The 48,038-nt window shown below is 63.5% G+C and carries 49 protein-coding genes and 1 pseudogene; 26 read left to right on the top strand and 24 right to left on the bottom strand.

Annotated features, from left to right (window positions below; genetic code table 11):
* A pseudogene (locus tag VXL81_RS17745) lies at positions 1-234 on the bottom strand (hypothetical protein); the annotation flags it as partial.
* A 4-nt stretch (positions 235-238) separates the two neighbouring features.
* Complete coding sequence (locus tag VXL81_RS17740; protein WP_340546001.1) at positions 239-1,174, bottom strand: thymidylate synthase; 936 nt, start codon at positions 1,172-1,174, stop codon at positions 239-241.
* Positions 1,175-1,523: 349 nt separating this feature from the next.
* Between VXL81_RS17740 and VXL81_RS17735 the strand changes: the two genes are divergently transcribed.
* Both VXL81_RS17735 and VXL81_RS17730 read left to right on the top strand, forming a co-directional pair.
* A complete protein-coding gene (locus VXL81_RS17735) occupies positions 1,524-2,357 on the top strand; it encodes a thymidylate synthase (RefSeq protein WP_340546000.1) in 834 nt (277 codons plus the stop codon).
* Between the two features lie 12 nt (positions 2,358-2,369).
* The gene (locus tag VXL81_RS17730) at positions 2,370-2,846 is read left to right on the top strand and encodes a dihydrofolate reductase (RefSeq protein WP_340545999.1); all 477 of its coding nucleotides are present in this window, start codon (positions 2,370-2,372) and stop codon (positions 2,844-2,846) included.
* Between the two features lie 29 nt (positions 2,847-2,875).
* Here the strand turns inward: VXL81_RS17730 and VXL81_RS17725 are convergent, their stop codons facing one another.
* From VXL81_RS17725 to VXL81_RS17710, 4 genes are all read right to left on the bottom strand, one after another.
* The gene (locus VXL81_RS17725; protein ID WP_416539015.1) at positions 2,876-4,033 is read right to left on the bottom strand and encodes a M24 family metallopeptidase; all 1,158 of its coding nucleotides are present in this window, start codon (positions 4,031-4,033) and stop codon (positions 2,876-2,878) included.
* 92 nt (positions 4,034-4,125) lie between these two features.
* Positions 4,126-4,920, bottom strand: coding sequence for an arylmalonate decarboxylase (locus tag VXL81_RS17720; RefSeq protein ID WP_416535202.1), 795 nt, complete (start codon positions 4,918-4,920; stop codon positions 4,126-4,128).
* A gap of 95 nt (positions 4,921-5,015) precedes the next feature.
* The gene (locus VXL81_RS17715) at positions 5,016-5,453 is read right to left on the bottom strand and encodes a carboxymuconolactone decarboxylase family protein (RefSeq protein WP_416535201.1); all 438 of its coding nucleotides are present in this window, start codon (positions 5,451-5,453) and stop codon (positions 5,016-5,018) included.
* Positions 5,431-6,135: a GntR family transcriptional regulator gene (locus VXL81_RS17710; RefSeq protein WP_416539014.1), complete on the bottom strand. Its 705-nt coding sequence runs from the start codon at positions 6,133-6,135 to the stop codon at positions 5,431-5,433. The genes VXL81_RS17715 and VXL81_RS17710 overlap by 23 nt, the downstream gene beginning before the upstream one ends.
* A 100-nt stretch (positions 6,136-6,235) precedes the next feature.
* Between VXL81_RS17710 and VXL81_RS17705 the strand changes: the two genes are divergently transcribed.
* The 5 genes from VXL81_RS17705 to VXL81_RS17685 are packed head-to-tail and all read left to right on the top strand — an operon-like array spanning position 6,236 to position 11,057.
* The gene (locus tag VXL81_RS17705; protein WP_340545994.1) at positions 6,236-6,838 is read left to right on the top strand and encodes an amino acid synthesis family protein; all 603 of its coding nucleotides are present in this window, start codon (positions 6,236-6,238) and stop codon (positions 6,836-6,838) included.
* Positions 6,810-7,622 (top strand): alpha/beta fold hydrolase, encoded by an 813-nt coding sequence (locus VXL81_RS17700; protein WP_416555453.1) that lies wholly within the window; start codon positions 6,810-6,812, stop codon positions 7,620-7,622. Before VXL81_RS17705 ends, VXL81_RS17700 begins: the two co-directional genes overlap by 29 nt.
* A complete protein-coding gene (locus VXL81_RS17695; RefSeq protein ID WP_416555451.1) occupies positions 7,619-8,527 on the top strand; it encodes a flavin reductase family protein in 909 nt (302 codons plus the stop codon). The genes VXL81_RS17700 and VXL81_RS17695 overlap by 4 nt, the downstream gene beginning before the upstream one ends.
* A 14-nt stretch (positions 8,528-8,541) precedes the next feature.
* Positions 8,542-9,579, top strand: coding sequence for an LLM class flavin-dependent oxidoreductase (locus VXL81_RS17690; RefSeq protein ID WP_416555449.1), 1,038 nt, complete (start codon positions 8,542-8,544; stop codon positions 9,577-9,579).
* Positions 9,580-9,590: 11 nt separating this feature from the next.
* Positions 9,591-11,057: an aldehyde dehydrogenase gene (locus VXL81_RS17685; RefSeq protein ID WP_416555447.1), complete on the top strand. Its 1,467-nt coding sequence runs from the start codon at positions 9,591-9,593 to the stop codon at positions 11,055-11,057.
* Positions 11,058-11,125: 68 nt separating this feature from the next.
* Here the strand turns inward: VXL81_RS17685 and VXL81_RS17680 are convergent, their stop codons facing one another.
* The gene (locus tag VXL81_RS17680; RefSeq protein ID WP_340545989.1) at positions 11,126-11,332 is read right to left on the bottom strand and encodes a cold-shock protein; all 207 of its coding nucleotides are present in this window, start codon (positions 11,330-11,332) and stop codon (positions 11,126-11,128) included.
* Between the two features lie 220 nt (positions 11,333-11,552).
* Between VXL81_RS17680 and VXL81_RS17675 the strand changes: the two genes are divergently transcribed.
* On the top strand, positions 11,553-11,873 hold the full coding sequence (locus VXL81_RS17675) for an arsenate reductase family protein (protein ID WP_416542097.1): 321 nt from the start codon (positions 11,553-11,555) through the stop codon (positions 11,871-11,873).
* Between the two features lie 40 nt (positions 11,874-11,913).
* On the top strand, positions 11,914-12,282 hold the full coding sequence (locus VXL81_RS17670; protein WP_260102341.1) for a hypothetical protein: 369 nt from the start codon (positions 11,914-11,916) through the stop codon (positions 12,280-12,282).
* 78 nt (positions 12,283-12,360) lie between these two features.
* Here the strand turns inward: VXL81_RS17670 and VXL81_RS17665 are convergent, their stop codons facing one another.
* The 6 genes from VXL81_RS17665 to VXL81_RS17640 form a co-directional block, all read right to left on the bottom strand.
* The gene (locus tag VXL81_RS17665) at positions 12,361-12,897 is read right to left on the bottom strand and encodes a DoxX family protein (RefSeq protein WP_260102340.1); all 537 of its coding nucleotides are present in this window, start codon (positions 12,895-12,897) and stop codon (positions 12,361-12,363) included.
* A gap of 3 nt (positions 12,898-12,900) precedes the next feature.
* Positions 12,901-13,656, bottom strand: coding sequence for a DNA-binding domain-containing protein (locus VXL81_RS17660; protein WP_340545987.1), 756 nt, complete (start codon positions 13,654-13,656; stop codon positions 12,901-12,903).
* On the bottom strand, positions 13,653-14,516 hold the full coding sequence (locus VXL81_RS17655; RefSeq protein WP_416555445.1) for a DUF692 domain-containing protein: 864 nt from the start codon (positions 14,514-14,516) through the stop codon (positions 13,653-13,655). Before VXL81_RS17655 ends, VXL81_RS17660 begins: the two co-directional genes overlap by 4 nt.
* 68 nt (positions 14,517-14,584) lie before the next feature.
* Positions 14,585-14,890 carry a DUF2282 domain-containing protein gene (locus VXL81_RS17650; RefSeq protein WP_340545985.1) on the bottom strand — a complete coding sequence of 102 codons (306 nt, stop codon included), beginning with the start codon at positions 14,888-14,890 and terminating at the stop codon, positions 14,585-14,587.
* 234 nt (positions 14,891-15,124) lie between these two features.
* Positions 15,125-17,071 carry a threonine--tRNA ligase gene (gene thrS / locus VXL81_RS17645; RefSeq protein ID WP_416535193.1) on the bottom strand — a complete coding sequence of 649 codons (1,947 nt, stop codon included), beginning with the start codon at positions 17,069-17,071 and terminating at the stop codon, positions 15,125-15,127.
* Positions 17,072-17,256: 185 nt separating this feature from the next.
* Positions 17,257-18,261, bottom strand: coding sequence for a DUF4105 domain-containing protein (locus tag VXL81_RS17640; protein ID WP_416555443.1), 1,005 nt, complete (start codon positions 18,259-18,261; stop codon positions 17,257-17,259).
* A 215-nt stretch (positions 18,262-18,476) separates the two neighbouring features.
* Between VXL81_RS17640 and VXL81_RS17635 the strand changes: the two genes are divergently transcribed.
* The 3 genes from VXL81_RS17635 (at position 18,477) to VXL81_RS17625 (ending at position 20,829) form a co-directional block, all read left to right on the top strand.
* The gene (locus tag VXL81_RS17635; RefSeq protein ID WP_416555441.1) at positions 18,477-19,259 is read left to right on the top strand and encodes an alpha/beta fold hydrolase; all 783 of its coding nucleotides are present in this window, start codon (positions 18,477-18,479) and stop codon (positions 19,257-19,259) included.
* A 178-nt stretch (positions 19,260-19,437) separates the two neighbouring features.
* The gene (locus VXL81_RS17630) at positions 19,438-19,881 is read left to right on the top strand and encodes a VOC family protein (RefSeq protein ID WP_340545981.1); all 444 of its coding nucleotides are present in this window, start codon (positions 19,438-19,440) and stop codon (positions 19,879-19,881) included.
* Between the two features lie 39 nt (positions 19,882-19,920).
* Positions 19,921-20,829, top strand: a complete 909-nt coding sequence (locus VXL81_RS17625; RefSeq protein WP_416555459.1) for an alpha/beta fold hydrolase — start codon at positions 19,921-19,923, stop codon at positions 20,827-20,829.
* 53 nt (positions 20,830-20,882) lie between these two features.
* Here the strand turns inward: VXL81_RS17625 and VXL81_RS17620 are convergent, their stop codons facing one another.
* Entirely contained in the window at positions 20,883-21,458 is a 576-nt protein-coding gene (locus VXL81_RS17620) for a DUF6151 family protein (protein WP_340545979.1), read from the bottom strand.
* An 82-nt stretch (positions 21,459-21,540) separates the two neighbouring features.
* Positions 21,541-22,815 (bottom strand): polyhydroxyalkanoate depolymerase, encoded by a 1,275-nt coding sequence (gene phaZ / locus VXL81_RS17615; protein ID WP_416535189.1) that lies wholly within the window; start codon positions 22,813-22,815, stop codon positions 21,541-21,543.
* A 145-nt stretch (positions 22,816-22,960) separates the two neighbouring features.
* Between phaZ and phaC the strand changes: the two genes are divergently transcribed.
* The 8 genes from phaC to VXL81_RS17575 all read left to right on the top strand — a co-directional run bounded on the left by phaC (position 22,961) and on the right by VXL81_RS17575 (position 32,316).
* On the top strand, positions 22,961-24,790 hold the full coding sequence (gene phaC, locus VXL81_RS17610) for a class I poly(R)-hydroxyalkanoic acid synthase (protein WP_416555439.1): 1,830 nt from the start codon (positions 22,961-22,963) through the stop codon (positions 24,788-24,790).
* 132 nt (positions 24,791-24,922) lie between these two features.
* Positions 24,923-25,366 (top strand): phasin, PhaP, encoded by a 444-nt coding sequence (locus VXL81_RS17605; RefSeq protein WP_340545976.1) that lies wholly within the window; start codon positions 24,923-24,925, stop codon positions 25,364-25,366.
* A 256-nt stretch (positions 25,367-25,622) separates the two neighbouring features.
* Positions 25,623-26,183 (top strand): polyhydroxyalkanoate synthesis repressor PhaR, encoded by a 561-nt coding sequence (gene phaR / locus VXL81_RS17600; RefSeq protein WP_340545975.1) that lies wholly within the window; start codon positions 25,623-25,625, stop codon positions 26,181-26,183.
* Between the two features lie 177 nt (positions 26,184-26,360).
* Entirely contained in the window at positions 26,361-27,377 is a 1,017-nt protein-coding gene (locus tag VXL81_RS17595; RefSeq protein ID WP_416546264.1) for an XdhC family protein, read from the top strand.
* A complete protein-coding gene (locus tag VXL81_RS17590) occupies positions 27,374-28,378 on the top strand; it encodes a molybdopterin-binding protein (protein WP_416538999.1) in 1,005 nt (334 codons plus the stop codon). The genes VXL81_RS17595 and VXL81_RS17590 overlap by 4 nt, the downstream gene beginning before the upstream one ends.
* Before the next feature lie 119 nt (positions 28,379-28,497).
* Entirely contained in the window at positions 28,498-28,983 is a 486-nt protein-coding gene (locus VXL81_RS17585; RefSeq protein ID WP_260102333.1) for a (2Fe-2S)-binding protein, read from the top strand.
* Positions 28,984-29,077: 94 nt separating this feature from the next.
* Entirely contained in the window at positions 29,078-31,441 is a 2,364-nt protein-coding gene (locus VXL81_RS17580) for a xanthine dehydrogenase family protein molybdopterin-binding subunit (protein WP_340545971.1), read from the top strand.
* An 86-nt stretch (positions 31,442-31,527) separates the two neighbouring features.
* Positions 31,528-32,316, top strand: a complete 789-nt coding sequence (locus tag VXL81_RS17575) for an FAD binding domain-containing protein (protein ID WP_416555437.1) — start codon at positions 31,528-31,530, stop codon at positions 32,314-32,316.
* A 101-nt stretch (positions 32,317-32,417) separates the two neighbouring features.
* On the opposite strand, the gene VXL81_RS17570 is transcribed toward VXL81_RS17575, so the two are convergent.
* Both VXL81_RS17570 and infC read right to left on the bottom strand, forming a co-directional pair.
* The gene (locus VXL81_RS17570) at positions 32,418-33,059 is read right to left on the bottom strand and encodes a methyl-accepting chemotaxis protein (protein WP_416542105.1); all 642 of its coding nucleotides are present in this window, start codon (positions 33,057-33,059) and stop codon (positions 32,418-32,420) included.
* Between the two features lie 220 nt (positions 33,060-33,279).
* Positions 33,280-33,828 carry a translation initiation factor IF-3 gene (gene infC, locus VXL81_RS17565; protein WP_374015615.1) on the bottom strand — a complete coding sequence of 183 codons (549 nt, stop codon included), beginning with the start codon at positions 33,826-33,828 and terminating at the stop codon, positions 33,280-33,282.
* Positions 33,829-34,139: 311 nt separating this feature from the next.
* Between infC and VXL81_RS17560 the strand changes: the two genes are divergently transcribed.
* Positions 34,140-34,865 carry a hypothetical protein gene (locus VXL81_RS17560; protein ID WP_416555435.1) on the top strand — a complete coding sequence of 242 codons (726 nt, stop codon included), beginning with the start codon at positions 34,140-34,142 and terminating at the stop codon, positions 34,863-34,865.
* Positions 34,866-34,946: 81 nt separating this feature from the next.
* Here VXL81_RS17560 and VXL81_RS17555 read toward each other — a convergent pair whose 3' ends face one another.
* From VXL81_RS17555 to cobA, 6 genes are all read right to left on the bottom strand, one after another.
* The gene (locus VXL81_RS17555) at positions 34,947-35,837 is read right to left on the bottom strand and encodes a ferredoxin--NADP reductase (RefSeq protein ID WP_416535182.1); all 891 of its coding nucleotides are present in this window, start codon (positions 35,835-35,837) and stop codon (positions 34,947-34,949) included.
* A gap of 149 nt (positions 35,838-35,986) precedes the next feature.
* Positions 35,987-36,385 (bottom strand): DUF934 domain-containing protein, encoded by a 399-nt coding sequence (locus VXL81_RS17550; RefSeq protein ID WP_340545965.1) that lies wholly within the window; start codon positions 36,383-36,385, stop codon positions 35,987-35,989.
* Between the two features lie 3 nt (positions 36,386-36,388).
* Positions 36,389-37,168: a phosphoadenylyl-sulfate reductase gene (locus tag VXL81_RS17545; RefSeq protein WP_340545964.1), complete on the bottom strand. Its 780-nt coding sequence runs from the start codon at positions 37,166-37,168 to the stop codon at positions 36,389-36,391.
* A gap of 4 nt (positions 37,169-37,172) precedes the next feature.
* A complete protein-coding gene (locus tag VXL81_RS17540) occupies positions 37,173-38,837 on the bottom strand; it encodes a nitrite/sulfite reductase (RefSeq protein WP_340545963.1) in 1,665 nt (554 codons plus the stop codon).
* On the bottom strand, positions 38,830-39,138 hold the full coding sequence (locus tag VXL81_RS17535; protein WP_260081637.1) for a DUF2849 domain-containing protein: 309 nt from the start codon (positions 39,136-39,138) through the stop codon (positions 38,830-38,832). Before VXL81_RS17535 ends, VXL81_RS17540 begins: the two co-directional genes overlap by 8 nt.
* On the bottom strand, positions 39,138-39,974 hold the full coding sequence (cobA, locus tag VXL81_RS17530; protein WP_416555433.1) for a uroporphyrinogen-III C-methyltransferase: 837 nt from the start codon (positions 39,972-39,974) through the stop codon (positions 39,138-39,140). Before cobA ends, VXL81_RS17535 begins: the two co-directional genes overlap by 1 nt.
* A gap of 146 nt (positions 39,975-40,120) precedes the next feature.
* Here cobA and VXL81_RS17525 point away from each other — a divergent pair, with 146 nt between their 5' ends.
* Both VXL81_RS17525 and VXL81_RS17520 read left to right on the top strand, forming a co-directional pair.
* Positions 40,121-40,600, top strand: coding sequence for an Lrp/AsnC family transcriptional regulator (locus tag VXL81_RS17525; RefSeq protein WP_340545961.1), 480 nt, complete (start codon positions 40,121-40,123; stop codon positions 40,598-40,600).
* A 198-nt stretch (positions 40,601-40,798) separates the two neighbouring features.
* Positions 40,799-41,998 carry an MFS transporter gene (locus VXL81_RS17520; protein ID WP_416555431.1) on the top strand — a complete coding sequence of 400 codons (1,200 nt, stop codon included), beginning with the start codon at positions 40,799-40,801 and terminating at the stop codon, positions 41,996-41,998.
* A gap of 49 nt (positions 41,999-42,047) precedes the next feature.
* On the opposite strand, the gene VXL81_RS17515 is transcribed toward VXL81_RS17520, so the two are convergent.
* Positions 42,048-43,232: a cytochrome P450 gene (locus VXL81_RS17515; RefSeq protein ID WP_416555429.1), complete on the bottom strand. Its 1,185-nt coding sequence runs from the start codon at positions 43,230-43,232 to the stop codon at positions 42,048-42,050.
* Between the two features lie 61 nt (positions 43,233-43,293).
* Here VXL81_RS17515 and VXL81_RS17510 point away from each other — a divergent pair, with 61 nt between their 5' ends.
* The 3 genes from VXL81_RS17510 to VXL81_RS17500 all read left to right on the top strand — a co-directional run bounded on the left by VXL81_RS17510 (position 43,294) and on the right by VXL81_RS17500 (position 47,989).
* Positions 43,294-45,084 carry a sensor histidine kinase gene (locus VXL81_RS17510; RefSeq protein ID WP_416555427.1) on the top strand — a complete coding sequence of 597 codons (1,791 nt, stop codon included), beginning with the start codon at positions 43,294-43,296 and terminating at the stop codon, positions 45,082-45,084.
* Positions 45,081-46,310, top strand: coding sequence for a sigma-54-dependent transcriptional regulator (locus tag VXL81_RS17505; protein WP_416555425.1), 1,230 nt, complete (start codon positions 45,081-45,083; stop codon positions 46,308-46,310). The genes VXL81_RS17510 and VXL81_RS17505 overlap by 4 nt, the downstream gene beginning before the upstream one ends.
* Positions 46,311-46,987: 677 nt before the next feature.
* A complete protein-coding gene (locus VXL81_RS17500; RefSeq protein WP_340545956.1) occupies positions 46,988-47,989 on the top strand; it encodes a DctP family TRAP transporter solute-binding subunit in 1,002 nt (333 codons plus the stop codon).
* The last annotated feature ends 49 nt before the right edge of the window (positions 47,990-48,038 follow it).

Here is a 48,038-nt window from a genome sequence, read left to right as displayed (position 1 = left end):
CTGCGCCTGCGCGGCGGCCCGCAGGTACCAGGCCAGGTGATCGCGCCGGTCGGCCCGCAAGAGGGCGCGGGTCAGGTCCAGCGTCAGCTCCGGTTTGCCGGTGCCAAGGGAATGCGCCGCCAGCAGGCGGCCCTGTTCCAGGCTGAGATGATGTTCGGGGGTCGGCTCGGTCGCCGTTGCCGGCGCTGCGTGCAGCAGCGCCAGCGTCAGGGCTGCGGCCAGACAGCGCCGCATGAGATCAGGGTACCGGCTGATCGCAGACGGCCGAACTTTCTGCGGTGCCGCATTGGCCCAGAACAAAGATCCCGTATTCCTCGATGCCGTCGATATTCTCGACGTGGTTCTGGGCAAAGACGGACCCGGCAACCGATGTGGCATCGGTCCCGGCGAAGATGCCGCCATAGGTGCCGACATTGGTGCGGGTGCCGTTGACCACCTGCGAGGCGGTGCCGGTAAAGGTGCCATTGTCGGCAATATCGGTGGGCGCGAGGTCGAGTGTCACCAGCGTCTGCGGGGTGCCGCCCGCTGTGGTCGGCTCAATCTGGCGATTGTAGATGGTGCCATTGACGACATTGTCGCGGAAATCGGCATTGACGAAGGCATCGCCGGTGACCTCGGCCGACTGGGCCGGGCGAATGTCAGCCGGGGTGCCGGGGGCGACGGGCAGCAGATCGCCGCCATCGCCTGCGATGTTCATCAGGCCCACGTAGGTGCCAGCATAGCTCACCACACCTCCGGAGGCGACGTCTTCGGTCGGGGCGGAATAGCCGCCGCGACGGCCAAAGCTGGTGCCGGCAAAATAATAGGAGAACTGACCGCCGGTGGCGACGGCCACTGCAAAGCCGCCGTTTTCGATTTCACGGACATAGGCGGTGACATGACGGTCAAGCGAGCTGTCCTGCGCGGTATAGGCCTGATAGCCCTCGCGGTCGAGCGCCGGGCGGCGGCGGTAGTTGGCGGAAAACGGTGTGTCGTCAAGGCTGAGACCGCTGATCACCAATGTGCCCGCAGCGGCGTCATAGGCGACGCTATCAACGTCAGATGCCAGCACTTCGGGGACAATCGGATCGGTGGTGCCACCATCGGTATCATCCCCCGTGTCAAAGGGGTTGGTACCCCCGCCACATGCCGACAGCAGCGTTGCTGCCGCAAGTCCAAGCATTGCCCGCTTCATATGAACTGACCTCAAATTTTCTTTGTTTGCGGCAGTGTCTTGTCATGGTTGCGGAAAGTCAATTGAATTGCCGCGCCGCCTGGGCCGTCCGTAGCCGACCGTGGCGCATCGGTGACCTTTTTGTTGCGGGGTGCGCGGGGCAGGGCAAGCCGCTAGGGTGTGGATCAGCTGCGCCACTTTGGGGGCAGATGTCCGAATGGATATCGGGCAGGTGTCTGGGTGCGGGGCGCCCTGCGGCTACGGCTTACACACTCTTGAGATCGGGGGCGGCGGCAGGCTAGACAGAGGAGAAAACCTGCGGGCGCGCTCTGCGCCCCGACGGCAGGCAGATCACGAGGGAGAGATCGCAATGCGCCAGTACCATGAGGCCCTGCAGTATATTCTGGAACACGGCGAGGCCAGCAGTGACCGCACCGGCACCGGGACCATCTCCTGTTTCGGGATGCAGACCCGCTATCCGCTGGCCGATGGATTCCCGCTGGTGACCACCAAGAAGCTGCATCTGCGTTCCATCATCCACGAGCTTCTGTGGTTCCTGTCCGGCGACACCAATATCGGCTACCTGAAGGACAATGGCGTGTCGATCTGGGACGAATGGGCGGATGAGAACGGCGACCTCGGGCCGGTCTATGGTCATCAGTGGCGGCATTTTCCACGGCTTGAGCTGGTCCCCGGCACCAGTGGCGATGAGCCGCTTTATCGGGCGGGCACGGTCGATCAGATTGCGCAGCTGGTGGAGATGATCCGCAAAAGCCCCGACAGCCGCCGCCTGATTGTCACCGCCTGGAACCCCGGCGACGTGCCCGATATGGCGCTGCCGCCCTGCCATACCCTGTGGCAGGTGCGGGTGCAGGGGCGGCGGATGCACCTGCAGCTCTACCAGCGGTCGGCAGACATGTTCCTCGGCGTGCCGTTCAACATCGCCTCTTATGCGCTGCTGCTGAAGATGCTGGCGCATGTGACCGGCTATGAGGCGGGGGATTTCATCCATACCATCGGTGATGCCCATATCTATTCCAACCATATGGATCAGGTGACCCTGCAATTGTCGCGTACGCCGCAGCCGCTGCCGGAGCTGCGCATCACGCGCGACGTGCCCTCCATTTTTGACTTCAAATATGACGATTTCGAAGTGCTGAATTACACCCCCGATCCGGGCATCAAAGCTCCGGTTGCGGTTTGAGAGAGGACTGACATGATCACGCTTATTGTTGCCCGCGACCAGAATGGCGCCATTGGCAAGGACAATACGATCCCCTGGCAGGCGCCGGAGGATCTGAAGTCTTTTCAGCGCGAAACGCTGGGCGGGGCTTTGATCATGGGGCGCAATACCTGGGACAGCCTGCCGGTGAAGCCGTTGAAGAACCGGCTTAATCTGGTGGTGTCCTCAAACCCGGATGCCGCGGATCTGGTCTGCCCCAGCATCGAGGCCGCCCTGGCGGAGGCGCGCGCGCAGGGCTATCACCGGATTTACGGCATTGGCGGCGCGCGGATCTACGAAGGTCTGATGGAGATCGCTGACCGGATGCTGATCACCGAGGTCGAGACCGAGGTCGAGGACGCCGATACCTATTTCCCGCCGTTCCGGGCCGGGCAGTGGGGGATCGCCAGCCAGACCCAGATCCGCAGCGAGGCACCGGCCTGCGTGGTGGTGGAGTACATGCGCCGCTAGGTCTGTGCCGCGCGCCGGTCTGCCACAGCTCAGATCACCGGCAGCTCTGGCGCCGCACGGGTGCTGAGCAGGCGGCCCCCCTGCGGCGTCACCACGATGTTTTCCTCATGGACCATCATCAGCCCGTGGCCATAGGACAGCGATGGCTCCAGCGTCAGGACCATGTTCTCTTGCAGCTCGGTGGTGTCAAAGGCGGCGTGTGAGGGCTGTTCGGTCAGCTGTAACCCCAGCCCGTGACCCAGACGGCCAATGTCGCCGCCGCTGTCGTCCATCTCTGCAATCACCGCAGACATCGCCTGAAACAGATCGCGGCAGCTGTTGCCGGGGCGGGCGGCGGCGAGCCCGGCTTCGGTTGCGCGCCACAGCACATCATAGGCGCGGCGCGCGGTGTCATCGGCATGGCCAATTGCCCAGTTGCGGTCGAAATCGCAGTAATAGCCGTCCAGCACCATGCCGCTGTCCAGCATCAGGATATCCCCTGCCGCCAGCGGTGTGGCATCGGGCGGCGAGATCACATCGGCATAGCCGCCCTGCGCGCTGGCCCCGACCACATAGGGCGCGCCATCGGCCCCCTGCGCCAGCGCCTCGCGGCGAAAGGCGCGGAACACCTCGTCCAGCGGCACATCTTCGCGGGCGAATTCCGGCACCGCGGCAAAGGTCGCAGAGCCAATGGCGCAGATCCGGGCGAGCTTGTCGATTTCCGCCGGGGATTTCACCATCCTCAGCCCCTGCACCAGCCCGGTTGCGTCGGCAATGCGAAGGTCGGGCAGGGCGTCCATCAGCCGTTCCCAGTCGCCCAGCGGCATCCGCAGATGGGTCTCATGTCCCTTCATCACGCCAAGCGTCTTCAGCGGCGACAGCGCCTCGACCAGCAGGCTGATGCCGTCATCTTCGGGCGCGGGCGCCGACCAGCAGCGAATATCGTCAAGCCAGCTGCGCCGCATCAGGCTGGCGCCGATTTCGGGAATGATGGCAATCGGTTTGCCGCTGGCGGGGATCAGCACAAACCACGGGCGCGTCGGGCTTTGCCAGAACAGCGTCTGAAAACCGGTGAAATACTGCACGTCGGGTTCGGTCATCAAGAGCAGCGCGTCGAAACCGGCTTCGGCCATGCGGGCCTGTGCCCGCCTGGTACGGGCGGCGTATTCTGTTTCGGGAAATCCGCGCATCGCGAGAGGTGCTGTCATAGTGATCTTCTTTGCAGGTGGACCGCCCGTCGGGCGTTAAGGGCTCAGAAACCGGCACCGGGAGGGCACCGGCCGGGGGCAGAGTGTCGGGGTCAGAGGGTTGGCGTCAGCGCGTGGCCGGGATGTTGGAAAATCTGCCCAAACCCCTGCAACTGATCGGTGATTCCGGCCCGGCGCAGGCAGGACCACATCAGCGCCTGATTGGACGTGATCACCGGCTTGCCTGCGGCCTGTTCGATCTCATCCACCACCTCAAGCGCGCGAATGCCGCTACAGGAGAGAAAGATCGCATCGGCCTCCGGCTGATCAATCTCCAGCGCAAATTCCTTCCAGTAGGAGGGTTCGACCCGGCCGAATTCCAGACCTGTTTCCAGCCGCAGCCCCTGAATGTCGAGGATATCAAACCCGGCCGCCAGCAGATATTCCGCCTCGGCGGTGTTGATATCGTCAAGATAGGGCGTGCCGACCACGATCCGCTTGGCGCCGACTTCGCGCAGCGCGTCCATGACGCCGGTAACAATGGTCATCGGTTGCGTCTGCGGCGCGCCCTTGCGGATTTCGCGAAAGACGTTCTCTTCCCGGCAGACAATCGAGCCGGAGGTGCAGCAATAGGCGATGACCTCGGGGTTCATATCCGGTTGCAGCCGGCCGGCCGCCTCGGCCATGTGGTCGATGTGCCGCGCCAATGTCTCGTTGGTGGTGTAATCATCGGTCCTGAGCCGGGTGATATGCACGCCGACCCCTTCGGGCGCCATGGCAAAGAGGTCGGTTTCGCAGGCCAGATCGGTGGACATCAGGATAAAGCCGAGACTGGCGCGATGGGCGGTGCCCTTGCCCATCAGCGGGGTGCGGGGGCTGGACTGAACGGTTTGACCGGATTGAAACATCTGAGAAGGTACCTCGCTGTCGGCTCTTGGCCTGTTGACGTTGCGCTGTGAGGAGGGGGGAGGACTGGCTTCTGCGGGCCGGTGCGGCTGCGGCGTCAGCCCGCGTCTGTCTGGTCCAGAACCGTCCGGGCGGCGCGGAAACACTCCAGCCCCTGCGGAACGCCGCAATAGATCGCAACCGCGTGGATAATCGCGCGGATCTCTTCGCGGCTGACACCATTGTTCACCGCCCCCCGGCAATGCAGCTCCCATTCGTGCATCTTGCCAAGCGCGCCGATCATGGCAAGATTCATCATCGACCGGGTCTTGGCATCTATCGTGTCATCGCCCCAGCCAAAGCCCCAGCACCATGCGGTCATCGCCTCCTGAAAGGGGCGGGTGAACTCATCCGCGGCGGCGAGGTTCTTTTCCACATATTCCGCGCCAAGGGTGGCCTTGCGCTGCTCCAGACCCTTCAGGAACAGATCCTCGTCAAAGGTGCTGGTCCGGTGGGCTGTGGCGCCGGGTGTGTCAGGTGTCGTTGGACGGCTCATCTGCTGGCTCCTTCAGGAAGCGTTCGGCCGTGCGGGCCGCATCGGCGATATGGGTCTCAACCGCCCGGCGCGCGGCCTCAGGGTTGCGGCTGAGAATGGCATCGTGAATGGCGGTCATATGGCTCATGCCGGAGGTTTCGCGGTCCTTTGCCGCGATGGTAAGGGCGCGCAACCGGCTGATCCGACCGTTCAGCCGCTGCACGATATCCCAGGCAATCGTATGGCCGGCCTCAAGGAATATGAGCTGGTAAAAGCCGGTGGTGGCGCGCAGCAGATGGCCCCATTCGGTGTCACTCATCGACGCCTCGACCTCGGCAAGCGCGCGGCTGAGGTCGGCGGCAAACTCCGGCCGCTGCACCTCGGCGCTGGCCGCTGCTGCTGCCGCTTCCAGCTGGCGGCGCACATCGTAGATCTGCCGCGCCTGATCCCAGGTCAGGCGGGCCACGACCGGGCCGCGATTGGGGATGATCTCGACCAGCCCTTCAGCCTCAAGGTAGCGGATCGTCTCGCGGATCACGGTGCGACTCACACCCAGCTGATCGCAGAGCGGGCGTTCCACCAGCCGCTCACCGGGGGCGAAATGGCCGTCGATGATCGCCTCCCGCATCCGTTCCTGCACGATATCGCGCAGGGTTTGCGGGGCTTTTTCGATTTTGCGGAGCGTTGTCTGGCTGGGTTCCATGGGATTTCCATAGCAGCGCGTCTGGGCTGCGGCAAGTATGATTGACATATCGTATAATGGTATACCATGATACCGCAGAGCTGCCGATCAGGAGATTCCCATGCCCGCCATCATCCGCAAAACCCTGCTTCACGTCGAAAAGACCCTGATCGAAGGCGGCAAGGCGGCGCCGGTGCCGCTGACGCTGATTGCCGCCATCGCCGTTATTCGCAATCCTTGGGCAGGGCAGGGGTTTGTCGAGGATCTGACGCCGCAGATCCGGGACTGCGCACCCGGTCTGGGCACCCTGCTGACCGGGATGATTCTAGAGGCCGCAGGCGGTGGTGACCGGGTCGAGGGCTATGGCAAATCCGCGATCGTTGGGATGAACGGCGAGGTGGAGCACGCCTCCGCCCTGATCCACACACTGCAATTCGGCAATCCCTACCGCAGCGCTGTGGGGGCCAAATCCTACCTGTCATTCTGCAATACGCGCGGGCCTGCCAATGCGCCGCTGATGATCCCGCTGATGGATAAATGCGATGGCGGCAGACGGTCGCATTACCTCACCATCCAGACCTCCGTCGCCGATGCGCCCGGTGCCGATGAGGTGCTGATCGCGCTTGGCGCGTCGATCGGCGGGCGGCCGCATCACCGGATCGGCGACCGCTATCAGGATCTGAAAGAGCTTGGCAATGATGTCGACAACCCTGCAGCTGTCTGAGCCCACCCGCAGCGTCGCGCTGCGCGACTGCGGGCAGGGGCCTGCGCTGGTGCTCCTGCACGGTGTCGGAATGCAATCGGCAGCCTGGGGACCGCAGATTGAGGATCTGAGCCGGACCCATAGGGTGATTGCGCCGGATCTGCCGGGGCATGGCGGCAGCGCGCCGCTGCCTGCGGACAGCGAACTGCCGGATTTCGTGGTCTGGCTCAGGGATGTGCTGCGGGCGCTGGACCTCGGCCCGGTCAGCCTGGCGGGGCATTCGATGGGGGCGCTGATCGCGACCGGTTTCGCAGTGAGCCACCCGGCGCTGACCACACGGGTGGCGCTGTTGAACGGCGTCTTCTGCCGTGATCCGGCGGCGCGGACGGCCGTTCAGTCCCGCGCCGCTGAGATCGCTGCGGGTCGCTGCGATCTGGACACGCCGCTGGCCCGCTGGTTCGGCGACAGCCCGACCGATATCGACGCCCGTGACCGGGTTGCGGGTTGGCTGAAATCGGTTGATCCCGCAGGCTACGCCACCGCCTATGCGGCTTTTGCGCGGGGCGATGCGACTTATGCCGGGCGGCTGGCCGAGATTGCCTGTCCATTTCTGGCCATCACCGGCGATGGCGATCCCAATTCCACGCCCGAGATGTCGCAGGCCATGGCGCTGCGGGTGCGCCGGGGGCGTGCGGTGACCATCACCGGGCACCGCCATATGGTGAACCTGACCGCGCCGGATCTGGTCACCGCCGAACTGCGCGACTGGCTCGCCACGCCCACCCCTGAGGAGGATCCGTCATGACACCCCTTGATCCACGCGCCCTGCGTCAGGCCTTTGGCAGCTTCATGACCGGGGTGACGGTGGTCACCTCCCATGATGCCGGGGGTCGACCCATCGGATTCACCGCAAATTCGTTTACCTCCGTTTCGCTGGATCCGCCGCTGCTGCTGGTGTGCCTGGCCAATAGTTCGCGCAACTACGACGCGCTGGTCGGCGGCGAGGGGTTTGCCGTCAATGTGCTGGCGGAGACGCAGATCGAGATTTCCAATACCTTTGCCCGCCCGGCTGAGGACCGGTTTGCGGGCATCAGCTGGCACCGGGGGCCTGCGGGCTCGCCGCTGATCGACGGGGTGTCGGCCTGGTTCGATTGCAGCCTGCACAAGACGGTTGAGGCGGGCGATCATGTGATCCTGATCGGCGAGGTCCGCGCCTTTGGCACCGGCACCAGCCCCGGGCTTGGCTATGCGCGCGGTGCCTATGTGACGCCTGCAATGACCGCAGAGGCGGCGGTGGCCGGTCCAGATCTGGTGATCTCGGCCCTGATCGAGTGCGACGGCGCGGTGCTGCTGGTCGATGACGGATACGGCGGATCTACGTTGCCGGAGGCCTTGGTCGATGCCGAAGGCGCTGCCGCAACCATGCGCCGACTGATCGCCGAAACAGGGCTGAGCGGCGAGCCGGGCTTTGTCTATTCGATCTATGAGGACGTTGCCCGCAAACGCCAGCATATCGCCTTTCTGTGCCATGGTGCCACCGGCACCCCGTCGCGCGGGGTCTTTGTGCCGCTGGACAGCAGTGCGCTGGACGATGTCAGCGATCCGGCGATCCTTGCCATGCTGGACCGTTTCACCCGCGAGGCGGCTCTCGGCGATTTCGGCATCTATTCAGGCAATCAACGCAGCGGCGAAATCCGCCAGATCGCATAACGGCAGGTGGCATCATGCGCTTTTCTCTTTTTGTCCATATGGAACGCACCTCGGCGGAGCAGGACCAGCGGGATCTCTACGATGATTTCGTCACCCTGGCCAAAATCGCCGATCAGGGCGGGATGCACGCGGTCTGGACGGGGGAGCATCACGGGATGGACTTCACCATCGCGCCGAACCCTTTCCTGAACCTTGTCGATCTGGCGCGCCAGACCCGCAACGTGCGGCTTGGCACCGGCACCATCATCGCGCCGTTCTGGCATCCGATCCGCCTTGCAGGGGAGGCGGCGATGACCGATATGATCTTGGACGGGCGGCTGGAGCTCGGCATTGCGCGCGGCGCCTATAGCTACGAATACGAACGGATGGTGCCGGGTATGGATGCCTGGGATGCAGGCCAGCGGATGCGCGCGCTGATCCCGGCGCTGCGGGGGCTGTGGCAGGGCGATTACGCGCAGGAGGGTGCCTATCATTCCTTTCCGGCCACCACATCCTCGCCCAAACCGCTGCAACCGGGCGGCCCACCGATCTGGGTCGCCGCCCGCGATCCCAACAGCCATGAATTTGCCGTTGCCAATGGCTGCCATGTGCAGGTGACACCGCTGTGGCAGGGGGATGAGGAAATCACCCGGCTGATGGAGACCTTCAAGGCCGCCTGCGCCAAATTCCCGGATATGCCGCGCCCGGATATCATGCTGTTGAACCACACCTATATTGCCGCCGATGCCGCCGACGCCCAGCAGGCAGCGGAGGAGATCAACCGGTTTTACTGCTACTTCGGCGCCTGGTTCAAAAACGAACGGCCCGTGTCGCAGGGGCTGATCGCGCCGTTGAGCGAGGCGGAGATTGCCGCCCATCCGTTCTATTCGCCCGAGGCGATGCTGCGTGACAATGTGATCGCCACCGCCGAAGATGCGATTGCGCGGATCAAAGGTTATGAGGCGCTGGGGTACGATGAATACAGTTTCTGGATCGACAGCGGCATGAGTTCTAAGCGCAAGCGCGCCTCGCTTGAACGGTTCATTCGCGACGTCATGCCGGCCTTTGCCTGAAGGGGATCACCATGCAGCAGTTCCAGCAGTATATCGGCGGGGTGTTCTCGGATGGCTCCGCCCGTTTCGAGAGCCGCGATCCGGCAACCGGCGAGGTCTGGGCGATGATGCCAGAGGCCCGCGCGGCGGATGTGGAGGCGGCCGTGGCAGCGGCCCGTGCCGCATTCCACGCACCGGACTGGGCGGGCATCACCGCCAGCGCGCGTGGCAGGCTGCTTTACCGGCTGGCGGATCTGATTGCCGAAAACGCCGAGAGCCTGGCCCGGATCGAGACCCGCGATACCGGCAAGATCATTCGCGAAACCTCGGCCCAGATCGCCTATGTGGCTGAGTATTACCGCTACTACGCGGGCCTCGCCGACAAGATCGAAGGCGCCCATCTGCCGATCGACAAACCGGATATGGAAGTCTGGCTGCGCCGCGAGCCGCTTGGGGTGGTGGCGGCGGTGGTGCCGTGGAATTCGCAGCTGTTTCTGGCCGCGGTGAAGATCGGCCCGGCGCTGGCGGCGGGCTGTACCGTGGTGCTGAAGGCATCGGAGGAAGCCCCGGCGCCGATGCTGGAATTCGCCCGCATCTTTGATCAGGCCGGTTTTCCGCCGGGGGTGCTCAATGTGATTACCGGCTTTGGCGCCGACTGTGGCGCGGTGCTGACGGCCCATGCCGGGATTGACCACGTGGCCTTTACCGGCGGGCCGGAGACCGCGCGCCAGGTGGTGCGCAACTCGGCTGAGAACCTTGCCTCCACCTCGCTGGAGCTGGGCGGCAAATCGCCCTTCATCGTGCTTGAGGACGCCGATATCGACAGTGCGGTGAATGCGCAGGTCGCCGGGATCTTTGCCGCCACCGGGCAGAGCTGCGTTGCGGGCTCCCGGCTGATCATCTCAAACCGGATCAAGGCGGATTTTCTGCGCCGTCTGACAGAAAAGGCCGAAAGCGCCCGGATCGGTGCACCGGACGCGCCGGAGACCGAGATCGGCCCGCTCTGCACCGGCGCGCAGATGCGCCGGGCGGAGGATTTGCTGGCGGCCTCGGTTGCGGCGGGCGCGCGGATCGTGACTGGCGGGCAGCCGTTGCCGCAGGCCGGTCACTTCTTTCCGCCAACCATCGTGGATTGCAGCAACGCGCCGCAGGCGCCCTGTCTGAGCGAGGAATTCTTTGGCCCGGTCCTGTCGGTGTGCGGTTTTGACACCGAGGCCGAGGCGCTGGCGCTGGCTAATGACACCGCCTTTGGTCTTGCTTCTGGGGTGTTTACCCGCGACCTGACCCGTGCCCATCGCATGATCCGCGGCATTCGTGCAGGCATTGTCTGGGTCAATACCTATCGCGCGGTCAGCCCCATCGCCCCCTTTGGCGGCCACGGGCTATCCGGCCATGGCCGCGAGGGCGGGCTACAGGCGGCACTGGATTACACAAGGGTAAAGACGGTCTGGCTGCGCACCAGCGACGATCCGATCCCGGATCCCTTTGTGATGCGCTAGGTGATGCGCTGGGGCAGGCGACGGAGTGGCTGCGCGCAAGGGGGAACCCCGGCGCAGCCGGAGTGTGGTCACAGTGGGCGGATGTCGCTGGCCATCTGGCGACCGTCACGCCCTTCGGTCATTTCAAAATCGACTTTCTGATTATCTGTCAGCCCGGTCAGCCCGGATCGCTCAACCTGAGAGATGTGCACAAACACATCCTTGCCGCCGCCTTCAGGCTCGATAAAGCCATAGCCCTTGGTTGTATTGAACCATTTCACGGTGCCACTCGCCATGTTCCCGTGTCTCCTTCCTGCTAGTGAGCCGCCCTGAATACACGATAATTTCGCGGCGCAGAGCGGGGTGATCGGTTTTGCCGCAGTGCGCAGACAAAACAGGCCGGGGAAGTTGTCCCAACCCGGTTTCAACTTTTGCACGGACCATGTAAAAATCAAGCAAAACAGTGCGGCTCTACCATAAATTGTGCTGAGCCGTCCCCTCGGGAAAGGAAAAAACGTGCAACTCTATGGATTGAAGACCTGTGACACCTGCCGCAAAGCGCTGAAACAGCTGCCGCAGGCGGAGCTGGTGGATGTGCGCGCCGATGGGGTGCCGGAGGCGATTTTGCAGGCCGCACTGGCGCAGTTCGGCGACCGGCTGGTCAACACACGTTCCACCACATGGCGCGGGTTGAGCGAGGCAGAGCGGGCGGGGGAGCCGCTGGATCTGTTGACGGCGCATCCGACGCTGATGAAACGTCCGCTGATCAGATCCGGTGACGATCTGCACCTCGGCTGGGACGCCAAAACCAAGGCCGCACTTGGCGTCGAGGGCTAGAACCCCCATCTGCATATCGGATTAGGTAAGGAGAGCGGCAATGCGCAATGCAGCGCTGGTGCTGGGCATCGTGGCCGGGCTGATCGGCATGGTGGTGGGGTTTGCGGGCTATGGCTATACCGCCGCCGTGGAGTATTTTGGCGAAATCGACGGGGTGGCCCGGCAGGTCGACGATGTCGAACAACTGCGGCTCCTGGCCGTGATCTCGCCCATCCTTGCGCTGGCCGGTGGCGCGATGGCGCTGTCGCGGGCGCTCTGGGGCGGGGTGCTGCTGCTGGCCTCGGCGGCGGGGCTATATGCCGGGTTCGGGCTTAATGTCTTTACCATCTTCCCGATCTCGCTGGCGCTTCTTGGCGGGCTGCTGGCGCTTGCTGCCGGCAAACCGGATGAGCCGAAGGCGCATTTCTGAACCGGATCCAACGCAAGGAATGAAAAAAGGCGCCGCTGCGGATGCAGGGCGCCTTTTTATGTTTGAGGACTGGCCGGATCAGGCGGTGGCAGGCGCCGTGGCGCGCCGCGCCAGCGCATCAAGGGACAGCGGACCAGCCCCCTTGAACACCAGCACCAACAGCAGGAAGGTCCACATCACCCGCTGGTCGACCAGACCAATGGCGTTGTCAAAGAGACTGCCCAGTTTCACGCCATGGCCGGTCACATCGACGATGGTCTGCACCCAGATGAAACCGATGGTGCCAAGAGCGGCCAGACGGGTGAGCAGACCAACAAGGATCAGCGCGGGCAGCACATATTCGGCGACAGTGCCGGCAAAGATCACCAGCCGCTGAAAGATATTGAGCTGGCTGACATCATAAAGCACCGCCTCGGCGGCCTTGGGGAAGATCTGACCAAAGGCGCCGGCAGAGGGCGAGAAAATCGAACCATCCGTCTTCAGCCCGGCAGAGTTCCAGTAGTAGACCAAGAGAACCGCGGCAAAGACCAGCCGGGCCAGGGTCGGGACGATGATATCGGACAGCCGGTCAGCCTTGCCGAAGATCGAGGTATAGGAGGAAACAAGCGCGTGCATCGGTTATCCTTTGCGGTCTAGGTCAATGATTGCACCGCCTTGCAGCAACAGGGCGAGCGGGTGTGAGAGGTCGAAATCCGGCTGGTCGGCCTGAACGGCGGTCAGCGCCTCGTCCAGCGTGGCACCAGCGATGAGGGCGGTGATCCAGTCCGCGCCCCCGGCGGGCAGCTCCTGAACGATGGGGTCGAATTCGGGCCGGGTGATCAGCACGTCCTGCGCGATATGGCGGGGCTTGGGCGCATTCTGTTCGGTGTTGAAGCGCCAGATGTCATAGATCGGCCAGGGCGAGCGCAGCAGGGTGACGGCGGGGGCCAGTGTCAGCCGGGTCGCCATCAGCTGATCGGGTGCAAGCGCTGCCAGACGCGCCGGGTCAACCGCAGTGGCGTCGGCAGCGTGATACGCCCGGCGCAGGGCAAGGTCGAGCCGCGCCGCATCGGGCAGATAGCCGAGATGTTTCAGCTGCTCCATCCCGGCGAGAAACGCGGGAAACTCAGCGCCATAGTGCATCATCAGCGGCGAGGAGGGCGGATGGGCGCGCAGATATATGCCCGCCAGCCCGTCGAGGTTCTGCTTGCCCAGCAGCTTGCCGATCAGGGGAAAGGCGCTGTGCATCGCCTCGGTCAGGGAGACCGCGATATTATTGCGATAGACGCTGAACCGCCGCCCGGCCGGCTGGCCGGTCGCATCCAGCAGCCCCTCAGGCACCGGCTGGCCCGCATCCATCATGGCGTGGGCGAATTCTGTCTGGCTGACAGTCATGCCGGCACCCGCTCCAGCGCGGTTGCGGCACGGGCGGCCTCGGCTTCCAGCACCGGCCAGGCGGGCACATCGGTGTCCCACTCGACCAGCACAGGCTTGGGGCCGGATTTTGCCAGCGTATAATCCAGCAGCGCCCAGACCGGATCCACCACCTCGGCGCCGTGGCTGTCGATCAGCAGCGGTTTGCCGTGGTCGTCCTGATCCTCATCATGGCCGCCAAGGTGGATTTCACCAACCTGATCCAGCGCAAAGGCGTCGATATAGCCCTGCGGCGAGAAATCGAGATTGGTGGCGGAGACAAAGACGTTGTTCACATCCAAGAGCAGCCCGCAGCCGGTGCGGCGGGTGATCTCGGCCAGAAACTCCGGCTCGGACCAGCTGCTTTCGGCAAAGGCGAGGTAGCTGGATGGGTTTTCCAGCAGCATCCGCCGCCCGATGGCGTCCTGCACCTGATTGATATGATCGCAGACCCGCGCCAGCGTGGCATCCGTATAGGGCAGCGGCAGCAGGTCGTTATAGAAATGGCTGTCATGGGTGGACCAGGCCAGATGTTCGGAGAAGCTGGCAGGATTGAGCCAGCCCACCAGATGCGTCAGCCGTGCCAGATGATCGGCGTCCAGCGGCCCGTCGCCGCCGATAGAGAGGCCGACGCCATGCACCGACAGGGCAAACTGTTCAGCCAGATGACGCAGCTGCGCGATCGGGCGGCCACCGTCGCCCATGTAGTTCTCGGCGTGGATTTCCAGCCATTTTACCGGGCTCGGCCGCTCAGCGCCGACAGTTGCAAGAATATCGGCGAAATGCTGCGGCTTGTAGCCAACACCGGCTGCGGCGGGCAGGGAAGGGGCGGCATCCAGCATGACAGGTCCTCTGATCCGGTTACAAAAAGGGCGGGAGAAATCCCCCGCCCCGCTGGTCTGGCCTGTGCTTATGCAGGCAGGTCACGTTCCAGCGGCTCCAGCGAGCCCTTGCGGTCGCTGCCATCGGCCATTGCGGGCAGTTCCATACCTTCGCAGCTGCCGGCATCGACCAGGGTCCAGGCGTTGCCCTGATAATCGACGGTCGAGGTGCCGGCGCAGGTGGTGCCGGGACCGGCGGCGCAGTCGTTCTGACCGGCGAGGGAGACGCCATAGCATTTCTCTTTGGACTGGGCGGCAGCCGGGGTGACCATGGCAGAGGTCAGTGCGGCAGCAACGGCACCAGCGACGGCGAGGGATTTTGCGGTGTTGGACATCGGTGTCTTCCTTCTTTGGAATTTGGTTGCGAGGCGGTTGTTACAGGTCAGACATTAGCTCAGCCTGAGAAGTGTTTGAATTCACGAGCCTGTGTCTCACGCGGGCGTCAGCAGCCGTGACCGCTTATTACAGCGAAGTGGCTGCTGAACCCTTAAAACCATGCGCAAAAAGAAACCGGCCCCGCAAGTGGGGGCCGGTAAAAAGGCAAAGATCAGCAAAAGACCGCAGGAATGTTACAGAAGATCCGGCGGAGTTGCCTCAACCGCCAGCGCTTTTGTTACAGCCTCCAGGGTTTCGACCTTGGTCTGTTTTTCGCCAAGACGGCGGACGGAAACGGTGCGCTCTTCGACCTCGCGGTGGCCGACGGCGAGGATGACCGGCACCTTGCCCACCGAATGCTCGCGAACCTTGTAGTTGATCTTCTCGTTGCGGATGTCGGCCTCGGCGCGCACACCGGCGGCGCGCAGGGTCTCAACAACCTCGTTCACATAGTCATCGGCGTCGGAGGTGATCGAGGCGACAACCACCTGACGCGGCGCCAGCCAGAACGGCAGCTTGCCTGCGTGTTCCTCGATCAGGATACCGATGAAGCGCTCGAAGGAGCCCAGCGTGGCGCGGTGCAGCATGAAGGGGCGGTGCTTGTTGCCGTCCTGGCCGATGAAATTCGCATCCAGCCGCTCGGGCAGGTTGGGATCCACCTGCAGGGTGCCGCACTGCCAGTTCCGCCCGATGGCGTCGGTGAGGGTGAACTCCAGCTTCGGACCGTAAAAGGCACCTTCGCCCTCCAGCAGCTCGTAGTCATAGCCCGCCGCCTTGCAGGCATCGCCTAGCGCCTTTTCCACCAGATCCCAGCTCTCGTCGCTGCCGATCCGTTTTTCCGGGCGGGTCGAGAGCTTGATGGTCCAGTCATGGAAGCCGAGATCGGCATAGACCTTGGACAGGAAGGCGATGAATTTTGCGGTTTCAGACTCGATCTGATCCTCGGCGCAGAAGATATGGCCATCATCCTGAGTGAACCCACGCACCCGCATAATACCATGCAGCGCGCCCGAGGGTTCATAGCGCGCACAGGAGCCGAACTCAGCCATGCGCAGCGGCAGGTCGCGGTAGGATTTGAGGCCCTGATTGAACACCTGCACATGGCAGGGGCAGTTCATCGGCTTCAGTGCGTTGACCGCCTTTTCGCGGGCATGTTCCTCGTCCACTTCGACGATGAACATGTTCTCCTGATATTTGTCCCAGTGGCCCGAGGCCTCCCACAGCTTGCGGTCCACCACCTGCGGGGTGTTCACCTCGACATAGCCGTCGCGGTCCTGCATGCGGCGCATGTAGTCCTGAAGGGTGGTGTAGATGCGCCAGCCGTTGGGGTGCCAGAAGATCTGGCCCGGCGCCTCTTCCTGCATGTGGAACAGGTTCATCTCGCGGCCCAGCTTGCGGTGGTCGCGTTTGGCGGCCTCTTCCAGCATGGTGAGATGCGCTTTCAGCTTTTCCTTGCCGGTGAAGGCAACGCCGTAGATCCGCTGCAGCATCTGGCGGGAGCTGTCGCCGCGCCAATAGGCGCCTGCGATGCTCATCAGTTTGAAAGCATCGCCCGGCAGCTGGCCGGTGTGCTGCAGGTGCGGGCCGCGGCAGAGGTCCTGCCAGTCGCCATGCCAGTACATGCGCAGCGGCTCGTCGCCCGGGATGCTCTCGATCAGCTCGACCTTATAGGGTTCGTTCAGGTCGGTGTAATGCTGGATCGCGCGGTCGCGCTCCCAGACCTCGGTGCGGACCTCATCACGTTTGTTGATGATCTCTTTCATCTTTTTCTCGATGGCGCCGAGATCTTCTGGGGTGAAGGGCTCTGCGCGGTCGAAGTCGTAATACCAGCCGTTTTCAATGACCGGGCCGATGGTGACCTTGGTGTCGGGCCAGATGTCCTGCACCGCGCGCGCCATCACATGCGCCAGATCGTGGCGGATCAGCTCATTGGCCTGAACCTCATCCTTCATGGTGTGGATGGCAATGGCGGCGTCCGCGTCGATCGGCCACTGAAGATCCCAGTGCTGCCCGTTGACGGTGGCGGAGATGGCCTTTTTGGCCAGCGAGGTCGAGATGTCAGCGGCCACCTCGGCAGGGGTGATACCTGCGTCATAGGAGCGTGCATTGCCATCGGGGAAGGTGAGAGAGATTTGGGCCATATCGGCTCTCCTCGTCGGTTTGGCGCCCACAGAACGCCCGGTTGCGGGTTATGGTGTTCTGCCCGTTTGGCAGGGGTATGCGAGGCTGTCAAGCAGGCGAGGGGCCAGCCCCTCGCGCTCCCCGGGATATTTTTCGCCAGAAGATGCAGCAGCGGCATCAGGGGGGCTGGATCAGGGGGGCTGGATCAGCGGGCGGGGGTTGGGACACCTTTGCGGATCAGGGCTGAGTAGTCTTGCGTGATGCCCCGGGCCTGCGCCCTGGCGGTGATGCTGCCGCGTTCGCGCAGGTCTTCGGTGCTGTAGCCTGCGGCCAGAACGCCCTGTTCATGGGCATATTCCGGCAGGTAGCCATTGGCCAGCAGCCGCCAGTCCAGCGGCACATCCTGAAGGATGGTGCGGATCATCGTCATCACCACGGTGGTGCAATTCGAGGTGAGTGAATTATACCACTGCGGCTGTGCGGCCAGCCGGTTGGCGGCCTCGACATATTGCATCAGCAGCGCGCGGGCGGTGTCGGGGTCGGTATTGATGCGAAACAGCTGCACATCCTCGCCGCGGGCATTGGTGCGGGTGCCCACCACATCGCGTTCATCGGCGGCGATCAGCACCAGCGTATTGGTCTTGAACAGATCCGCGATGGGGGAGAAGCCGCCGCCGACCTGACGCCGCACCTCGACCGACCAGGCGATATGGGCGCCATCGGCAAAGCCGAAGCTGACCACCATATGGGCCATCTCCGGTCCGGCCCAATAGGACATGAAGAGATCGACGGTGGTCAGCTGGCTGAGATCATAGCTGCGGGTCTCCCAGCGCGGGGTGAAGTCGGTCGGTGTGGTCCAGTCGAAATTGCGCACATCTGTCAGTGTCAGGATATCGCCGTCGCGGGTGCCGGTGACCTGGCGGGCCACATCGGGGGACCAGTTTGCCTCGGCCGGCGGGGTCAGGCTTGCCCACCACCAGATCAGCGCGGCCAGCGCCAGGCAGAAGGTGGCCAGCCCGCGCAGCGCACGGCCGCGGATCACCGCCCAGAGCGTGGCCAGACCAAGGCCCGCAAAGCCGGATGCCGCGGCTGTACGCCAGAGGCCGTCCACGGGCAGCCGGTACCAGAGCGCCAGCGCGCCCCAGAGAGTGGCCAGCAGGATCAGCAGGCAGAGAAGCCCGAGGCAGAGAAGGCGGAGGGCACGGGTCAAGGGAGGCTCCTGATTTGCGGCGGTTCTGATGTCGCGCGGACCCTAGGCAGGGCTGCGGCTGGCTGCAAGGGCATCAGGCGGTCGGGGCGGCGGCGTCCCGGCGCCAGCCATCTGCCGCCGGTGCCTCCTGCGGTGAAACCGGCCATTGCGGCGGCGCGGCTGCCGTGGCAGATCTGACATCAGCATAATGACCGGACTGCATCGCGGGGGAGACCATGGCAGCAACCCAATTTCTGGACTGTGACAGCGGCCGCCGTCTGGCCTATCACCTGAGCCCGGCCACCGGCGCGGCCAAGGATGCGCCGACGCTGGTGTTTCTGGGGGGGCTGAAATCCGATATGGAGGGCACCAAGGCGGTGCATCTGGAGGCCTGGGCCCGGGCGCGGGGCCTCGGGTTTCTGCGGTTTGACTATTCCGGCCACGGCGAAAGCTCCGGCCGTTTTGAAGAGGGCTGCATCGGCGACTGGCATCAGGATACGCTGGCGGCGGTAAAGGCATTGACCACAGGGGCGATCCTGCCGGTTGGCTCCTCCATGGGGGGCTGGCAGGCGCTGCTCCTGGCGCGGGCGATGCCCGAGCGGGTGGCCGGGCTGGTCACCATCGCCGCCGCGCCGGATTTCACCGAGGATGGCTATTGGGCCAATTTCACCGATCCCCAGAAGGCGGAGCTGGAGGCGCGCGGGCAGGTCGAACTGCCAAGCGACTACATGGAGCCTTATGTCATCACCAAACGGATGATCGAGGACGGGCGCAACCATCTGGTGCTGCGCGATCCGCTGGTGCTGGCGATGCCGGTGCGCTGCCTGCAGGGCACCGCCGACACCGCCGTCAGCACCGAGACCGCGCTGCGGCTGCTGGATCATGCCACCTGCGCCGATATGCGCCTGCATCTGGTGAAGGACGCCGACCATCGGTTCTCCGACCCGGCCTGTCTGGCGCTGATTGAAACCGCCGTGGCGGAGGTGCTGGGGCTATCTGGCGCGCCAGATATCGGCTAGGTTGAGTGGCGGGGCGGGCGCGCAGGTTCTGATGTAGTGACCTGCATCCACCACGCGACAGCTGACGCAGGCTATGGCAGAGTGTCGGGGATGATCTGCCACATAGCGCAGGGTGGCCCGAAAGGGGGCAACCCGACAGCAGCAGGACAGAGGCAGGAGAAGGGCAGGAGAGGATCCGATGGAGCAACGTATCAGCCTGATCACACTGGGCGTGCCGGATATGGAGCGGGCGGCGGCCTTTTATGAGGCGCTTGGCTGGCAGCGCGCAGACAGCCCCGATGGGGTCATTGCCTTTGATCTGATGTCGCAGACGCTGGGGCTTTATCCGCTGGCGTCGCTGGCCGAGGATATTGGCCTGCCACTGGATGAGCTGGGCACCGGCGCGATGACGCTGAGCCATAACACCCGCACTGCGGCAGATGTCGCTGCGCTGATGGCCCGGGCGGAGGCGGCAGGCGCCACGGTGCTGCGCCCGGCGGGAGAGGTGTTCTGGGGCGGCACCATCGGCTATTTCCGCGCCCCGGACGGCCATATCTGGGAAATCGCGCATAACCCGTTCTCGCCGCTGTCCGATGACGGCGCGTTCCGCTGGAACGGCTATGGCGCCCAAACCGAGGGATAAGCACAGGTGACAGACCGGTCAGGCGACGCACCGCAGAACATGAGCCGCCCTTCGCAGGCCCCGGCAGAGCGCGCCGCTGGCGCCCCGCTGGTTATGCTGCCCGGTCTGATGGGCAATGCCGAGGTGTTCCTGCCGCAGCTGCGGGCACTGTCCGGGGTGGTGCCGACGATGATTGCGCCGCTGCTCGGCGGCGACCGGATCGAGCTGATCGCCGATCATCTGCTGGCCCGGCTGCCGGCGCGGTTTTCACTGGCCGGACTGTCGATGGGCGGCATTGTTGCAATGGAAATCCTGCGCCGCGCGCCGCAGCGTGTCAGCCGGCTCTGCCTGATCTCCACCAGCCCCTTGCCCGACACGCCTGCCCAGGCCGCCGAATGGGAGCCGCTGATCATCGCGGCCCGCAGCGGTCGTCTGGCGGATGTGCTGCGCAGCTGCCTGCCGGTGGAGTGCCTGGCCCCGTCGCCGCAGCGGCTGGATATTCTGAACTCGATCTATGAGCAGGCCCTTGCACTGGGGCCGGAGCTGTTCCTGGCGCAGGCGCGGGCGTTGCAGCGGCGCACCGATCAGCAGGCGGCACTGCGTCGTTTCAAAGGACCCTCCCTGATCCTCTGTGGGGCGCAGGACCGGCTGACGCCGCTGAAACGCCATGAATTCATGGCCGCGCTGATGCCCAATGCGCGGCTTCATGTGGTGGAGGAGGCCGGACATCTGCCGACGCTGGAACAGCCGGATCAGGTGACCGGAGCGATTGCAGAATGGCTGGCGGAGGAAGACCGGCAGCTGGGCTGCCCGGCGGATCTGCCCGCAGACCGTCAGAGCGCTGCCGCCACAACCCAGCCGCAGCGGATATCGACGCCACCGGCGGAACCTGCGGCGGCATCGCCGTCAAAACCGTTGCCGCCGCTGACACTCACCAACCCACTAAAGCCATCAGATCCAATCGGTTAACCTGCAAAGCTTGTGCGGATCGCGGCCCGGTCGGCCGCAAAGACGGCACGGCGCTACCTGCGCAGCAGTTCCGCGCGCGCCTCCTTGCTGATCACCTCGGGTTCGCTGATTGGCGCACCGCTGTCGATGTCGAAGAATGGCGTCTCTTTCCAGCGGCCGGAGAGGCGCGCCGATATCATCCGGCTGAGCAGCGAGATGACCATCCGTGCCGCGCCTTCGGTGCGGGGCTGTTTGCCTGCCTTCGGAACAAAGGCGCGGGCGCGCACCTTGCCAAGCGCGGATGGGTCGGCAAACCGGTCCGACCGCATCCCGGCAAAGGGCAGGGTGGGTTTGGCCAGCGTATTGGCCATCGGTGTGCCGCAGCAGCCCGCATACCAGCGCAGCAGCCCCTTCGGGCTGAGCCGCATCACCCGCAGCAGATCCTGCCCCTGATGAAAGGTCACCCCATCGGGATTGACCTGAAACAGATCAACCGGTCCGGGGGCGGGGTCCGGCTGGTTGTGGTACAGCTCATTGGCGCGGCAATCGGCGCAGAAACAGACAACGCGGGTGCCGGCCTTGCGGGCCTCTGGCGACAGCGCGCCACGGATCTGGCCGCAGTCACAGGCGAAACTCAGGGGATCGGCCATTGCTGAAATGGTCCTTGGGCTGAAATGGGCTTTGGTCAGGGCTGGGCGCCCGTCTTATTTGGTCTGGCCTCAGCCTCGCCGGTCAGGCGGTCGCCTTGGTGCGTTTTGCTGCGGCTTTCTTCGGCGTGCGGGCATTCGCGTTCATGAATTCGATCACCAGCGGGCGGATATTATCGCGCCAGCTGCGGCCGGCAAAGATGCCATAATGTCCTGCACCCGGCTCCACATGGCTGGCCTTCTTTACCTCCGGCAGACCGGTGCAGAGATCCAGCGCCGCGATACATTGTCCGGGGGCCGAGATATCATCATTGGCGCCTTCGACGGTCATGACCGCCACATCGGAGATCTTGCCCATATCGACCTTGTGACCGGCGACAACAAAGTTGTTGCCGGCAATCTCGCCGCCCTTGAACACCCGCTCCACCGTCGACAGGTAGAACTCCGCCGTCATGTCCATCACGGCAAGATATTCGTCATAGAACCGGTTGTGGGCATCATGATCCGAGGCTTCCCCCCGGCTGACCCGCTGGATCTGATCCATGAAAGCCTTGGAATGGCGCTCGCCGTTCATCGACATAAAGGAGCTGAGCTGCAACAGGCCCGGATAGACCTTGCGGCCGACGCCCTTGTATTTGAAGCCGACACGCTGGATCATCGTCTCTTCCAGCTGGCCCATGGTGACCCGGCGGCCAAAATCGGTCACATCTGTCGGGGTTGCATCGGGATCCACCGGCCCGCCAATCAGGGTGAGCGACGACGGCTGCGCGCCCGGATCCTGCTCTGCCAGATAGGCGGTGGCGGCCAGCGTCAGCGGGGCCGGCTGGCAGACCGCGATTACATGGGTATCGGGGCCCATTTCACGCATGAAATCAACCAGATATAGCGTGTAATCCTCAATGTCGAACTTGCCCGCTGAAACCGGAATATCGCGGGCATTATGCCAGTCGGTGACATAGACTTCGCAATTCTCGATCAGGCTTTTGACGGTGGAGCGCAGCAGGGTGGCGTAATGGCCCGACATCGGCGCGACCAGCAGAACCTTGCGCGGCTGCTCGGCGCGGCCTGCGACGCGGAAATGGATCAGATCGCCAAACGGGCGCTCAACCACCGTGTCGATTTCCACCACGTGATCGCGGCCATCGGCGCAGGTCTGGGTATAGATGCCCCAATCCGGTTTGGTCACCATGCGCTGAAAACTGCGCTCCGTCACCTCGCCCCAGGCGGCCATCCAGGCAATGGCAGGATTGGGGATAGCGGCCAGCGCCGGGTTCGATGCCATCGACAGGGCGGTGGCCCCCAACCACTGATTGGTGTTACGCATTGTTTCCATCAGATCGTACGACATCATGTAACGCATGTTATATCTCCATTGCGTTGGCCGCTTGGATCCGATCTGAATCCACGTGCGGTTGTGTCACAACCCATCGGACGTTTCATGGCTTTGTCGTATGATGGGCGGACAGTATTCTGCATAGCAGAAAGATTACGGGGGATTTGTTAAGATGACAACAAGCGACAGTACGGATCCGGCAGTCTCGCCGGAACATATTGAACGAATTAAAAAAAATATGGAGCAGGTTGAGCAACTTTCAAAACGCCTGATGGATGTTCTGGCTCAGAAAAAATCTCACCCCCCTTCTCTGGACGGTCCGAATCAAGAGCTTTTTGCACGCGCAGCAACCGCCTATTGGGCCGAAATGGCCAAAAATCCCGCCAAGCTGTTGGAAAAACAGGTGTCTTACTGGGGGCAGGCGGTGGTGAATTTCGCCGAAGCCCAGGCGCTTCTGGCCAAATCCATAGAGGGCGACAGCCCCGAGGACGCCGATGAGGGCGCGCCCGATGACCGCCGCTTTGCCAATCCGATGTGGCAGTCCAACCCCTATTTTCACTACATCAAGAAACAATATCTCACCAATGCCGAGGCAATTCGCAACGCCGTCGCCGAGGTCGATGATCTGGAAGATGTCGACAAACGCCGCCTTGGCTATTTCGCCGATCAGATCGTGCAGATGATGGCTCCCACCAATTTTCTGGCAACCAACCCCGATGCGCTGGAAAAAGCGGTGGAGACCGAAGGTCAGTCACTGATCAAGGGGCTGGAGAATCTGGTTGCCGATCTGGAGGCCAACGACGGCGAGCTGGTGGTGCGGCTGGCGGATGAGACCGCCTTTGAGATCGGTCGCAATATTGCCACCACACCCGGTGAGGTTGTATTTCGCAACGAGATGATGGAGCTGATCCAGTACCGGCCGACCACCGAAACCGTGCATGAAACCCCCATCGTGCTGTTTCCGCCGTGGATCAACAAATTCTACATCCTCGACCTCAAGGCGCAGAACAGCCTGATCAAATGGGTGACCGAACAGGGCTATACGCTGTTTGTGGTGTCCTGGGTCAACCCCGGCGAGGATCAGGCGGACCTCGGTCTGGAGGATTATATCGAGAAGGGCTATCTGACCGCGATCGAAACCGCCAAGTCGATCTGCAAGGTGAAACAGATCAATGCCGTTGGCTACTGTATCGCGGGCACCACGCTGTGCCTGACGCTCTCGTTGCTGAAACAGTGCGGCGATACCTCGATCAAATCGGCGACCTTCTTTACCGCGCTGACGGATTTCTCCGATCAGGGGGAGTTCACGCCCTTCCTGCAAAATGATTTCATCGACGGGATCGAGGAGGAGATCACCAACAACGGCCTGCTGCGCTCGTATATCATGGCGCGGACCTTCTCCTTCCTGCGCTCCAACGATCTGGTCTACGGGCCTGCGATCCGCAGCTACATGATGGGGGAGACGCCACCGGCCTTTGACCTTCTGTACTGGAATGGTGACGGCGCGAACCTGCCGGGGCGGATGGCGATGCAATATCTGCGTGGCCTGTGTCAGCGCAATGAGTTCGTGCGCGACGGGTTCGAGCTGATGGGCCATACCCTGCATGTGCGCGACGTCACCGTGCCGGTGATGGCAATCACCTGCGAGACCGACCATATTGCCCGCTGGAAAGACTGCTACCGCGGTGTTCAGCAGATGGGCTCGCGCTCCAAGAGCTTCGTTGTGGCGCAGTCAGGCCATATCGCGGGCATCGTCAACCCGCCGACCCGCAACAAATACGGCCATTACACCAATCCCGATATGAAAGGTGACGCCGAGACCTGGAAAGAGGCGGCGAGCTTTCACGAAGGCTCCTGGTGGCCACGCTGGGAAAGCTGGCTGAAGAAACGCTCCGGCAAGCAGGTCAAGGCCCGCGAACCGGGCGATTCGCAGCATCCCCAGCTGACACCGGCCCCCGGCGACTACGTGCGGGTACAGGCAAAGCGGTCCGCAAAGCCCTGATTTTCCGGGCATTCGCAAATTATTCTGCATCGCAGCAAGAAAAACCTTGAAATGCTGCGATGCAGAAACAATATTGGGGTCATGCGAAGGCGGCAGAACGTTCTGGCCGCGTAACCAAGAGGAACCAGTACAATGGCTAAGACCCAAGATTTTACCGCGATGATGAAAGACATGATGGGTGCATTCCCGGTTGACACAACCGCGATGGAAGATGCGTTCAAATCGACCGCAGCCCTGAACGAAAAACTGTCCCAGGTTGCCCTGCAGGCCGCCGAGAAATCTGCCGAGATTTCCAACAGCTGGGCCAAGGAAACCCTGACCAAGCTGAGCGACGTCTCCAAGGCACAGGCCGAGCCTGCTGACTATGCCAAGGCAGCAACCGATTTCGCCTCCGCCTCCGCTGAAGTTGCCGCCGAGAACATGGCCGCCTTCGCCGAAGTTGCGAAAAAAGTTCAGATGGACACCGTTGAGCTGCTGATGTCGGCTGGCAAGGACATGTCCGAAGAAGCGTCCGCCGCCGTTAAGAAGGCCACCAACGACGTGACCTCCGCTGCGAAAAAAGCCGCAGCAAAGTAAGCGCTGAGCGCATCCGCAAAGGGGTTTTGCACTCCTCCCAATGAAATCTCTTTGCACCGAAGGGGGCAGGTCACCGGACCTGCCCCTTTTTCATTGGGCCACAGACCGCCTGGGGCCGCCAGAGACTCCCTGCGATGGCCAGCCCGCTGATATTGGATCCGACGATCATTTGTTGCGCGTTCCGGCGTAACGCTTCCCTTTTGTTCTGCGCTCGCATAGGCTTTGCTGCAATGCATCATGTCTGGGGAGAAATGACATGTCGGATCAGGATAAACCCTTGTTGATCAAACGATATGCCAGCCGACGGCTCTACAATACGGAGACCAGCGACTATGTCACGCTGGAGGATATCGCCGGTTTCATCCGCGAGGGGCGTGAGGTGCAGATCGTTGACCTCAAGACCGGGGACGACCTGACCCGCCAGTATCTCCTGCAGATCATCGCCGAACACGAAAGCCGGGGTGAGAACATTCTGCCGGTCAATGTGCTGAACGATCTGGTGCGCAGCTACATGGTGCCCGGTGGCGGGGTGATGCCGCAGTTCCTGCAAAGCTCCTTTGAGATGCTGCGCGAAAACCAGAGCAAGATGGTCGAGAATATGAACGCCATGAACCCGATTGCGCAGATGCCGGGGTTCGAGGCGATGAAGGCGCAGCAGCAGGCGTTTCTGAAGGCGATGACCGGCGGGTTCTCCGGCAACTGGCCCGGCGCTGCGAAATCATCCGGCGACAGTGACAGCGGCGAAGACGGCGACGGGCTGGACGATATCAAGCGGCAGCTGGCCGAGTTGCAGGACAAGCTCTCCAAACTGAAGTAAGATCCGACAGCGGCACGGGTGTTGATCCTGCGACCAAAGTCGCAGGGCTGCGCGCGTGTTTTTGATCCCGCTTGCGGGGCGGCGGCGTTAGACTCGGCGCGTCCCGTCTGCGGCCGGAATGTCACCTGCCATGGACCACATACGGCAATCGCCGCAACCCCGAGGTTCCAGATGCCCATGTCCAGTATCGCGCCCAGCATCGCGTCCAGTATCGAGCGTTTTGATGCCATCCCCGAAACCGCCCTGGCGTGGTATCGCGCGGGCCGGGCAACCGGCGGCGGGGCGGCGCTGGCGACGGTGGTCGAAACCTGGGGATCCGCGCCGCGCCGCGCCGGCGCGCAGCTGGCGGTTGCCAGCGATGGCCGGATCGAAGGGTCCGTTTCGGGGGGCTGCGTCGAAGGCGCGGTGATCCTGGCCGCGCAGGAGGCGATCGCCTCGGGGCGGCATCAGCTTCTGGAATTCGGCGTCAGCGACGGTGATGCCTTTGCGGTCGGGCTGGCCTGTGGCGGCACCATCCGCATTCTGGTCGAACCGGTGGGCGGCTCCCTGTCAGAGGCAACGCTGGCCGATCTGGTCGCTGCCCGCGCGGCCCGCCGCGCCCTGGCCTATGTGGTTGATCTCGACAGCGGTGCCGGGCGGCTGGAGACCGACGCCCACGCCGAGCGCAAACGCATGGACCGCTCCGGCGTCGAAGAGGACGGCAAGACCTTTGTCGCCGTTCACAACCCACCCCTGCGCCTGATCGCGGTGGGGGCGGTGCATATCACCCAGGCGCTGGTGCCGATGGCGCGGATTGCCGGCTACGATCCGGTCATCCTCGACCCGCGCGCGGCCTTTGCCTCGGCGGCCCGGTTCCCCAATGAACGGCTGATCGAGGACTGGCCCGACGAGGCGATTGCCGAGCTTGGTCTGGATGGGCGCAGCGCGGTGGTGCTGCTTACTCATGATCCGAAAATTGACGATCCCGCGCTGGAGGCCGCCCTGCGCTCGGACTGTTTCTACATCGGCGCGCTCGGTTCGACGCGCACCCATGCCAAACGGATTGCACGGATGCAGGAGGCTGGTTTTGACGAGGCGACGCTCGCCCGTATCCACGGTCCCATCGGGCTTGATATCGGTGCCGCAGGCCCGGCGGAAATCGCCGTGTCGATCATCGCCGAGATGACCGCGGTTCTGCGGGGGCGGCGCCCATGATCTTTGGCGAGGTGCCCCTCAATGAGGCGTCGGGATGCTATCTGGCCCATTCGCTGCAGGGGGCGGAGCACCGCATTGCCAAGGGCACCAGACTGGCAGCGCAGGATCTGGCTGACCTTGCCGCCGCCGGCCACCGCGCGCTGACCGTGGCGCAGCTGGAACCGGGGGATATCCACGAAGACCGCGCCGCAGAGCGGCTGGCCGAGGCGCTGTTGCCGGATCCTGCCGCATTGGGGCTGCGCATCTCCGGTGCCGGGGCAGGGCGGGTCAACCTTCATGCGCTTGGTCCCGGTCTGATCCGGGTCGATGCCGAACGGATCAACGCGCTGAATGCGGTCGATCCGATGATCACGCTGGCCACGGTGCCCGATTTCCACCGCGCCGATCCCGGCGGCATGGTCGCCACCGCCAAGATCATCTCCTACGCCGTGCCGGATGAGGCGCTGACGGCCGCCACCCGCGATGTGGCCGGGGCGATCCGCCTGATCCCGCCACAGCTGCGCCGCGCCACCCTGATCGAGACGCGCACCAGCGCGCAGACGCCCCCGGACAAGGGGCGCGCCGCGATGATCGGACGGCTCGACCGGTTCGACATGGCGATGGCGCCCCGGCAGGTGGTGCCGCACCGCGAGGCGGAGCTGGCCGCCGCGCTTGCGAGCCTTGGCGATGACAGCGATCTGATCCTGATCCTCACCGCCTCGGCCACCTCGGATCCCCTGGATGTGGCGCCCGCGGCGCTGCGCCGGGCGGGCGGAGAGGTTCTGCGCTTTGGAATGCCGGTGGATCCCGGCAACCTGCTGTTTCTCGGCCAGCTGTCCGGTCGACCGGTGCTGGGCCTGCCGGGCTGTGCGCGCTCGCCTGCGCTCAATGGGGCGGATTGGGTGCTGGAACGGCTGGTCTGCGGCATCGAGGTCAGCAGCGCCGATATCGCCGCCATGGGCGTCGGCGGCCTCTTGAAGGAAATCCCCACACGTCCCCGCCCAAGGCGCAGCGATCTCTGACCCCGACCTGCGGCTGCACCTGCGACTTTAGTCGTGGCGATGCGATTAGGGCTTCGCGCCGGCAAGCTCCCCGTGCTTAACTTCGGCCAGCGAGTTTTTGCGAGCCAAGGGAGGAGTTGATGGTGAAAGTCACAATGACCGTAAACGGTCGGACTGCCAGCGGAGAGGTCGAAGGGCGCACGCTGCTGTCCAGTTTCCTGCGAGAAGATCTGGGGCTGACCGGCACCCATGTCGGCTGCGACACCAGCCAATGCGGCGCCTGTGTCGTGCATGTGGATGGCAAAGCGGTGAAATCCTGCACCATGCTGGCGGCCGAAGCCGAGGGCGCAGATGTCGCCACCATCGAAGGGCAGGCCGCCCCCGATGGCACGCTCAACGTCATTCAACAGGCGTTTCAGGACCACCACGGGCTGCAATGCGGCTTCTGCACGCCGGGCATGGTGATGTCCGCAGCCGCGCTGTTGAAGGACAATCCAAAACCCAGCGAACAGGAAATCCGCGACTACCTTGAGGGCAACCTGTGCCGCTGCACCGGCTACCACAATATCGTGAAGGCGATCATGGCGGCCTCGGGTCAGGACATCTCTGCGCTGGCGGCCGAATAACGCCCGCCGCAGCTGCAATAGGACCCACGACTGAACCACAGCATGACCAAGAGGTCTGCCTCTGCGCAGACCGTCCAGGGAGGAAATTTGGACAATGCCAAAGGATAGCGGCATCGGCGCCAGCCCGAAACGGCGCGAAGACATCAGGTTCCTGACCGGAACCGGCAATTACACGGACGACATTAATCTCAACGGCCAGGCCTATGTGCATTTCCTGCGCTCGGATGTGGCCCATGGTCGGCTGACTTCGGTCGACACCGCCGATGCAGCCGCCATGCCCGGCGTTGTGCGCATCTTCACCGGCGCGGACTTCGAAGGTGTCGGCGGGCTGCCCTGCGGCTGGCAGGTGACCGACCGCTTTGGCGAGGTGATGCAGGAACCGGCCCATCCGGTGCTGGCCCAGGGCAAGGTGCGCCATGTCGGCGATCCCATCGCCGCCGTTGTGGCCGAGACCCCGGAACAGGCGCGTGATGCCGCCGAGGCGATTGTGGTCGATATCGAAGAGCTGCCGGCCGTCATCAACATGAAAGAAGCGGTCAAGGATGGCGCCACGAAGGTGCATGATGATCTGACCTCAAACCTCTGTTATGACTGGGGATTTGTCGAGGATAACCGCGAGGCGGTGGATCAGGCGATCAAGGACGCCGCCCATGTCACCACGCTGGAGCTGGTCAACAACCGTCTGGTCGCGAACCCGATGGAGCCACGCGTGGCAGTCGGGGATTTCAACCGCGCCACCGGCGACAGCACGCTTTATACCACCTCGCAGAACCCGCATGTGATCCGTCTCCTGATGGGCGCCTTTGTGCTGGGCATCCCCGAACATAAACTGCGCGTGGTCGCCCCGGATGTGGGCGGGGGTTTTGGTTCCAAGATCTTCCACTACGCGGAAGAGGCCTTCTGCACCTTTGCTGCCAAGGCTCTGAACCGGGCGGTGAAATGGACCTCGTCCCGGTCCGAGGCGTTTATGTCCGATGCCCATGGCCGCGATCACGTGACCAAGATCGAACTGGCGCTGGACGCCGACAACAATTTCACCGCGCTGCGCACCGAGACCTACGCCAATATGGGCGCGTATCTGTCGACCTTTGCCCCCTCGGTCCCGACCTGGCTGCATGGCACGCTGATGGCGGGCAATTATAAGACGCCGCTGATCTATGTGAATGTGAAGGCGGTGTTCACCAATACCGTTGCCGTTGACGCCTATCGCGGGGCGGGTCGGCCAGAGGCGACCTATCAGCTGGAGCGGGTCATTGATAAGGCGGCACGTGAGCTGGGGGTTGATCCGATCGCGCTGCGCCGCCAGAACTTCATCACCGAATTCCCCTATGCCACACCGGTTGCGGTGGAATATGACACCGGCGATTACCACGCCACGATGGACAAGCTGGAAGAGATCGCCGATCTCAGCGGCTTTGCCGCGCGCCGTGCCGCCAGCGAGGCCAAGGGCAAGCTGCGGGGCCTTGGGGTGAACTGCTATATCGAGGCCTGCGGCATCGCGCCCTCCAACCTTGTCGGGCAGCTTGGCGCCCGTGCAGGCCTCTATGAGAGCGCGACCGTGCGGGTCAATGCCACCGGGGGCATCGTTGTCATGACCGGTAGCCACAGCCACGGGCAGGGGCATGAGACGTCTTTCCCACAGGTGATCGCCGAGATGATCGGCATCCCCGAGGATATGGTCGAAATCGAACATGGCGATACCGACAAGGCACCGATGGGCATGGGCACCTATGGCTCGCGCTCGCTGGCGGTGGGGGGATCTGCGATGGTCCGTGCCACCGAGAAGATCATCGCCAAGGCGAAGAAGATCGCGGCCCATATCCTTGAGGCCTCGGACGCGGATATCGAACTGAAGGACGGCCAGTTCACCGTCGCAGGCACCGATAAGTCGCTGGCCTGGGGCGATGTGACCCTTGCGGCCTATGTGCCGCATAACTACCCGCTGGAGGATATCGAGCCGGGGCTGGAGGAAACCGCGTTCTATGATCCGGCGAATTTCACCTATCCCTCGGGCGCCTATGCCTGTGAGGTGGAGGTCGATCCCGACACCGGCAAGGTCACCATCGAAAGCTTTGCCGCGGCGGATGACTTTGGCAATATCGTCAATCCGATGATCGTCGATGGTCAGGTCCATGGCGGCATTGGTCAGGGCATCGGTCAGGCGCTGCTGGAGGCCTGTGTCTATGATGACGACGGGCAGCTGCTGTCCGCCTCCTTCATGGATTACGCCATGCCACGGGCCGATGATCTGCCGTTCTACAAGGTCGATCATTCCTGCCAGACGCCCTGTACCCACAATCCGCTAGGTGTGAAGGGCTGCGGCGAGGCTGGCGCCATCGGCACCCCGCCCTCGGTGGTCAATGCGGTGGTGGATGCGCTGCAATCCGCAGGCAAGGATGTCACCCATATCGACATGCCCCTGAGCCCTGCACGGGTCTGGGCGGCGATGAACGGCTAAGGGCTCATGGGGGCGCTGCCCCCATACCCCCGGGATATTTCTAGCCAGAAGAAGGGCCTCATGCGCTCTTTGGGAAGGAAGCGAAGATGTATGAATTTGAATTCGAGAAACCCGCAACCATCGCGGATGCGGTCAAGGCGCTGGGTGCGGAGGATGCCCAGGCTCTGGGCGGCGGGCAGACGCTGATTCCGACGCTGAAGCAGCGGCTGGCGATGCCCAGCACATTGGTGAGCCTGAGCGGGATTGCCGAGATGCGCGGTGTCTGCCCGGATGGCGATGCCATCGCCATCGGCGGCGCCACCACCCATGCCGAGGTCGAGGCGGCAACCGCCAAGAGCTATCCGGCGCTGTCGGCGCTGGCGGGCCATATCGGCGATCCGGCGGTGCGCAACCGTGGCACCATCGGTGGCTCGCTGGCCAATAACGACCCGTCCGCCTGTTATCCGGCGGCGGCCCTGGCCAGCGGCGCCACGATTGTGACCAACACCCGCGAGATTGCGGCGGATGATTATTTTCAGGGGCTGTTCACCACCGCGCTGGAGGAAGGTGAGATCATCACCAATATCCGCATGCCGGTGCCGCAGGCGGCGCATTACGAGAAATTCGTCCAGCCTGCCTCGCGCTTTGCCCTTGTGGGGGTGTTTGTGGCGCGGTTTTCTGAGGGTGTGCGGGTGGCGGTCACCGGCGCCTCGGAGGAGGGCGTGTTCCGCTGGAGCGCGGCTGAGGCGGCGCTGTCGGCGAATTTCGCGCCCGCTGCGATAGAGGGGCTGAGCGTGGATGCAGAGGGTATGATCGGCGATCTGCACGGCAGCAAGGCCTATCGCGCGCATCTGGTCGGCGTGATCACCAAACGGGCGGTGACGGCTGCGGCCTGAGCCATCAGCGCGAAACGGCAAGACGGCCCCGGCGATCTGCCGGGGCCGTTTGCTATCTGGTTGCTATCTGGGCCGGTACTGACTGCCGACGGCGATGATCATCAGGCGCGCAGGTAGCCGGACATCGTGTCGAGCAGCGTCTGGGTGCGCCCGGAGAGGTTGCGGATTTCCGAGGCGATGACGGCAAAGCCCTTGCCCTGATCGCCGATGCGCGCGGCCTCGATCGAGGCGTTGAAGGCAATCAGCTGAATATGACGGCCGACGGTTTCGGCGTTTTCGATGGCTTCGCGCATCCCGTCATCCCGGGCGCTGTCGCGGGCTTTCTGCGCGTCGAACATGTCTTTGGTCATGTCGATCAGAAAGGCGGAGACCTCCGGTTCGACCTTGTACAGCGCCTGCGCCGTGAGGGAGGGCATGTCGCGCACCCGCTTCAGCACCTCGGCATCCGATTTCGTGTTCAGCACCTCGGCAAAAGGGGTCAGCGCGTCGATGGATTTCTTCCGTTGCAGGCAGAGATCCTCGGGCAGTTCGTATTCGCTTTCGGCCAGCAGCTTGTCCAGGCCCTGGGTCAGCATCTCATAGGCGGATCTGATCCGGCTCACCGACTGGTCCAGCAGGTCTTTCATCGTGTCGGGCGCGTGCTGGGTGTCTTCATTGGCCAGCACCACCAGCGCGAGAGAGGCGGCGCGGCAGGGCGCGATGGCCATGAAGGCACTGTTTTGGACGTCGCTGAGAGGCTTCAAGGGAGGCTCCATATTTGGCGGTGATTTTATTGTCGGCGGCGACCGAACGTCCTCTATCAGGTAAGCTGCGGGCGTAAATAAAACGTGACCATAAAATACATCTAAGCCGTGTGGCGCGAAAAAATATCATCGGCGCCAATGGTGCAAGCCATTGCCGCGACGACGAAAAAACCCCGCTCCGATTGGGGCGGGGTTCGAACGGTCGCGCGTGTGATCGCGGTTATTTCTGCGGCAGGGGGCCGATCATCATGATCATCTGACGGCCTTCCATCTTGGGCATGTTTTCGACCTTGCCCAGTTCCTTGATGTCTTCTGCAACACGCAGCAGCAGGTCGCGGCCCAGGTTCTGGTGGGCCATCTCGCGGCCACGGAAGCGCAGGGTGATCTTTACCTTGTCGCCGTTTTCCAGGAACTTGTACACGTTGCGCATCTTCACTTCGTAGTCGTGGGTGTCCGTATTGGGACGGAACTTCACCTCTTTGACTTCGATGATCTTCTGCTTCTTGCGTGCTTCGCTTTCCCGCTTCTGCTGTTCATATTTGAACTTGCCGTAATCCATGATCTTGCACACGGGCGGGGTGGCATTGGGCGAAATCTCGACCAGATCGAGACCGGCCTCTTCTGCCATCTGCATCGCCTTGGCGGGGTGGACCACGCCAACGTTTTCCCCCTCAGCGCCGATCAGGCGAATCTCAGGAGCACGGATTTTTTCGTTGATGCGCGGGCCGGTGTCGCGTTGCGGCGGCGCATTATGGGGTCTGCGGGCTATGACGTCTATCCTTCTGTCACTTCGGAAAAGTGCCCGGAAAGTAACGGTCCCGGGCCTGCGATTCAAGTCAATTGCGGGTATGACTGCGCATACCGCTGTTTTCAAGGTTTGTTTGCACAGAACAGCGTCATCAACGGGTTAATTCTGCCTTGCGCTGATGTCGGCAGGCCGGGGTGGGCCAGACTGGCGGTGTTTGGCCGATGGCGGCGCCTGCCATTTATTCCCCTTGTAGTTTCAGGCGCCTAGCCCCAAGTGCTAAGCCATAAGCCTTGCCATGCTGCGGGGCATATGGAGAGATAAGGAGATCCATCATGAAACCGATCGTCATTGGCCTGGGTGTGGGAGCCGTCGCATTGGGCGGATATTTCTACGTCTCCTCCATGGGGACCGATCCCGAAACCGGCGCGCCTGCGACTGAAACCGTTGTGGTGACACCGGAGGCAGAACCTGCCGGTGAGACTGCCGCAGAGGTCGCTGCCGAAATCGAGAATGATGTGGCCACCGCCGCCGAAGAGGTCGAAGGCGCTGTCGACAGCTCCGTCGATGCGGCGGCAAAGGCCGTGAGCGATGCGGCCGCAGCGGTTGCCGAGGCGACCGAGGAAACCGTGAACGAGATTGCCGAAGGTGTCACCGACACTGCCAATCAGTTGCAGGACAGCACTGCGGCTGCTGTGGATGCGGCGGGTGACGAGGCAGCGGCGGCAGGTGATGCCGTTGCCGATACGGCAGCGGCGGCAGGCCAGGCGGCAGAGGATGTTGCCAATGACGCCGCCGAAACCGCCGAGGCGGCAGGCGATAGCGTGGCGGATGCCGCCTCCGATGCAACGGCCGCGGCTGAAGAGAACGGCGAAGCCGCCAGAGACGCGCTGCTGACGCCTTCGGGCTTTGACTATGACAAGGTGATCGCGATGATCGAGGACTCCTCGATGGAGGCGACACAGAAGGCGCTGCTGGTCACCACCCTGGGTCAGGCGCGTGACAATCCGGCCCTGCTGGAAGCGACGCTGAAACGCATCAAGGACGCGCTGCCGCAGTAACGCGGGCAGATGTGCCAGACGACAAAGGCCCCCGCCAAACTCTGGCGGGGGCCTTTTTTACATCAGTGCCGTCGCTGCGGATCAGTCGAGGAAGGCTTTTTCCACCACGAAATGCGCAGGCTTGGAATTGGCACCTTCTTCCAGACCATAGGTGTTTTCAAACAGGTCCTTCAGTTCGAGGTTGAACGCCAGGTTGCCACAGATCATCGCGCGGTCGCTTTCGGGGTTCAGCGGCGGCACGCCAAGATCGGCAAAGGCCTCGCCCGAGCGCATCAGATCGGTGATCCGGCCCATCTTGGGGCTCTCCTCGCGGGTGGTGGTCGGGTAGTATTTGATCTTCTTCCAGAAGCCTTCGCCAATCACCTCATTGAGCAGCTCATCGGTCTTCAGGCTTTCGATCAGCTCGGCGCCATAGGTCAGCTCCCCGACTTCGCGGCAGGTGTGGGTGATGATCACCTCATCAAATTTCTCATAGGTTTCCGGTTCGCGCAGCAGGCTGGCAAAGGGCGCAAAACCGGTGCCGGTGGCAAAGAACCAGATGCGTTTGCCGGGGACCAGCGCGTCATGCACCAGCGTGCCGACGGGTTTGGGGCGCAGGATAATCTCATCGCCCACCTTGATGTGCTGCAAACGCGAGGTCAGCGGGCCGTCCTGCACCTTGATCGAGTAGAATTCCATTTCCTCGTCCCAGCTGGGCGAGGCGATGGAATAGGCGCGCAGCAGCGGTTTGACCTTACCGGTCTTGGGGTCGGGATCGTTCATCAGACCGATCATCACAAACTCGCCCGAGCGGAACCGCAGGGAGGCAGGCCGGGTCACCCGGAAGGAAAACAGTCGATCCGTCCAGTGCTTGACCTCGGTCACGGTCTGGGCGTCGGGCAGGGCCGGTACGGCTTTGGCCGGTTTCGGATCGTTGGCAATGTCGGTCACAGCTTCGGTCACAGCTTCAGTCACGGGGGTCATCTCGTTCATCGGTTGCTCTGCCGGAGGAGTAGCCGGCACCTCTGATTAGTCTTTGATACAGGTCAGGAAAACCCCCTGTTTTGCGAAACCGGCTCCGCGCAGGGCGCAAGGGAGCCGGGCCGACAGCGGGTCGTCCCATGAAGCGGAAGGGGGCTGGCTTAGCGCGCGGCGGTGCCGCGCAGGCGGGCCTGATAGTCATGCGCCTGCCAGTTGGCACGGTCGAGCCACTGGTCCTCGGGCTGGCGGGTGGCCAGATCGTCGCTGATCTCCACCTCGTCAAACCCGGAGCGCCGCGCCATCGCATATTGATCGGCCAGCACATGGCCATAGGCGCGCAGACGGCCGGTGTAGCCGGCCAGCCGCAGGCGCCGGGCGAGGGTAAAGCCCCGGCCATCGGCAAAGCTGGGGAAATGAATACGGATCATCTCCAGCCCCGGCAGCTGGTTGGACAGCGCCGAAGGGTCGGCATCAGGCTGCATCTCAATGGCGGTGTCGCTGTCAAAGCCCGCTGTCCAGCTGTCGGGGCCAAAGCCCGTATCGGTCACAATCACGCTCATCTATCAGGCTCCTGTGCGAATGAATTTGCCATCCACCACGTGGATGCCGCATTCTTCCTTGTCTTGGTTGCGCCAGCGCCCGGCCCGCGGATCTTCGCCTTCCTTGACGGGCGAGGTGCAGGGGGCGCAGCCGATTGAGGGGTAGCCCTTGGCCACCAGCGGGTGACGGGGCAATCTGTTTTCATCCATATAGGCGCGCACATCCTGCGGCGCCCAATGGGCGAGGGGGTTGATCTTCAGCCGACCGGTGGGGCCGGTGGCGGCCTCTTCCACCTCGAAGAACTCCAGCGCCGCACGGGTGCCTGCCTGGAACCGCTTGCGCCCGGTGATCCAGCCGTCAAACCCCGCCAGCGCCTTTTGCAGCGGTGCCGTCTTGCGCAGGGCGCAGCAGGCGTCGGTATCCGAGAACCGCAGCGCGCCATAGGGGTCTTTTTCGGCGATATCAGCGGCGCGGATCACCTGCACATTGCGCAGGCCCAGCCGCTCGCTCACCTCCTGCTGGTAGACCAGCGTTTCGGTGAACAACAATTCGGTATCGACAAAGACCACCGGCGTCATCGGGTCGATCACCGCCGCCATATGCAGCAGCACGACCGATTCCGCGCCAAAGCTGGAGACCAGCGCGATATGGCCCGCATCCTTCAGCGCGCCTTCCATCACCGCGGTGGCAGAATGGTGGCGAAAGCGCGCATTGAGCGCATCCACCTTTGTTGCCAGTGCCAGTTGATGCGCACTGCTGGGGCCTTGGTGTGTGTCAGTCGGTAGTGCCGCTGCATTGACCATGGTGCTAAGCAACCTTTTTCTGGGCCTCGGGGTAAAGCGCGGCCTTGAACGGATCCATGCCGACGCGACGATAGGTCTGGAGGAAGGTTTCCTCGGCGCTGTCGCGCAGAGAGAGATAGGCGGTGATCAGCCGTTCCACCGCAGGCACGATTTCATCATAGGCAAAACCGGGGCCGGTGCGGGTGCCAATGGCGGCGGTTTCTGTCGCGTCGCCACCAAGGGTGATCTGGTAGTTCTCCACCCCGGCGCGGTCGAGGCCTAGAATGCCGATGTGGCCGACATGGTGGTGACCACAGGCGTTGATGCAGCCCGAAATCTTGATCTGGAGATGACCCACCTCATGTTCCAGCTTCAGCTCTTCAAACCGGGTGGCAATCTCCTGCGCCACCGGGATCGACCGGGCAGTGGCCAGCGCGCAGTAATCCATGCCGGGGCAGGCGATGATATCGGAGATCAGCCCGACATTGGCGGTGGCCAGCCCGTGGTCCTTCAGCGCGGCGTGCAGGGCCGGCAGGTCCGATTTATGCACATGCGGCAGGATCACGTTCTGCTCATGGCTGATGCGCAGCTCGTTATAGCCGAACCGCTCTGCCAGATCGGCCATTGCCCGCATCTGCGCGGCGGTGGCGTCACCGGGGGTCTGGCCATGCGCCTTGATCGAGATGGTGACGATGGCGTGGTTGTCATCGCGGTGCTCGGCCAGATTGGTATCCGCCCAGGAGCGGAACACCGGATCGGCATCATAGGCGGCCAGATAGGTCTCCAGATTGCCGCCGCGCAGTTTGGGCGGGGTGAAATGCGCCTTGATCTCCTCCAGCAGCACTTGATCGGTGCCGTCAAAGGTTTTGCGACGCTCTTCAAACCGCTCCTCCACCATCTCGCGGATGGTGTCGATGCCGTTTTCCAGTACGGTGATCTTGATGCGGGCTTTGTATTTGTTATCGCGCCGACCCAGCAGGTTGTAGACCGCCAGCACGGATTCCAGATAGGGCAGCAGATCGGCCTGCGGCAGGTAATCGCGGATCACCTTGCCAATCAGCGGCGTACGGCCAAGGCCGCCGCCCACGATCACCTCAAACCCGGCAACGCCGTCACGTTCGACCATGCGCAGACCGATGTCATGCGCGCGGGTCACGGCGCGGTCGTTGGAGCTGCCGGTGATGGCGATCTTGAACTTGCGGCCCAGGAACTGGAATTCCGGGTGATCGGTGGACCACTGGCGGATCAGCTCGGCATAGGGGCGGGGGTCGGTCAGCTCATCCTTGGCAGCAGCGGCGAAATGATCCGAGGTCACATTGCGGATGGTATTGCCGGAGGTCTGGATCGCGTGCAGGCCAACCTCGGCCAGCGCGTCCAGCATATCGGGCACATCGCGCAGCTTGGGCCAGTTGTACTGGATGTTCTGGCGGGTGGTGAAATGGCCATAGCCCTTGTCCCACTTCTCCGCCAGCAGCGCGAGGGTGCGCATCTGGTCAGAGTTCAGCGTGCCATAGGGGATCGCCACCCGCAGCATATAGGCGTGCAATTGCAGATAGAGACCATTCATCAGGCGCAGCGGCTTGAACTCATCCTCGGTGAGAGAACCGTCAATGCGGCGCTCCACCTGGGCGCGGAACTGGGCGTTGCGTTCGGCGAGGAACGCGGTGTCGAAATCGTTGTACTTATACATTTGCTGCGGCCTCCTGCTTGCCGTGGCGATAGTTGGATGGGCCGGTGCGGCGGAAATCTTCACGGAAATGGGTGGGTTCGGGGCCGTCAGCCCCCGCTTTTGCATCGGTCAGGTAGATGCCCACCACATGCTGCGCGTCTTTCTCCGCTTCGAGCAGGCGCAGCTGGGCTTCGGCCTCATCTTCGATCAGCTCGGCCTCTTTCAGCTCGCGGCTCCAGCCGTTGGTGTCGGTGAAATAGATCACGTCGCCCTCAAGCAGGTCGTTGGCGGTGATGATTTTCGGGGTAAAGGGGCGGGGCATCAGGCAAGCTCCATTTTCAAATCTGTCAGGGCCTGGGCGCTGGCGCGCGGGGCAAGGCCGAGGAATGTCAGAGCCGGGCCGGTCAGTTCGGCGGCGGCAAGATCGGTGGGCAGGCGGTCCAGCGTGGTTTCGATCACCCGCTGATTGGCGCGCGAGGCATTTTCGACAATGGTCATCGGCGTGGCGCGGTCCGCACCGTGCATGATCAGGCGGCCCTGCACGAAACGCGCAGATTTCTTGCCCATGTAGATGGCGGCAACCTCACCCGGACGGGCGAGAGCAGCCCAGTCGTGATCGGCAAAGCCCTTCATGTCGTGGCCGGTCAGAAACCGCACCGAGGCATTGCGCCCGCGCTGCGTCAGGCTCTGGCCGATGGAGGCCACGGCCGCGGAGGCGGCGGTAATACCCGGCAGGATCTGATAGGCGACGCCGGCAGACTCGCAGGCGGTGAGTTCCTCATCGAGACGACCATAGACGGTGGGATCGCCGGATTTCAGGCGCAGCACCTTCTTGCCCGCACGGGCATGGGCCACCATGCGGGCGCAGATCTCCTCCTGGCTTACCTGCGGGCCGAATCCTTCCTTGCCGACGTCTTCCAGCTGGGCCTGCGGACCTGCAAGGGCCATGATCTCGGCGCTGACCAGACGGTCAAAGAGGATCACATCCGCCTGCAACAGCGCGCGCGCCACCTTCAGCGTCAGGAGGTCAGGATCGCCGGGGCCGGAGCCGGCAAAGGCGACCTCGCCAGCCACCAGCGACGTCGCGGCGACGGAGCCACAGGCCTGCGCGGGCTTCGGCAGCGGCGCAGGGGGCGTTCTGGTGTCTGGACCGGTCATCTGGGGCCTCGTCTGGTTTGTTTGACTTACCCCTGAATATAGGAAATATTCCCCCTTATCCGCTATATGGCGCGGCAAATAAGGAAGATTGTTCCAGCTGGCGGCAGATGCAGGCGGGTTGATCCCCAAACAAGGAGAAAACAGGAATGACAGTGCGGATCGACGGCACGGACCGGAAAATTCTGGCGGAGCTGCAACGCGATGCGGGCCAGTCGCTGGATGAAATCGCCCGCCGTGTGGGCAGTTCCAAGACGCCGGTGTGGAATCGCATTCGCAAGCTGCGTGAGGCGGGTGTTATCGGGCGGCAGACCATGGTGCTGGATGCCGAGGCGCTGGGGTTTGAGGCCTGTTTCTTTGTGCTGATCCGCACCTCGGCCCATGAGGCGGAGTGGCAGGCGAAGTTCCTGAAGGCGTTGCAGGATCGACCGGAGGTGCAGGAGGCGCACCGGCTGGCGGGGGATATCGACTATATCCTGAAGGTGCGGGTGAAGAACGCCCGTGCCTATGACAACTTCTATCAGGCGCTGATTTCCGAGGTGCGGGTGCATAATGTCACGGCCCTGCTGTCGATGGAGGAGATCAAATCCACCACCCTGCTGCCGCTAGAAGCCATCGCAGAAGAATAGCGCGCGGTCGTCAGATGGTGGCAAAGGAAAGGGGGCGCTGCCCCCTTTTTCGTGACCCACGCCTGCGGCGCAGGTCACATCCCCCGGAGTATTTCTGGAAAGATGACGGGGCGGCGGGGCAGCCAGTCTGGACGCTGGGCTTGCGCAGCGGGGGCGCTCCGGCAATGGTGAGGTATTTGCAGTTGAGTTGACTTGATCATGGCCATTTCCCCATCCTCTGCGGCACCTGTGGGTGCGGTGACGGCGCGCCTGATGTTTCTGCTGCTGTTGTTCTGCGGCACGATCTGCACCGCCATGATTGTGCCCTTCATGAGCTATTTTCTGGTCAGGGGGTTGGGGTATGAGCCCTGGATCATCAGCGTTTATGCCGGGATGGCGATCAGCCTCACCCTGGTGGCCAACCGGCAGTTTGCCCGCCGCATCGATGCCGGCGCGCGGGTGTTTCCCTTGATCGGACTGGCCGCGGCGGGGTTTGTGTTTGCGGCCGGATCGCTGGCGCTGCTGCCCGCGCTCTGGGTGGTGCTGACGGCGGGTGTTATAGGGTTCGGGATCAGTTCCAGCGCGGTGTCGACCATGTTCAGCCTGGGCGGCAGTCTGGCCGAGCGTCACAAGGTGGAGCGGGTGCGGTTCAATGCGCATATGCGGGCCACGACTTCAACGGCCTGGATGATCGGCCCGGCTGTCACGTTTCTGATTGCGGATGGGATTGGTCTTCGGGCGGTGTTTGTGATGGCTGTTGCGGTGTCGATGGTCTGGATCTCTTTGTGGTGGTTTACGCTGCCCCGTGACATCACCACGATGCCGGGCCGTGCGCCCGCGCAGGACAGCGCCGGCCAGACCGCAGTGGCGCCGCAGGGTTTGTGGCTGGCGGCCGGCTTTGTGTTCTGCCTGTCGAGCGCGCATTCGCTGACGTTTTCCGCCTTGCCGATCTTTTACGTCGAAGAGGTGGGGCTGCCCGGCTATGCGCCGGGGTTTGCCTTTAGCATCAAGACCTTTGTCGAGGTGATTGCGATCTTCTCCACCCCTTGGGTGATTGCGCGCATCGGCATGTGGCGGGCGCTGCTGGTGGTCACCGGGCTGGCGGTTGTGACGATCCAGCTGCTGGCGGCGGTGCAGAGCTTTCCGCAGATGCTGGCGGGGGCGGCGCTGGAGGGGCTGTATTACGGGTTCTATGCCAGCCTTGGCATCAGCTATGTGCAATCCTTTGCGCCTGACACACCCGCCCGCGCGACGGCGATCTACTGGAATACACTGATGGTGAGCGGGGTGATGGCGGGTCCGGCTGTGGGGCTGATTGCGCAGGCCTATGATTTTCAGACCGTGATCCGCTGCGCGTCGGCTGTGGCTGTTGTGGCTGCTGCGGTGCTGATCTTTGGACGGCCGCGAAGCCCAGCCTGAGGGGGCGGTGGTGTTGTGGCAGGCCGCGCCGGCCCGCCACGTTGGGGGATCAGACCTGAACCATCAGGCCTGTCAGCCCGTGGAAATGGTAGGTGTTGTTATACTCCGGCGCGGCGGCCAGTTTCAGGTCGGGGCAACGCTCGAACAGGATCGGCAGGGCGATCTGCATCTCCATCCGCGCCAGCGGCGCGCCGACGCAGAAATGCAGCCCTGCGCCAAAGGAGGTGTTCACCTTCGCCGGGCGCGTGGGATCGAAGCGCTCGGGATCCTCCAGCATTTCGGGGTCGCGGTTGGCCGCCGCCAGCAGCAGCGCCACCTCATCGCCGCGCTGGAAGGTGTGGCCGAACATCTCGACCTCTTCATAGGCGTAGCGGGTGAACATATGCAGCGGCGGGTCATAGCGCAGGATTTCCTCAACCAGACCTTCTATGCCGTCGGGAGCAAGCCAGCTTGTGTCCCAGCCCTGTTGCAGCATGGTTTTCACGCCATTGCCCAGCGAATGCACAGTGGCCTCATGGCCTGCGTTCAGCAACAGGATGCAGGTGCCGATCAGCTCATCGGTGGAGAGGCTTTCGCCGTCTTCCTCGGCCTGAATGAGGCGGGTGATCAGATCCTCGCCCGGGGTCTTGCGGCGTTCGTCCACATAGGCGGTGAGGAAGTCGATGAATTCCTGGCTGGCGCGGGCGGCGGCGTGTTCGGTCTCGACCGTCTTGGAGGCCTGATACATGGCGACCATCTTGTGCGACCAGTCCAGGAGCTGCGGCGCCATATCCTCGGGCACGCCCAGCAGGCGGCAGATCGCGATCACCGGGACCTGAGTGCAATAGGTGGACAGGAGGTCAAAGGGCGCGTCCTGAGGGAAGGCGTCGATCAGCTCGTGGCAGAGGGTTTCGAGACCGGGCGCCAGCGCCTTGATCTCGCGGCTGGTGAAGGCGCGCAAGACAAGGCGACGCAGGCGGGTGTGGCGGGGTGGCTCTGCATCCAGGAGCGAATGCGCCTCGACCTGCAGGAAGGGGGCGAGATGGGCGGGGCTTTCGCGCGCCATCTCCGGCGGGATCTCGCGGCCAAAGCGGCGGTCGCGCAGCAGGGTATGAACAGCCGGGTGCGAGAAGGCCGCAACCATCTTGTAGTCCTGCCAGTAATGCAGATGTCCGTTCGCGCGGGCCTCGGCGTAAAAACCGTAGGGGGATTGGACAAAATCGGGGTCGGTGGGGGATTGGGTCAATGTCTTCATCTGCGCAGCTTTTGCCAAGGCGGCTGGTCAATGCAAGGGGGGCTTTGCTACTGTGCGGCCAATGACGCAGTTTCACGCACATCGCTGGATCATTCTGGCGCTTCTTCTGGGGGCGGTGACGGCTGTGGCAACGGGTGTCTACCGGCTGGGCTATCGCCAAGCGCTTGATTCGCTTGCCGAACGCAGTGCAGCGGATCTGGCGCTGGCCTCGGACCGGGTGACCACGCAATTGCAGGTCTATCAGGAGCTTGCCGTGCTGATGGCTGATCACCCGACGCTGAAGCAGCTGGACCGCGCCGAGGCACGGGCGGCGGCGCAGGGGCTGCTGCGCGAGGTGGCGGACAAGACGGCGGCGCTGGATGTGTTCTTTGTCGACCGGGCGGGGCGGGTGGTTGTGGCTGCTGAGGGTGTGATGGGGCGCGATGTGACCCAGAGCCGCTACTTCCACCGTGCGATGCAGGGGGCGCTGGGCACCGGATATGATGTGCTGCAACCGGATGGGCGGCGGGCCTATGTCTATGCGGCCCCTGATTTCGACGGCGATGGCCGGGTGCGCGGTGCCTTGGTGGTGGTGGCTGATGTCGAGGATGTTGAGCAGACCTGGCGCGGCTCGCTGCCGGCGGTGTTTTTCACCAACCGGGGCGGTGAGGTGTTCATTGCCAACCGGCGGGAGCTGTTGTTCTGGCAGCGCAGCACCGACGGGCCGGGGTTGTCGCCACCCGATGGGCGACAGGTGGCGCTTCGGTCCTGGCTCGAAGGGCAGCATGAGATCTGGGATCTGCGCTGGTCGCCCTATCTGCCGGAGCGGGCGCTGCATCAGGCGGTGAACCTGCCGCAGATCGGCATGGTGGGGGAGATCCTGGTGGATGTGGCCCCGGCGCAGCGTCTGGCAGGATTGCAGGCGGCGGCGATGGCGGCGATCGTGCTGGCGCTGGGCACGATGCTGGCGCTGGCGCTGGAACGGCGGCGCACACTGGCGGAGGCCAATGCGGCGCTGGAAAGCCGGGTCGAGGCGCGCACGCGGGCGCTGTCGGCCACCAATATGCGGCTGACCCGCGAGGTGCAGGAACGTCAGGAGGCGGAGGCGGCGCTGAAACGCGCGCAGGAGGAGCTGGTGCAGGCGGGCAAGCTGTCGGCGCTGGGGCAGATGTCGGCGGGGATCAGCCATGAGCTGAACCAGCCGCTGATGGCGATCCAGCAATATGCCGAGAACGGCGAGGCTTTTGTGGCGCGCGGCAAGCCGGAACGGGCGGGCGAGAACCTGGGCCGGATTGCGCAGATGGCCGGTCGGATGGCGCGGATCATCAAGAACCTGCGTGCCTTTGCCCGCAACGAAAACGAACCGATGGGCCGGGTCGATCTGGTGCAGGTGATCAATACCGCCGCCGAGCTGACGGAGCAGCGGTTGCGGCAGGACGGGGTGGCGCTGGTCTGGCAGCCGCCTGCGGAGCCGGTCTTTGCCTGGGGCGGCGAGGTGCGGCTGTCGCAGGTGTTTGTGAACCTGATCAACAATGCCGCCGATGCGATGCTGGATCAGGAGCGCCGCGAGATCAGGATGGCGATTGAGACCCGCGGCGGGGATGCTGCCGCGCGGCTGGCGGTGACGGTGCGCGATATCGGTCCGGGGCTGAAGGAGCCCGAGAAGATCTTTGAGCCGTTTTATTCCACCAAGGCGGTTGGCAGCGCCGATGGCATGGGGCTGGGTCTGTCGATCTCTTACGGGCTCGTGCAGAGCTTTGGCGGCGATATCCGGGGCGTCAACACCGGCGATGGCGCCGAATTCACGGTGGAGCTGGACCGCTGGCGTGCGCAGGCAGGTGCCGAGCCGCAACAACAGGATGAGGTGGCATGACCAATCGTGTCTTGGTGGTGGACGATGATGCGGCGGTGCGGGCGGCGCTTGGCCAGACGCTGGAGCTGGCGGAGTGTGACGCGATCACGGTGGGATCCTTTGTGGCGGCCAAGGATCTGATCACGCCCGATTTTGACGGGGTGATCCTGTCGGATATGCGGATGCCGGGACGCGACGGGTTTCACCTGTTGCGCTATGTGCGCGAGGTGGACAGTGATCTGCCGGTGATCCTGCTGACCGGTGAAGGTGACATCCCGATGGCGGTGCAGGCGATGGCGGAGGGGGCGTTTGATTTCCTCGAAAAACCCTGCGCCACTTCGGATCTGATGACGGTGGTGCGCCGGGCGCTGAAGACGCGGGCATTGGTGCGGGAGAACCGCGCACTGAAGTCGCGGCTGGAAAGCGGCGATGCGGCGGCGCGGATGATCTTTGGTACCTCGGCGCAGGTGGAGGAGCTGCGCGCCCGTGCCCGCGCGGTGGCGGCCACGGGGGCCGAGGTGCTGGTGACCGGTGCACCGGGTGGCGGGATCTCCAAGGTGGCGGAGGTCATTCACCTGATGTCGCCGCGTGGTCAGGGCGCGTTTGTGAAACGCCCGGCGGCGGGGCTGACCCCTGATGGGTTTGCGGATCTGTGCCGGGAGGCGGCGGGCGGATCGCTTTACCTGGATGAAATCGCCGCCCTGCCGAAAGAGACGCAATATGCCATGCTGGAGGCGCTGGAACAGGGGGTGGAGGCACGGGTTCTGGTTGGGACCGTCGCGGATCTGGCCGAGGAGGTGACGCGTGGCGGATTTCTGGCGGATCTGTTCTATCGGCTAGACGTGATGCGGGTGCGCATTCCGGCGCTGTCGGAGCGGCCCGAGGATATCCCGGTGCTGTTCAGCCATTACGTGGCGCAGGCGGCAGAGCAGGCGGGCATTGCCGTACCGGATATTCCACCGGACCATCTGGCGGCGCTGATGGCGCAGGATTGGCCGGGCAATGCGCGATCGCTGATGTCGGCGGCCATGCGTTTTGTCCTCGGCATGCCGGAGGAGGCAGCGCAATCGGCGGAACTGGGGCTGGCGGAGCAGCTGGCGCAGGTCGAGCGGTCCTTGCTCATAGCAGCGCTGGGCCGGCAGAACGGCCATGCCTCTGCCGCGGCCAAAGCCCTGAAGCTGCCGCGCAAGACGTTTTATGACAAGCTGGCGCGCTATGGCATCCGGCCTGAGGACTATCGCCGCTGAGCGCGGTCTGCTGTGTCTTTCGCTGTTTCTCGCCACGCCTGATCGGGCGGCGAGGGCAGTGAATGGCGGCGCCGCCGGATGGCCCCTAAGGGCGCATGGGCGGAGGGGGATGGGCGCGGGTGTCAGCCGGGGCCCATGTCCGTCAACCATGGCTGTCTGGACGCCTGCACCCTGCATGCTGCGGGGCGCGGGCCGGTCTCCTGCCGGGGCATGTGCCAGATGCCCCGGATCGGTGGACCGTGTGTCAGACGGCCCGGATGTCGCGACCGGCCCAATGTGACAGCTGCGGGTTAATCAAACCCGGGCAGGGCGCGCGGCGCCTGTGCAACGCCCCGGCGCCGCTGGCTCTGCCCGGTACGGGCGTCGGATTTGAGTATTTATGGAAAGATGACGGGCGCTGATTCCCAAGACCGCATCCCGGGCCGCGTCTCGCGCACGCGCAGAATGTGCGGAAATCCGCACAGCAGGGCCGCCTCCCTGTGCGGGAATTCGCACAACCATGGTGGTGTCGCTGAGAGGTGACCTGAAATTGGTTCGGTAAGCTTTTGTTATAAATTCATAAATTTCCAGTCTCGTGACGCTGTAACAAAGGCTTGAGCGGAGAGGCCAGCGCCGTGATGCTGCCGTCGGGGTCTTTGCTGTTGCAAAGGCCAAGGAGATATTCTGGGAGGAAAGACATGAAATTTGTAACTGCTGCTGCCACCGCCGTGGCGCTGACCATGAGTGCCGGTGCCGCCATGGCGGCCTGTGAGGAAGGCGAAATCGTCGTCAAGTTCAGCCATGTGACCAATACCGACAAGCACCCCAAGGGGATTGCCGCCTCGCTGCTGGAAAAGCGCATCAACGAAGAGATGAACGGCACCATGTGTCTGGAGGTCTATCCGAACTCCACGCTTTACAATGACAACAAGGTGCTGGAAGCGATGCTGCAGGGCGACGTGCAGCTGGCCGCGCCAAGCCTGTCGAAATTCGAGAAGTTCACCAAGCAGTTCCGCCTGTTCGACCTGCCGTTCATGTTCAAGAACATCGACGCGGTTGATGCTTTCCAGGCCTCTGACAATGGTCAGGCGATGCTGGATTCGATGCAGCGCCGCGGTCTGCAGGGGCTGGCCTATTGGCACAATGGCATGAAGCAGATGTCGGCCAACAAGCCGCTGATCGCGCCGTCGGATGCCAATGGGCTGAAATTCCGCGTGCAGTCTTCGGACGTGCTGGTGGCGCAGATGGAAGCGATCGGTGGCAGCCCGCAGAAAATGGCCTTCTCCGAAGTTTACGGCGCGCTGCAGCAGGGTGTTGTGGACGGGCAGGAGAACACCTGGTCCAACATCTACGGCAAGAAGTTCTTTGAGGTGCAGGACGGTGTGACCGAAACCAACCACGGCGCGCTGGACTATCTGGTGGTGACTTCTGTTGACTGGCTCGACAGCCTGGAGCCTGCTGTCCGTGAGCAGTTCCTGACCATCCTTGGCGAGGTCACGGCAACGCGGAACTCCGAATCCACCAAGGTGAACGCCGAAGCGCGTCAGGCAATCATTGATGCCGGTGGCGTGGTGCGTGAGCTGACGCCCGAGCAGCGCGCGGCCTGGGTCGAGGCGATGAAGCCGGTCTGGGAGAAATTCGCAGGCGACGTTGGTCAGGACATGATCGACGCGGCACAGTCGATCAACGCAGGCATGTAAAGGCCACAGGCTGAAGATCCGGGGCTGGCGCGACTGACGCGCCGCCCCA

Source organism: Phaeobacter sp. JH204B (genome assembly GCF_048055755.1).
GTDB classification, from domain to species: domain Bacteria; phylum Pseudomonadota; class Alphaproteobacteria; order Rhodobacterales; family Rhodobacteraceae; genus Phaeobacter; species Phaeobacter bryozoorum.
The sequence above is the reverse complement of the archived record's forward strand: the minus strand, read 5'-3'. Positions and strand labels throughout refer to the sequence as shown.

Excerpts from the sequence above, each read along its gene's own strand:
- VXL81_RS17575 (WP_416555437.1), top strand. The coding sequence starts at position 31,528 with ATGTATGAATTTGAATTCGAGAAACCCGCAACCATCGCGGATGCGGTC.
- VXL81_RS17620 (WP_340545979.1), bottom strand. The coding sequence starts at position 21,458 with ATGGCCGATCCCCTGAGTTTCGCCTGTGACTGCGGCCAGATCCGTGGC.
- VXL81_RS17650 (WP_340545985.1), bottom strand. The coding sequence starts at position 14,890 with ATGTCCAACACCGCAAAATCCCTCGCCGTCGCTGGTGCCGTTGCTGCC.
- phaC (WP_416555439.1), top strand. The coding sequence starts at position 22,961 with ATGACAACAAGCGACAGTACGGATCCGGCAGTCTCGCCGGAACATATT.
- VXL81_RS17740 (WP_340546001.1), bottom strand. The coding sequence starts at position 1,174 with ATGAAGCGGGCAATGCTTGGACTTGCGGCAGCAACGCTGCTGTCGGCA.
- VXL81_RS17545 (WP_340545964.1), bottom strand. The coding sequence starts at position 37,168 with ATGGTCAATGCAGCGGCACTACCGACTGACACACACCAAGGCCCCAGC.
- VXL81_RS17690 (WP_416555449.1), top strand. The coding sequence starts at position 8,542 with ATGCGCTTTTCTCTTTTTGTCCATATGGAACGCACCTCGGCGGAGCAG.
- VXL81_RS17520 (WP_416555431.1), top strand. The coding sequence starts at position 40,799 with ATGGCCATTTCCCCATCCTCTGCGGCACCTGTGGGTGCGGTGACGGCG.
- VXL81_RS17505 (WP_416555425.1), top strand. The coding sequence starts at position 45,081 with ATGACCAATCGTGTCTTGGTGGTGGACGATGATGCGGCGGTGCGGGCG.
- VXL81_RS17665 (WP_260102340.1), bottom strand. The coding sequence starts at position 12,897 with ATGCACGCGCTTGTTTCCTCCTATACCTCGATCTTCGGCAAGGCTGAC.
- VXL81_RS17525 (WP_340545961.1), top strand. The coding sequence starts at position 40,121 with ATGACAGTGCGGATCGACGGCACGGACCGGAAAATTCTGGCGGAGCTG.
- VXL81_RS17720 (WP_416535202.1), bottom strand. The coding sequence starts at position 4,920 with ATGTTTCAATCCGGTCAAACCGTTCAGTCCAGCCCCCGCACCCCGCTG.
- VXL81_RS17535 (WP_260081637.1), bottom strand. The coding sequence starts at position 39,138 with ATGCCCCGCCCCTTTACCCCGAAAATCATCACCGCCAACGACCTGCTT.
- VXL81_RS17700 (WP_416555453.1), top strand. The coding sequence starts at position 6,810 with ATGATGTCGACAACCCTGCAGCTGTCTGAGCCCACCCGCAGCGTCGCG.
- VXL81_RS17695 (WP_416555451.1), top strand. The coding sequence starts at position 7,619 with ATGACACCCCTTGATCCACGCGCCCTGCGTCAGGCCTTTGGCAGCTTC.
- VXL81_RS17730 (WP_340545999.1), top strand. The coding sequence starts at position 2,370 with ATGATCACGCTTATTGTTGCCCGCGACCAGAATGGCGCCATTGGCAAG.
- VXL81_RS17515 (WP_416555429.1), bottom strand. The coding sequence starts at position 43,232 with ATGAAGACATTGACCCAATCCCCCACCGACCCCGATTTTGTCCAATCC.
- VXL81_RS17550 (WP_340545965.1), bottom strand. The coding sequence starts at position 36,385 with ATGAGCGTGATTGTGACCGATACGGGCTTTGGCCCCGACAGCTGGACA.
- VXL81_RS17660 (WP_340545987.1), bottom strand. The coding sequence starts at position 13,656 with ATGACTGTCAGCCAGACAGAATTCGCCCACGCCATGATGGATGCGGGC.
- VXL81_RS17635 (WP_416555441.1), top strand. The coding sequence starts at position 18,477 with ATGGCAGCAACCCAATTTCTGGACTGTGACAGCGGCCGCCGTCTGGCC.
- VXL81_RS17630 (WP_340545981.1), top strand. The coding sequence starts at position 19,438 with ATGGAGCAACGTATCAGCCTGATCACACTGGGCGTGCCGGATATGGAG.
- VXL81_RS17725 (WP_416539015.1), bottom strand. The coding sequence starts at position 4,033 with ATGACAGCACCTCTCGCGATGCGCGGATTTCCCGAAACAGAATACGCC.
- VXL81_RS17580 (WP_340545971.1), top strand. The coding sequence starts at position 29,078 with ATGCCAAAGGATAGCGGCATCGGCGCCAGCCCGAAACGGCGCGAAGAC.
- VXL81_RS17625 (WP_416555459.1), top strand. The coding sequence starts at position 19,921 with ATGAGCCGCCCTTCGCAGGCCCCGGCAGAGCGCGCCGCTGGCGCCCCG.
- VXL81_RS17680 (WP_340545989.1), bottom strand. The coding sequence starts at position 11,332 with ATGGCGAGTGGCACCGTGAAATGGTTCAATACAACCAAGGGCTATGGC.
- VXL81_RS17500 (WP_340545956.1), top strand. The coding sequence starts at position 46,988 with ATGAAATTTGTAACTGCTGCTGCCACCGCCGTGGCGCTGACCATGAGT.
- VXL81_RS17710 (WP_416539014.1), bottom strand. The coding sequence starts at position 6,135 with ATGGAACCCAGCCAGACAACGCTCCGCAAAATCGAAAAAGCCCCGCAA.
- phaZ (WP_416535189.1), bottom strand. The coding sequence starts at position 22,815 with ATGCGTTACATGATGTCGTACGATCTGATGGAAACAATGCGTAACACC.
- VXL81_RS17735 (WP_340546000.1), top strand. The coding sequence starts at position 1,524 with ATGCGCCAGTACCATGAGGCCCTGCAGTATATTCTGGAACACGGCGAG.
- VXL81_RS17555 (WP_416535182.1), bottom strand. The coding sequence starts at position 35,837 with ATGAACGAGATGACCCCCGTGACTGAAGCTGTGACCGAAGCTGTGACC.
- VXL81_RS17560 (WP_416555435.1), top strand. The coding sequence starts at position 34,140 with ATGAAACCGATCGTCATTGGCCTGGGTGTGGGAGCCGTCGCATTGGGC.
- phaR (WP_340545975.1), top strand. The coding sequence starts at position 25,623 with ATGTCGGATCAGGATAAACCCTTGTTGATCAAACGATATGCCAGCCGA.
- VXL81_RS17585 (WP_260102333.1), top strand. The coding sequence starts at position 28,498 with ATGGTGAAAGTCACAATGACCGTAAACGGTCGGACTGCCAGCGGAGAG.
- VXL81_RS17705 (WP_340545994.1), top strand. The coding sequence starts at position 6,236 with ATGCCCGCCATCATCCGCAAAACCCTGCTTCACGTCGAAAAGACCCTG.
- VXL81_RS17590 (WP_416538999.1), top strand. The coding sequence starts at position 27,374 with ATGATCTTTGGCGAGGTGCCCCTCAATGAGGCGTCGGGATGCTATCTG.
- thrS (WP_416535193.1), bottom strand. The coding sequence starts at position 17,071 with ATGGCCCAAATCTCTCTCACCTTCCCCGATGGCAATGCACGCTCCTAT.
- VXL81_RS17655 (WP_416555445.1), bottom strand. The coding sequence starts at position 14,516 with ATGCTGGATGCCGCCCCTTCCCTGCCCGCCGCAGCCGGTGTTGGCTAC.
- VXL81_RS17510 (WP_416555427.1), top strand. The coding sequence starts at position 43,294 with ATGACGCAGTTTCACGCACATCGCTGGATCATTCTGGCGCTTCTTCTG.
- VXL81_RS17715 (WP_416535201.1), bottom strand. The coding sequence starts at position 5,453 with ATGAGCCGTCCAACGACACCTGACACACCCGGCGCCACAGCCCACCGG.
- cobA (WP_416555433.1), bottom strand. The coding sequence starts at position 39,974 with ATGACCGGTCCAGACACCAGAACGCCCCCTGCGCCGCTGCCGAAGCCC.
- VXL81_RS17670 (WP_260102341.1), top strand. The coding sequence starts at position 11,914 with ATGCGCAATGCAGCGCTGGTGCTGGGCATCGTGGCCGGGCTGATCGGC.
- VXL81_RS17595 (WP_416546264.1), top strand. The coding sequence starts at position 26,361 with ATGTCCAGTATCGCGCCCAGCATCGCGTCCAGTATCGAGCGTTTTGAT.
- VXL81_RS17685 (WP_416555447.1), top strand. The coding sequence starts at position 9,591 with ATGCAGCAGTTCCAGCAGTATATCGGCGGGGTGTTCTCGGATGGCTCC.
- VXL81_RS17540 (WP_340545963.1), bottom strand. The coding sequence starts at position 38,837 with ATGTATAAGTACAACGATTTCGACACCGCGTTCCTCGCCGAACGCAAC.
- VXL81_RS17605 (WP_340545976.1), top strand. The coding sequence starts at position 24,923 with ATGGCTAAGACCCAAGATTTTACCGCGATGATGAAAGACATGATGGGT.